41 protein-coding genes (1 of these 41 running past the window's edge) are annotated in these 46048 nt (G+C 64.8%); 12 read left to right on the forward strand and 29 right to left on the reverse strand.

Annotated features, from left to right (window positions below; genetic code table 11):
- Positions 1-753, forward strand: the 3' portion of a protein-coding gene (locus EJV47_RS24700; protein ID WP_165903922.1) for a tetratricopeptide repeat protein. 369 nt of this gene lie to the left of the window's left edge; only the last 753 of its 1122 coding nucleotides appear in the window; its start codon lies off the left edge, out of view; the stop codon is at positions 751-753.
- Positions 754-1492: 739 nt separating this feature from the next.
- Positions 1493-2551: a hypothetical protein gene (locus tag EJV47_RS24705; protein WP_126695884.1), complete on the forward strand. Its 1059-nt coding sequence runs from the start codon at positions 1493-1495 to the stop codon at positions 2549-2551.
- Between the two features lie 88 nt (positions 2552-2639).
- Here the strand turns inward: EJV47_RS24705 and EJV47_RS24710 are convergent, their stop codons facing one another.
- Positions 2640-4310, reverse strand: a complete 1671-nt coding sequence (locus EJV47_RS24710) for an ArnT family glycosyltransferase (protein WP_126695885.1) — start codon at positions 4308-4310, stop codon at positions 2640-2642.
- A gap of 133 nt (positions 4311-4443) precedes the next feature.
- On the opposite strand from EJV47_RS24710, the gene EJV47_RS24715 reads away from it, so the two are divergent.
- Positions 4444-5439 (forward strand): GDP-mannose 4,6-dehydratase, encoded by a 996-nt coding sequence (locus EJV47_RS24715; protein WP_126695886.1) that lies wholly within the window; start codon positions 4444-4446, stop codon positions 5437-5439.
- Between the two features lie 47 nt (positions 5440-5486).
- On the opposite strand, the gene EJV47_RS24720 is transcribed toward EJV47_RS24715, so the two are convergent.
- Both EJV47_RS24720 and EJV47_RS24725 read right to left on the reverse strand, forming a co-directional pair.
- Positions 5487-6203 (reverse strand): lipid-A-disaccharide synthase N-terminal domain-containing protein, encoded by a 717-nt coding sequence (locus EJV47_RS24720; RefSeq protein ID WP_126695887.1) that lies wholly within the window; start codon positions 6201-6203, stop codon positions 5487-5489.
- A gap of 18 nt (positions 6204-6221) precedes the next feature.
- The gene (locus EJV47_RS24725; protein WP_126695888.1) at positions 6222-6974 is read right to left on the reverse strand and encodes a glycosyltransferase; all 753 of its coding nucleotides are present in this window, start codon (positions 6972-6974) and stop codon (positions 6222-6224) included.
- A gap of 175 nt (positions 6975-7149) precedes the next feature.
- Between EJV47_RS24725 and EJV47_RS24730 the strand changes: the two genes are divergently transcribed.
- Together EJV47_RS24730 and EJV47_RS24735 are read left to right on the forward strand one after the other, a co-directional pair.
- Positions 7150-7803: a hypothetical protein gene (locus EJV47_RS24730; protein ID WP_126695889.1), complete on the forward strand. Its 654-nt coding sequence runs from the start codon at positions 7150-7152 to the stop codon at positions 7801-7803.
- A gap of 109 nt (positions 7804-7912) precedes the next feature.
- Entirely contained in the window at positions 7913-8548 is a 636-nt protein-coding gene (locus EJV47_RS24735; RefSeq protein WP_126695890.1) for a DUF3575 domain-containing protein, read from the forward strand.
- 6 nt (positions 8549-8554) lie between these two features.
- Here the strand turns inward: EJV47_RS24735 and hisIE are convergent, their stop codons facing one another.
- The 8 genes from hisIE to hisG all read right to left on the reverse strand — a co-directional run bounded on the left by hisIE (position 8555) and on the right by hisG (position 16204).
- A complete protein-coding gene (hisIE, locus tag EJV47_RS24740; RefSeq protein ID WP_243651308.1) occupies positions 8555-9190 on the reverse strand; it encodes a bifunctional phosphoribosyl-AMP cyclohydrolase/phosphoribosyl-ATP diphosphatase HisIE in 636 nt (211 codons plus the stop codon).
- A 94-nt stretch (positions 9191-9284) separates the two neighbouring features.
- Positions 9285-10043, reverse strand: a complete 759-nt coding sequence (hisF, locus tag EJV47_RS24745; RefSeq protein ID WP_126695892.1) for an imidazole glycerol phosphate synthase subunit HisF — start codon at positions 10041-10043, stop codon at positions 9285-9287.
- Positions 10044-10134: 91 nt separating this feature from the next.
- Positions 10135-10854, reverse strand: a complete 720-nt coding sequence (gene hisA / locus EJV47_RS24750; RefSeq protein ID WP_126695893.1) for a 1-(5-phosphoribosyl)-5-[(5-phosphoribosylamino)methylideneamino]imidazole-4-carboxamide isomerase — start codon at positions 10852-10854, stop codon at positions 10135-10137.
- A 55-nt stretch (positions 10855-10909) separates the two neighbouring features.
- A complete protein-coding gene (gene hisH, locus EJV47_RS24755; protein WP_126695894.1) occupies positions 10910-11497 on the reverse strand; it encodes an imidazole glycerol phosphate synthase subunit HisH in 588 nt (195 codons plus the stop codon).
- Positions 11498-11619: 122 nt separating this feature from the next.
- Positions 11620-12720, reverse strand: a complete 1101-nt coding sequence (hisB, locus tag EJV47_RS24760) for a bifunctional histidinol-phosphatase/imidazoleglycerol-phosphate dehydratase HisB (RefSeq protein ID WP_126695895.1) — start codon at positions 12718-12720, stop codon at positions 11620-11622.
- A 57-nt stretch (positions 12721-12777) separates the two neighbouring features.
- Entirely contained in the window at positions 12778-13830 is a 1053-nt protein-coding gene (hisC, locus tag EJV47_RS24765) for a histidinol-phosphate transaminase (RefSeq protein WP_126695896.1), read from the reverse strand.
- 129 nt (positions 13831-13959) lie between these two features.
- Entirely contained in the window at positions 13960-15252 is a 1293-nt protein-coding gene (gene hisD, locus EJV47_RS24770) for a histidinol dehydrogenase (protein ID WP_126695897.1), read from the reverse strand.
- A gap of 100 nt (positions 15253-15352) precedes the next feature.
- Positions 15353-16204, reverse strand: a complete 852-nt coding sequence (gene hisG / locus EJV47_RS24775) for an ATP phosphoribosyltransferase (RefSeq protein ID WP_126695898.1) — start codon at positions 16202-16204, stop codon at positions 15353-15355.
- 570 nt (positions 16205-16774) lie between these two features.
- Between hisG and EJV47_RS24780 the strand changes: the two genes are divergently transcribed.
- From EJV47_RS24780 to EJV47_RS24790, 3 genes are all read left to right on the forward strand, one after another.
- Positions 16775-17635 carry a DUF2911 domain-containing protein gene (locus EJV47_RS24780; RefSeq protein ID WP_126695899.1) on the forward strand — a complete coding sequence of 287 codons (861 nt, stop codon included), beginning with the start codon at positions 16775-16777 and terminating at the stop codon, positions 17633-17635.
- A 168-nt stretch (positions 17636-17803) separates the two neighbouring features.
- Entirely contained in the window at positions 17804-18382 is a 579-nt protein-coding gene (locus EJV47_RS24785; protein WP_126695900.1) for a Crp/Fnr family transcriptional regulator, read from the forward strand.
- Between the two features lie 72 nt (positions 18383-18454).
- On the forward strand, positions 18455-18913 hold the full coding sequence (locus tag EJV47_RS24790) for a hypothetical protein (RefSeq protein WP_126695901.1): 459 nt from the start codon (positions 18455-18457) through the stop codon (positions 18911-18913).
- Positions 18914-19031: 118 nt separating this feature from the next.
- On the opposite strand, the gene EJV47_RS24795 is transcribed toward EJV47_RS24790, so the two are convergent.
- The 7 genes from EJV47_RS24795 to mnmA form a co-directional block, all read right to left on the reverse strand.
- Positions 19032-21563, reverse strand: a complete 2532-nt coding sequence (locus EJV47_RS24795) for a TonB-dependent receptor (protein ID WP_126695902.1) — start codon at positions 21561-21563, stop codon at positions 19032-19034.
- Positions 21564-22262 carry a ribulose-phosphate 3-epimerase gene (rpe, locus tag EJV47_RS24800; protein WP_126695903.1) on the reverse strand — a complete coding sequence of 233 codons (699 nt, stop codon included), beginning with the start codon at positions 22260-22262 and terminating at the stop codon, positions 21564-21566. It abuts the gene before it with no gap.
- A gap of 324 nt (positions 22263-22586) precedes the next feature.
- Positions 22587-22895 carry a hypothetical protein gene (locus EJV47_RS24805; protein ID WP_126695904.1) on the reverse strand — a complete coding sequence of 103 codons (309 nt, stop codon included), beginning with the start codon at positions 22893-22895 and terminating at the stop codon, positions 22587-22589.
- A gap of 276 nt (positions 22896-23171) precedes the next feature.
- Complete coding sequence (locus EJV47_RS24810; protein WP_126695905.1) at positions 23172-24848, reverse strand: S8 family peptidase; 1677 nt, start codon at positions 24846-24848, stop codon at positions 23172-23174.
- Between the two features lie 188 nt (positions 24849-25036).
- Positions 25037-25723 carry a hypothetical protein gene (locus EJV47_RS24815; protein ID WP_126695906.1) on the reverse strand — a complete coding sequence of 229 codons (687 nt, stop codon included), beginning with the start codon at positions 25721-25723 and terminating at the stop codon, positions 25037-25039.
- Between the two features lie 71 nt (positions 25724-25794).
- On the reverse strand, positions 25795-26508 hold the full coding sequence (locus EJV47_RS24820; RefSeq protein ID WP_126695907.1) for a hypothetical protein: 714 nt from the start codon (positions 26506-26508) through the stop codon (positions 25795-25797).
- A gap of 24 nt (positions 26509-26532) precedes the next feature.
- Positions 26533-27714 (reverse strand): tRNA 2-thiouridine(34) synthase MnmA, encoded by a 1182-nt coding sequence (gene mnmA / locus EJV47_RS24825; RefSeq protein WP_126695908.1) that lies wholly within the window; start codon positions 27712-27714, stop codon positions 26533-26535.
- Between the two features lie 183 nt (positions 27715-27897).
- On the opposite strand from mnmA, the gene trpF reads away from it, so the two are divergent.
- Positions 27898-28521, forward strand: a complete 624-nt coding sequence (gene trpF / locus EJV47_RS24830) for a phosphoribosylanthranilate isomerase (protein ID WP_126695909.1) — start codon at positions 27898-27900, stop codon at positions 28519-28521.
- Positions 28522-28750: 229 nt separating this feature from the next.
- On the opposite strand, the gene EJV47_RS24835 is transcribed toward trpF, so the two are convergent.
- The 10 genes from EJV47_RS24835 to EJV47_RS24880 all read right to left on the reverse strand — a co-directional run bounded on the left by EJV47_RS24835 (position 28751) and on the right by EJV47_RS24880 (position 42015).
- Entirely contained in the window at positions 28751-29587 is an 837-nt protein-coding gene (locus EJV47_RS24835; RefSeq protein ID WP_126695910.1) for a maleylpyruvate isomerase N-terminal domain-containing protein, read from the reverse strand.
- Between the two features lie 164 nt (positions 29588-29751).
- On the reverse strand, positions 29752-30423 hold the full coding sequence (gene trmB / locus EJV47_RS24840; protein WP_126695911.1) for a tRNA (guanosine(46)-N7)-methyltransferase TrmB: 672 nt from the start codon (positions 30421-30423) through the stop codon (positions 29752-29754).
- Positions 30424-30544: 121 nt separating this feature from the next.
- Entirely contained in the window at positions 30545-31867 is a 1323-nt protein-coding gene (locus EJV47_RS24845) for a bifunctional folylpolyglutamate synthase/dihydrofolate synthase (protein ID WP_126695912.1), read from the reverse strand.
- Positions 31868-31963: 96 nt separating this feature from the next.
- Positions 31964-32875 (reverse strand): hypothetical protein, encoded by a 912-nt coding sequence (locus tag EJV47_RS24850; RefSeq protein WP_126695913.1) that lies wholly within the window; start codon positions 32873-32875, stop codon positions 31964-31966.
- Positions 32876-33106: 231 nt separating this feature from the next.
- A complete protein-coding gene (locus EJV47_RS24855) occupies positions 33107-33511 on the reverse strand; it encodes an ExbD/TolR family protein (RefSeq protein ID WP_126695914.1) in 405 nt (134 codons plus the stop codon).
- Between the two features lie 98 nt (positions 33512-33609).
- Entirely contained in the window at positions 33610-34311 is a 702-nt protein-coding gene (locus EJV47_RS24860) for a MotA/TolQ/ExbB proton channel family protein (protein WP_126695915.1), read from the reverse strand.
- 1 nt (position 34312) lies between these two features.
- A complete protein-coding gene (locus tag EJV47_RS24865; RefSeq protein WP_126695916.1) occupies positions 34313-35464 on the reverse strand; it encodes an HU domain-containing protein in 1152 nt (383 codons plus the stop codon).
- Between the two features lie 133 nt (positions 35465-35597).
- Positions 35598-37313 carry a TonB-dependent receptor gene (locus EJV47_RS24870; RefSeq protein ID WP_126695917.1) on the reverse strand — a complete coding sequence of 572 codons (1716 nt, stop codon included), beginning with the start codon at positions 37311-37313 and terminating at the stop codon, positions 35598-35600.
- Positions 37314-37410: 97 nt separating this feature from the next.
- Positions 37411-40617, reverse strand: coding sequence for a tetratricopeptide repeat protein (locus EJV47_RS24875; protein ID WP_126695918.1), 3207 nt, complete (start codon positions 40615-40617; stop codon positions 37411-37413).
- Positions 40618-40911: 294 nt separating this feature from the next.
- Entirely contained in the window at positions 40912-42015 is a 1104-nt protein-coding gene (locus EJV47_RS24880; RefSeq protein ID WP_126695919.1) for a hypothetical protein, read from the reverse strand.
- Between the two features lie 331 nt (positions 42016-42346).
- Between EJV47_RS24880 and EJV47_RS24885 the strand changes: the two genes are divergently transcribed.
- Both EJV47_RS24885 and EJV47_RS24890 read left to right on the forward strand, forming a co-directional pair.
- Positions 42347-42997, forward strand: a complete 651-nt coding sequence (locus tag EJV47_RS24885; RefSeq protein WP_126695920.1) for a helix-turn-helix domain-containing protein — start codon at positions 42347-42349, stop codon at positions 42995-42997.
- 66 nt (positions 42998-43063) lie between these two features.
- A complete protein-coding gene (locus tag EJV47_RS24890) occupies positions 43064-43492 on the forward strand; it encodes a hypothetical protein (RefSeq protein ID WP_126695921.1) in 429 nt (142 codons plus the stop codon).
- Positions 43493-43605: 113 nt separating this feature from the next.
- Here the strand turns inward: EJV47_RS24890 and EJV47_RS24895 are convergent, their stop codons facing one another.
- Positions 43606-44133: a hypothetical protein gene (locus EJV47_RS24895; protein ID WP_126695922.1), complete on the reverse strand. Its 528-nt coding sequence runs from the start codon at positions 44131-44133 to the stop codon at positions 43606-43608.
- Between the two features lie 192 nt (positions 44134-44325).
- On the opposite strand from EJV47_RS24895, the gene EJV47_RS24900 reads away from it, so the two are divergent.
- Positions 44326-45819, forward strand: coding sequence for a serine hydrolase domain-containing protein (locus EJV47_RS24900; RefSeq protein ID WP_126695923.1), 1494 nt, complete (start codon positions 44326-44328; stop codon positions 45817-45819).
- The last annotated feature ends 229 nt before the right edge of the window (positions 45820-46048 follow it).

Here is a 46048-nt window from a genome sequence, read left to right on the forward strand (position 1 = left end):
GGCGTGGAGAACTACAACGCGCAGAAGTACGACGAGGCGCTGGCTTCGTACCGGATGGCGCAGCAGATTCGTCCGCAGGACACCACGGCGCTGCTGTACGCTGCTTATGCATCTGAGGCCAAGCAGGATTTGGGCCAGGCGCGGGAGAACTACAACAAGCTGGTGGCCATCAACTACAAGTCGCCGCAGCTCTACGAGCGTTTGTTGCGCATTGCCCGGCAGGAGAAGAACGAGGCCGAAGCTCAAAAGGTAGTGCAGCAGGCCCTGCAGCAGTACCCCACGAATAAGGTGTTTCTGCTGGAGGATCTGAACATGGCCCTCAGCGCCGGTCGTGGCCCGGAAGCCATCGACAAAATTCAGAAAGCCATTGCGGCGGATCCGAACAACTCCAACCTGTATTCGGTGCTCGGCTCGGTCTACGAGCAAAGCAAGCGGCCGGAGGAGGCGTTGGCGGCCCACAAGAAAGCCGTTGAGCTGGACCCCAAGAACTTCGATTCGCAGTTCAACCTGGGCGTATACTACTTTAACAAAGGCGCTGATATCAACCGGACCGTGCGCAACATGGACGTGAAGACGTATCAGCTCCGTGGCAAGAAGCTAGAGGCCGATAGCAAGAAGTTCATGGAGCAAGCCATTCCGTACTTCGAAACCTCACTGCAAATCAAGCCTGACGAAGCTGCCGTTAAGTCGGCACTGCAGAAGGCGTACCTGAGCGTCGGGCGTAAGGCAGATGCCGAGCGCATGATGAAGTAGGGGAGTAAAACAAGGCCGGATTATCGTCTGGCCTTGTTTTAAAAAACATTACTTAACATAATATAAATTATAGCACAAAGTAATCTGTTAGATACGCTAGGGGCCTGAGCTAATTTGGCTTGGTTGTCCGTGTCCCATTGCCAGTCCATTATATTTTGGCTTGGTTGTCCGTGTCCCATTGCCAGTCCATTATATTATTGTATGTGGTACTTGGTGAGTTGCTTGCGAGTGTAAAGTTATGCCGCCTCCGCACGTAAAACTCCTGAGCTTGCCATTGGCCCCCAAGCAGTATTTGCCGTCCTCTGTGACTTAGGTTCAAGGGTTAAGCCGTAGGTCTCTTCTGCGTGTTGCATCAGCTTCTAACGTGTCTGAGGTTACTGACTGTAGGATTTAGCTAGTCCCCTGGCACGTTAGTCGAAGTTCCTCCAGTGTTGTGGTCAGATGGTGTATGATTTCCATTCAGGCGTGTTTGCGCGCGTTAGGGCTTTTGTAATTGTGTTTAGAGGCTTTGTGTCGTATTCTTCTCTTCGACCCTCTTGAGTGTGGGTGCCGATATTTGGTGTGTGCTAGACGCGCGCCAGTTATGTTTCAGGCGCCGTTTGATGGACCTCCCTCCTATCAAAGCCCGCTATCTAGATAGATTTTTTAATATAAAGTAGGTAGCAATGATAAATATTAGTATAAACAAGCATAAAAAGTACAAAAAAGTAAATACTGGTTTATACTTATTTGTACTTTTATGACTGTTATTTACTTCCTTAGTGTATGTTTGTACTACTCACTTGAAACCTTCATGCCCAAGACTATAGACTACCCGCGTACCAGCTACCTCTCAGCCTGGGAAGTAGCAGAAGTAGTTGATGATACCGGGGGCAAATGCTCCATTGAAGCATGTGCCCGTAAGCTTAACCGCAAGGTCAGTGGAAGCTTTAAAGCCATACTGGGTTCCGCGGTGAAGTTTGGTTTGCTTATCAGCAAGCGCGAGATGCTCACCACCACCAATTTGTTCCGGCGCATCAAGAATGCCTATGACAAATCGGAAGAGAAGATTTACCACCGCGAGGCCTTCCTGCATCCTCCGCTGTTCTCGCACATCTGCCGAAAGTTTCGGAACCGAGAGCTACCCGTGCACATGCTGGATGTAATGCTGGTTCGGGAATTCGACGTGGAGGAAATCAATGCGCAGGGAGTTGCCAAAGCCTTCGTTGAGGGCGCCCGCATGGTTGACATCCTCGACGAGCGGAACGTCATTGCTGATATCGACCAGCTCAGCAAAGATGCGCCGCGCCGCTCGGGACTGGCCAGCCCCGAGATGGGGCTCAACATCTTCCGGCCCGAGGAAGACAATAGCCCAGGCTCAGCTGCACCGGAAAGACCAGCCCCGGTTGTTGCTCCAGTTCAGATAAGCGCGCCTTCATTTGCAGATGACGCCATTTCCAGTTTATTCGGCCTGGCGCCAGCAGCAACCCCGGCCGCCAGTATTCCAGCGGCCGCGGCGCTTGTACCACCAGCTGCCACTACACCAGTTGCTACAGCACCTCCCGTAGCTGCTCCACAAACGTCAACACCCGCTACGGCGGCTAGTGTACCTACGCCACCGCATGGTATTTCTGCTGCCGCACCAGTTGTACTACCAGAGAGCCCGGCAGCTCAGTCGGTATATGAACCAGGAGCTGCATATACCATTCGCATCAGCGGGCCGGGCCTTGACACGCAGCTCTCGGTGCAGGACGAGGCCGACCTGGTAATAGTGCAGGCCCTGCTGGACAAAGTACGCAAGCACGTGCAGCGCCGGTAGGAACAAAAGACTGCCGCCGGGGTGGGAATGCTTCTTCCCTACCCCGGCGGCAGCTTCACTCCCGGAACATTATTATGTTAAGCTAGGCCTAGTCGCGCCGGATTTCCGTGACGTACCAGCGCCCGTCGGCGAACTGGTGACTGACGTCGAAACTATCGATGGTGGTGATGCGCAGCCGACGGCCCCACCCGGCCGGAAACGGGGCGGCGCCGCGCGCGGGGGCGTAAACCAGGAGCGGTAACCGTTCCAGCACCTCGGGCTGCCGGGCGGGCTCCCACAGCGGAACGGCGCGGCCAGCCGTCCAGATCCATTTGATGTGCATGTCGCCGAGGCGGTAGACCGGCCCCTCCCGCAGCGCGGACCGCTCCGCTACCACCCGGGCCAGCGGACGCAGCCCGGGGTCGTCGCGGCGGCGCTGCCATTCGGGGTACGCGGGCATGAGCAGGCCGCTGGCCAGCAGCGTCAGGCCCAAACTGCCGACCGCGGCGGCGCGGGCCACCCGGCCGCCGCGCCAGAGCTGCAGCACCAGGGTAGCAATGACCACGCACAGCCCGGTCACCAGCCAGTAACGCCCGGTAGCCACGGCAAAGCTGCGCAGCCCGACCAGCGGCATAGCCACGGGTACGGCCAGCGTCAGCAGCAGCACCAACGCCGCCCAGGCCCGCGGCACCCAACGGTCGGCCGGGTGGCCGGGGGCCGCCGCGGGGCTCAGCCAGTGGCGCAGCAGGCCCGCGGCCAGCAAGGCCAGCGGGGGCAGAACCGGCAGCAGGTACCGCTCCTTTTTCTCGGGCACCAGGCTCAGCAGCAGCAGCGTGGCGGCTACCCAGGCCAGCACCAACGCGTACGGGGCGTAGGGCCGCACCCGGGGCGCCGCATAGGGCCACACCAGGGCCGCCAGCGCCGCCAGCGCCCAAAACCCCATAAAGACGGGAAAGCTCACGTAAAACCAGAAGGGCTGCACGTGACGGTTGGCCCAGGAGCTGGATTCCACCTGCGCCACCTGGCTGGCTTCGCTCTGGTGCTGGCTGAGCACGTACAGCGGCCAGCTGCCGCCCAGGGCCAGCCCCACCCCTATCATTAGCAACAGGCCCGGCCACTGCCGGCGCAGCGCCGCCCGCTCGCCGCGCAGAGCGTAGGCCAGCAGGAAGGGTAGCAGCATGCCGTAGGGCGCTACGGGGCCTTTGCTGAGGATGGAAAGGCCAATGAGCACCCCGCCGAGGGCAAACCAGCCCCAGCCCCGCCCCGGGGCCTGCAGCCCCCGTACGGCCGCCGCCAGCGCCCCCAGCATAAAGCTGTAGCAGTAGATGTCCCAGCCGTTGCCGTCGCGGCCGGCGGTGAGCAGCAGCAGCGACGAGGCCAGCACCAGGGCCGCCAGCCAGGCCGTGCGGCCCTCATCGGCGGGCGGGGTGAGGCGCCGGGCCAGCGCCCAGCAGAACAGCACCAGCAGACCGGCCCCCAGGGCCGAGGGCAGGCGCAGCAGGCCGAGGTCGGTGGTGGAGCCGGTCAGGTGCATGACGGCGGCCACCAGCCAGGTGGGCAGCGGGGGCTTGGCCAGGCGCAGCTCCCCGTTCATGGTGGGCAGCAGCCAGGAGCCGCCGGCGTGCATTTCGCGGGCGGCCACGAAGTTGCGGGCTTCCATCAGCCCGATTTCGGGAGCATCGAGCCGCACCAGCAGGCCCACCCCCAATACTACTCCCAGCACCACCCACTGCACCCAGCGCCGCGGCCAGCCCGCAGCGGTCAGAATCGAATTCGTCATAGAAAACAGGCCAAGCGCCGGGGCATATACGGCCCGGCGGGCTGAAAGCTACGTATGCGGGGCGTAAGCGGGCTTTTCGGCTACCTTTGCCGGCCTTCGCCCTCTCCTACTCCGCCTCACCATTCCTCGCCTTATGCCCACGGTCCTCGTCACCGGTTGCGCGGGTTTTATCGGTTCTCACCTTTGCCAGCGTTTGCTCGCCGACGGGTTTCGCGTCCTCGGCCTCGATAATTTCGACCCCTTCTACGACCGCGCCCTCAAGGAGCTGAACCTGCAGCCCCTGCTGGCGCACCCGGATTTCACGTTTCGGGAGCTGGATCTGCGCCACGGCGCCGCCGCCCTCGATGCCGCCTGGCCCGCCCCCGCCGACACGCCCGACGTGGTGGTGCACCTGGCCGCCAAGGCCGGCGTGGGCCCCTCCGTCAGGGAGCCCCTGGCTTACCTCGACAACAACGTGCTGGCCACCGCACACCTGCTGGAGTGGATGCGCACGCGCAGCATCAGCCGGCTGCTGTTTGCCTCGTCCTCCTCGGTGTACGGCAACACCCGGCGCCTGCCCTTCAACGAGGACGAGCAGCTGCAGCAGGCCTGCATTTCGCCCTACGCCACCAGCAAGCTGGCCGGCGAGGAGCTGACCTACACCTACCACCACCTGTACCGCCTGAGCGTGCTCAACGCGCGCTTCTTCACCGTCTACGGCCCGCGCCAGCGCCCCGATCTGGCCATTCACAAGTTTGTGCGCCTGCTGCGGGCCGGCCAGCCCATCCCGGTATACGGCAACGGCAGCACGGCCCGCGACTACACCTTCGTGGCCGATACGGTGGACGGAGTGGTGCGCGGGGTGCGCTACCTGCTAAGCCACGAGGGCGTGTACGAGACGGTGAACCTGGGCAACAACCGCCCCGTGCCCCTGCTCGAGCTGATTCAGGCCGTGGCCACGGCCGTAGGCGTGGAGGCCCGGCTGGACTATCAGCCCATGCAGGCCGGCGACGTGGACATCACCTACGCCGACATCAGCAAGGCCCAGCAGCTGCTCGGCTACGCCCCCCAGACCCCGCTGGCCGAGGGCCTGCGGCAGTTTGTGGAATGGCTGAGGGCCACGGAACCCTCCGCAGCCCTCAGCCAGTAAGTAGTTTCAGAAAGTAAACAACGACACCGCCGCGGCGGCCGGGCACCTTAGCGCGGCTGCAGCGGCGGTAGTTTTTCGTCGAGGGCCGCGGCCGGGGTGGAATTTTCGGTTGGACGAGTGCGGCGGGCATTGCGGCGCAGCTCCCGCCGCAGCAGCACGATGTTGCGGGCGTAGACGACGGTGCCGAAGACGTTGCCCACGATGAGCACCACGTCGACGGGGCGGCGCAGCACGGCGTAGGTCAGGATGAGGATGGAGCCCACGAAGCTGACCACCCAGAAGCCCAGCGGCAGCACCGACTCGCCCTTGCGCTCGGAGTAAATCCACTGGTAGACGAAGCGCAGCAGAAAGATGGTCTGCCCGATGGCGCCCAGCGCCAGCACCCCGCCCGGAATGCGGGTGCGCAGCATCTGCTGCAGGCTGAAGTGCTGGTTGCCGACCACGAACCAGGCCAGCACGGCCAGGGGAAACACGTAGGCCCCGAGGCGAAACCAGCGGCCCAGCTTGGCCCACTCGCCCAGCAGCTGCAGGTTGCGGATGTAGATGCCGTAGCTGATGATCTGCGCGCCCAGGATAACCGGGTCGTGGCGCAGCATGCCGTAGAGTATCATCAGCAGGGACGAGACCAGGCTGATCTGCCAGAACAAGGTGGGCACCAGCACCCGCCGGGCCCGCTCGCTCTGCACCCACTGCAGCACAATGCGGCTGGAAAACAACAGCTGCGAGGTCAGTCCAATCAGCAGCGCGACGGTTTCGGTGTTCATAACCCTGGGTGGCGCGGGCTAGGCGGCGGACTGGTGGTGCTGCTCCCCGATTTCGTAGTTTTTCCAGCGGGAGCGAATCCAGCGGTAGCCGAAGGTGTCGACCAGGGGCTTCCAGAGCCGGTTCCAAAGGTTGTACTTCGCCGTGCCGGCAAAGCGCGGGAAATGGCGCACCGGCAGCTGCTTGACCTTGCCGCCCTGCAGCTGCACCAAGGCCCCCAGGAAACGGTGCATGCCGTGGAAGAGCGGAATGCGGCGGGCGTACTCAATCTTGAGAATCTTCAGCGGACAGCCCGTGTCCACGATGCCGTCGTTGATCATCAGCCGGCGGAAGTTGTTGGCAATTTTCGACGAGAGCAGCTTCACGGCCGAGTCCTGGCGCTTGGCCCGGATGCCGGTGACCATGTCGTACTCGGGGAAAAACGGCAGCAGCTCCACGAAGTCCAGCGGCGTGGTCTGAATATCGGAGTCGATGTAGCCCACCAGCGTGCCGCGGGCGTGGTCGATACCGGCCTTGATGGCCGTGCTCAGGCCGCGGTTCTGGGCCAGGGAAATAAAGGCGTAGCGCGCATCCTGGCGGCAGATGGTGCGCATCAGGGCCAGGGACCCGTCGGTAGAGCCGTCGTTGACGAAGAGCACGGTGGTGGCCACCGGGGCAATTTCGAGGTACTTGTTCATCTCCACCACAAACTGCTGCAGGCTCTCCTCTTCGTTGTACACGGGCACGAGGACGGTCAGCGACTGGGTGGCCAGGTAACGGGCGTTGTCAGACATAAAGGCCAAAAATGGCGTGCAAGGTAGCCAGGATTTCGGGGCGGGACGCCCCGCGCATCTACGCCGCCGGCGCGGGGAAGTTGGTGAGCCGGGTAACGCCGCCTTAATATTGGCATACCAAACCCCGGCCGCGCCGCGTTGTTTGGGCCGGTTTTATTCTTTTTTGCCATTTCTCGTGAAACACTTCTGCGCACTGGCGGCCGCCCTGGGGCTGCTCACCCTTCCCGCCGCGGCCCAGGTCAGCCGCCTGTTTACCTCCCCGCCCGACTCGCTGCGCCCCCGCCGGGCCCTCAAGCTGGGCACCGTTTCGGGCAGCAGCGCGTTTACCCTGGGCTACGAGCGGCAGCTGGGCCGGCACTACAGCCTGGAAGCCACCCTGGGCTACCACACCGTCGGCCACCGCGGGGGCAACCAGATATGGATGGGCCCCGACACGGGCTACGTCAACCTACCCGTACGTCTGCGCTACCAGACCTTGGAGCTGAGCGGGCAGCTGCGGCGCTACCTGCAGCGGCGCAAGCCCGCGCTGGTGGGCTGGTACGCCGCCGCCGGCCTGCGCCTGACCGGCAACTGGGAGCAGCGCCGGTACGCGGGCCGCGTGCACCGCTATTTCGGCTCCGGGCAGGCCGTGCTGCTCCACCTGGGCCGGCAGTGGCAGCTCGGCCCGCGCTTCACCTTCGACGCCCACCTGGGCCCCGAGCTGACTGCCTACTACCACCGGGAGCAGCGCTACAACTGGCGCACGGGCTTTGCCGACCCCACCGGCCCGCGCCGCCTGCGGGCCCAGCTGCACCCGGTGCTGGCCCTGCAGCTGGGCTCCCGGTTCTAGCCCCGATACCCCTTCAACAACCGGTATACACCAGCCGAAACCACGGCGGGCAGCTGTTTTGCGCCCGGAATCCGCTATACTTAGGTGTCCGATTTATTCTTCCTGCGCTATGTTCCTCTCCTACGCCACTCTGCCCGGCGCTTTGCTGCTGACAACCAGGTTGCTCACCCCCTGCTCGGCGGCCCCCAAGCCGGCGCCCCACGCGCACTCCTTTCCCGCCGATACCATCCGCCATACCGCCAGCCGCGCCACCGGCACGCACCTGCTCAAGCTGGGTTCCCGCCTGAGCCTGCTGACGGGCCTGGCCACGGTGCCGCAGCTGCAGTACGAAGCCCGCATCAGCCCCGACTGGAGCCTGCAGGCCGGGGCGGGCTACCGGCTGCGCGAAAGAAACCTGGGCGTCAGCCGCCGCATTACCTCGTCGTTCTTTACGCTGGACGCTGGCGCCCGCCGCTACAACAATGCCGCTACCCGGGCCCCGCTCAGCGGCTCGTATTTCGGGTTCGGGCTGGGCGCCGTTTATATCGACTCCCGCACCCGAACCGTTGATCAGCCGGAAATCGAACACAACAAAGGCGCTCTGGTGCAGGCCCAGGGTCAATGGGGCACGCAGGCTGCCCTCAGCCGCCGACTAACCCTGGATTTGTCCCTGGGGGCCAGCCTGGCCTGCCGGCTCACCACGGCCGATACCCAGCGGATATGGTTTTCGCCGGAAATAGGCCTGGCGCTGGGCTACCGGCACTGACACCAGCTAGTCGCGCCGCTCCCCCGCCGAGATGGTGCGGTGGCGCTGGCGCAGCACCTGCACCACGTCGTCGATGCTTAGGCCCGAGGCGGTGAGCAGCACCAGCAGGTGATATAGCAAGTCAGCCGCCTCACCCTTGAGGCCCTCCACGTTGCCCGCCACCGCGTCGATAACCGTTTCCACGGCCTCCTCCCCGACTTTCTGGGCCATTTTGGGCAGGCCTTTCTGAAACAGCTTCACCGTGTACGAGTCGGGCTCTTCCCCAGGGTGCTGCCGGCGGCGCTGCACCAGGCGTTCCAGCTCGGCCAGAAAGCTGACCGGGGCAGTGGGCAGGGCCGTTTGCTGGGGCTGCTCGAAGCAGCTGACGGTGCCGCGGTGGCAGGTGGGGCCGTCGGGCCGGGCCCGGATGAGCAGCGCGTCCTGGTCGCAGTCGGGGTGCAGGCTGACGACGGAGAGGTAGTGCCCGCTGGTTTCGCCCTTGGTCCAGAGCCGGTTTTTGGAGCGGGAAAAGAAGGTCACGCGTCCCTCCTGCTCGGTTTTGCGCAGCGCCTCCTCGTTCACGTAGCCCAGCATCAGCACCTGGCCCGTGTCGGCGTCCTGCACCACGGCCGGAATCAGGCCGCCCATTTTCTCGAAATCCATCTGAGTCGTTTTTCGTTGTTTGTTTTTCGCTTTTCGGCTGCTTGCCTCCATTCTCCCGGTTCGAAAAAGGAACAACAAACAACGAAAAACGAGCCTAGATCCGTACCGGTACACCGGCCCCGTGCAGGTGCTGCTTGAGGTCCGGAATGCCGATTTCGCCGAAGTGAAAGATGCTGGCGGCCAGCCCAGCGTCGGCCCGAGCCTGCCGAAAAACGTCGGTGAAGTGCTCCATGCGGCCGGCCCCGCCCGAGGCTACCACCGGCACGGTTACGGCCGCGCACACGGCCCCGGTCACGTCCAGCGCGAAGCCGTCCTTAGTCCCGTCGTGGCTCATGGACGTGAGCAGCAGCTCCCCGGCCCCGCGCTCGGCCGCCTCCCGGCACCAGTCGACGGCGCCGCGGCCGGTGGCCTGGGTACCGGCCCGGGTGTACACCTGCCAGTCCGTTTCGGGCGCGTGGCGGGCATCCACGGCCACCACGATGCACTGGGAACCGAAGCGCCGGGCCAGCTCGTCGATGAGTTCCGGCCGTTGCAGCGCGGCCGAGTTGATGGATACTTTATCGGCCCCATTGAGCAACAGGGCTTCCACGTCGGCCACGGCCGAGATGCCCCCGCCCACGGTGAAGGGAATATCCAGCTCCCGGGCCACGTCGCGCACCAGGGCCACCAGGGTCTGGCGCTTTTGGTTGGTGGCGGTGATGTCGAGAAACACCAGCTCGTCGGCGCCCTGGCGGGCGTACTGGGCGGCCAGGGCCACCGGGTCGCCCGCGTCGCGCAGGCCCTCGAAGCGGACGCCCTTCACGGTGCGCCCGTCCTTCACGTCGAGGCAGGGAATGATGCGTTTGGTCAGCAACGGTGAATGAGTGAGTAGTGAATGAGTGAATCAGCGGCGGATGAGGCAGCAGCGAATGAGTGGAGTAGCAGAACGAAAATCACTGCATTCACTACTCACTCATTCGCCGCAGCTCCGCCAGGCTGATGGTGCCCTCGTAGATGGCCTTGCCGATGATGCAGCCGTGCATGCCCAGGGCGGCCAGGGCTTCGACGTCGGCCAGGTTAGTCACGCCGCCCGAGGCCACGAGCTGCGCGGCGGGCAGCCGGTCCCGCAGCTGCTGGTACGCTGCCAGCGCCGGGCCCTGCAGCTTGCCGTCCTTGCTCACGTCGGTGCACACGAAGGTGCGGGCCCCGGCGGCCAGGTAATCGGCCACGAACTCCTGCAACGTCCGCTCCGACTGCTCGGCCCAGGCGTTGATGGCAATGCGCTCATCCCGAAAATCAGCCCCGATGATGATGCGCTCGGCCCCGAACGTGCGCAGCCAGTGCTGCACGGTGTCGGGCTCGCGCACGGCAATGCTGCCGGCCGTAATCTGGGCCGCACCGGCGTCGAAAGCCTGGCGCACGGCCTGTTCGCTCTGCAGCCCGCCCCCGAAGTCGATGGTGAGCCGGGTGTGCCGGGCAATGCGCTCCAGCACGGCGAGGTTCACGGGCTGCCGGGCCCGGGCCCCGTCGAGGTCGACCAGGTGCAGGCGGCGCAGGCCGTGCTGCTCGAAGCGCTGGGCCACGGCCAGCGGGTCGGAGTCATAGGTGGTCTGCTGGGCAAAGTCGCCCTCGGTCAGGCGCACGCACTGGCCCCCGATCAAATCGATGGCGGGAATGATTTCCATGTAGTAGGGTCTTGGGAGCTTGGGGGTCTTGAGGGCTTGGATAACCGCCCGGGCGTTACAGGGCCAGAAAGTTTTCGAGAATGCGCGTGCCCACCGGGCCGCTTTTCTCGGCGTGAAACTGCACGGCGTAGAAGTTCTGGTGCTGCACGGCCGCGCTGAAGGGCGCCGGGTAGGCCCCCTCGGCAATGGTGTAGGCCCCCACCGGGGCGTAGTAGCTGTGCACGAAGTACACGTAATCCTGCTCGCGCAGGCCCGCAAACAGCGGGGAGCGAAGCTGCTGCAGGGTGTTCCAGCCCATGTGCGGCACCTTGTGGTCGGCGTCGGCCCGGAAGCGCACCACGTCGAAGGGCAGAATGCCGAGCAAATCGGTGTCGCCTTCCTCGCTGTGGCGACCCAGCAGCTGCATGCCCAGGCATACCCCCAGGAAGGGCTGCGTCAGGGTGGGCAGCAGCTTATCCAAACCCTGGGCCCGCAGCTCCCGCATGGCCGAAGCCGCTTCGCCCTCGCCGGGGAAGATGACTTTGTCGGCCCGGCGAATCTGCTCGGCGTCGGCCGTCAGCGTGGGCTCCACGCCCAGTCGTTCCAGGGCAAACAGCACCGACTGCACATTGCCGCCTTTGTAATCAACTACTGCTATTTTCATTTCGTTAAGCGCTGCATTTACACAAATGAGTAAGAATATTTTCAGTGGCGGATTCACGCTTTAACGCTCCGTACTAACCCACTCAACCCCGCTTACCCATTTGTATAAACATTTGTTAAAACCTACAGAACGCCTTTGGTGCTAGGTATTTCCATTTTGCTGGCATCCCGTTGCAGGGCGTTCTTAATAGCTTTGGCCACGGCCTTGAAAATAGCTTCAATCTTGTGGTGTTCGTTGCTGCCTTCGCACTTGACGTTGAGGTTGCAGCGGGCCGCATCGGAGAAGCTTTTAAAGAAATGGTAAAACATTTCCGTCGGCATGTCGCCCACTTTTTCGCGCCGGAACTCCGCTTCCCACACCAGCCAGGGCCGCCCCGAAAAGTCGATGGCAGCCTGGGCCAGGGCGTCGTCCATGGGCAGCAGGAAGCCGTAGCGGGCCAGGCCGCGTTTGTCGCCGAGGGCCTGGCTGAAGGCTTCGCCCAGGGCAATGGCCGTATCCTCGATGGTGTGGTGCTCGTCGATGTGCAGGTCGCCTTGTACCTCGATGAGCATATCCACCCCGCTGTGCCGGGCCAGCTGGTCGAGCATATGGTCGAAAAACCCGAGGCCGGTTTTTATACTGTGCCGCCCGCTGCCGTCGAGGTTGAGCTCCACCCGGATTTTCGTCTCGTTCGTGTCGCGCTGCACCGTGGCCGTGCGGGCCGGCAGGCGCAGGTGCTGGTAGATGGCCTCCCAGCTGGTGGTGGTTAGCGCGGCCCGCTCGGTGGGCTCCTCCCCGATCAGGATGGCCCGGCTGCCCAGGTTGTCGGCCAGCTGCACGTCGGTGAGCCGGTCGCCGATGACGTAGGAGTTCAGCAGGTCGTAGCCGTTGGCGGGGTCGAGGTAGCGGCTGAGCAGGCCCAGGCCCGGCTTGCGGGTGGGCAGGTTTTCGTGGGGGAAGCTACGGTCGATCAGGCTGGCGGCAAACTCCACCCCTTCGCCGCGCAGAATGTCGAGCATCAGGTTCTGGCAGGGCCAGAAGGTGTCCTCCGGAAACGAGTCGGTGCCGAGCCCGTCCTGGTTGGTGACCAGCACCAGCTCGTAGTCCAGCTCGCGGGCAATGCGCGCCAGGCCGGTGATGGCGCCGGGCAGAAACTGAAACTTCTCGAAGGAATCGACCTGCTGGCTGGGCTGGGGCTCCACGAGGATGGTCCCGTCGCGGTCGATGAACAGTACTTTTTTCATGGCTTGCGCGCCGCAGGCGGGCGCGGAATCTTCGGTGAGAATGGAAAAACGGGCCGGCTAGCCAGCATACTCGCGCAGGGCCGCGAGCAGCTGCGCGTTTTCGGCGGGCGTGCCCACGGTCAGGCGCAGGCAGCCGGCGCAGCCGGGCTGGCTGGTGCGGTTGCGCACCACGATGCCGCGCCCGAGCAGGTACTCGTACACGGCCGTGGCGTCGGGCCGGAAGCGCGCGAGCAGGAAGTTGGCGTCGGAGGGGAACACCTGCTCGACAATGGGCAGCGTAGGCAGCGCCGCGGCCAGCTGCTCGCGCTGCTGCAGCAGCTCCCGGCGCATCGCGTCGAAACCGCTGGTATCGGCCAGGCCGGCCAGGGCGTGCTGCTGGGTGCTTTCGGAGACGTTGTAGGGCGGCTTGATTTTGTTCAGGTACTGAATCAGCGCCGGCGCGGCGAAGGCCATGCCCAGGCGCAGGCCGGCCAGGCCCCAGGCCTTGGAAAACGTCTGCAGCACCACCAGATTCTCAAATTCTCCGAGGCGGGTAGTCCAGCTGGGAGCGGCGGCAAAGTCCACGTACGCCTCGTCGACCACCACCAGCCCGCCGAAGCCGCGCAGCACGCGCTCCACCGCTTCGGCGTGCAGCAGGTTGCCGGTAGGGTTGTTGGGCGAGCAGATGAACACCAGCTTGGCGGAGGAAGCCACTACCTTCTCAATGGCCTCGTCGGACAGCTGGAAGTCCGCCGTGAGCGGGACCCGCTCGATGGCCACGTCGTTAAGGTTGGCGGCTACCTCGTACATGCCGTAGGTGGGCGGCAGGATGAGGATGCTGTCCTGGCCCGGCACGCACGTGAGGCGCAGCAGCAGGTCAATGGCTTCGTCGGAGCCGTTGCCGAGAAAAATCTGCTCGGGGCCGACGCCCTTCAGCCGGGCCACTTCGGCCTTGACGGCGCGCTGTAGCGGGTCGGGGTAGCGGTTGAAAAGCTGCCCCCCCGCCGAGCCGAGGCTGTTCTCGTTGGCGTCGAGCATAACCTGGGCCGCCGGGCCCTGAAATTCGTCGCGGGCCGAGGCGTAGGGCTTCATGGCCCGCACGTTGGGCCGGATGAGCTGTTCGAGGTTCATTTGATTAATTAAGAATTAATAATGAATAATTAAGAATTGCCGGAACTCCTCAACAAAGGCCGGGAGCAACTACAATAGCCCCTCACATTCTCCAGGAGCAGACGACAACCGTCAATTATTCATTATTAATTAGTCATTATTAATTACAGACAGGCGCACGGTTACGGCGCGGGCGTGGGCGCGCAGGCCCTCGGCTTCGGCCATGGTTTCCACCACCGGCCCCAGCTGGCGCAGGCCTTCGGGCGTGATGCGCTGGAAGGTGATTTTCTTCACGAACGAGTCGAGCGAGACGCCGCTGTAGCTGCGGGCGTAGCCGTTGGTGGGCAGCGTGTGGTTGGTGCCGGAGGCGTAGTCGCCGGCGGCCTCGGGCGTGAGGTGACCCAAAAACACCGAGCCGGCGTTGCTGACCTGCTCGGCCAAAGCCTCGGCGTCGGCTACGGCCAGGATGAGGTGCTCGGGCGCGTACTCATTGGAGAAGCGCAGCATCTCGGCCGCGTCGCGCAGGAGAATGGCCCGGCTTTCCCGCAGGGCCTGGGCGGCCACCTCGCGGCGCGGCAGCTCGGCCAGCTGCCCGGCTACTTCCGCCGACACCTTATCTAGCAGAGCGGCGGAGTCGGATAAGAGCACTACCTGCGAGTCGGGGCCGTGCTCGGCCTGGCTGAGCAGGTCGGCGGCCACGAAGGCGGGGTTGGCCGAGTCGTCGGCAATGACCAGCACTTCGGAGGGGCCGGCGGGCATGTCGATGGCCACCCCGCGCTGGGCGGCCAGCTGCTTGGCAGCCGTCACGTAGCGGTTGCCGGGCCCGAAGATTTTATCGACGGCCGGCACCGATTCCGTCCCGCCGGTCAGCGCCGCCACGGCCTGGGCCCCGCCGGCCTTCACGATGCGGCGGATGCCCAGCTCGGCGGCGGTGAAGAGGATAACCGGGTTGACGGAGCCGTCCTTGGCGGGCGGGGTGCACAGCACGATGTCGGGGCAGCCGGCCAGGCGGGCGGGCACGCCCAGCATGAGCAGCGTACTGAACAGCGGGGCCGAGCCGCCCGGAATGTAGAGGCCCACCCGCTGCACCGGCACCGCCCGCCGCCAGCAGGTGACGCCCGGCATGGTATCGAGCCGCAGCTCCGTTTCCCGTTGAGCGGCGTGAAACCGCTCAATGTTCTGGCGGGCCTGCCGGATGGCCGCCTGCAGCGCGGCCGGCACCTGGGCCGCGGCGGCATCCAGCTCCGCCTCCGTCACCAGCAGGTCGGTCAGCTCGGCGCCGTCGAACAGGCGGGCGTACTCGCGCAGGGCCGCGTCGCCGCGCCGGCGCACCTCGTCGAAGATGGCGCGCACCCGCTGCTCCACGTCGGCCGCTTCGGCCTGGGCCGGCCGCTGCTGCAGCGCCGCCCACTCGGCCGGCGCCGGATTGTTGAATCGTTGCATGAGGTTGGGGTCTTGGGGTCTTGGGGTCTTGGGGTCTTGGGGTCTTGGGGTCGGCTGCACATCAACCAAGACCCTAAGCTCCCAAGACCCCAAGACCCCATTAGCTGATCATCTTCTCGATAGGCAGCACCAGGATGCCTTCGGCGCCGACGGCTTTGAGCTGGTCGGTGATGTGCCAGAAGTCGTCCTCGTTGACCACCGACTGCACCGACACCCAGCCTTCTTCAGCCAGGGGCGTGACGGTGGGCGCCTTGATGCCCGGCAGCAGGGCTTTTACCGCGTCGAGGGCGGCGGCGGGCGCGTTCAGCAGGATGTACTTGTTGCGGCGGGCGCGGCGCACGGCCTGCATGCGGAAGCGCAGCTGCTCCAGCAGCTGCTGCTTGTCGGGCGCGAGCTGGCGGTTGGCAATGAGCACGGCCTCGGAGCGGAACACGGTTTCGACTTCGCGCAGACCGTTGCTGAGCAAGGTGGAGCCCGAGGAGACGATGTCGCAGATGGCGTCGGCCAGGCCGATGCTGGGGGCAATTTCCACCGAGCCGCTGATGGTGTGCAGCTGGGCCCGCACGCCCTCGCCGGCCAGGTACTCGCCCAGGATGCGCGGGTACGAGGTGGCAATGTTCTTGCCCTGCAGATCGGCCACCGCGGCGTAGGCCTGCCCGCGCGGCACGGCCAGCGAAAGGCGGCACTTGCTGAAGCCCAGCGGCTCGATTTCCAGCTCGGGCAGGCCGGCTTCGACCAGCACGTTCTGCCCGACGATGCCCAGATCGGCCACCCCGTCCTGCACGTAGCCGGGAATGTCGTCGTCGCGCAGAAACAGGATTTCGAGGGGGAAGTTGGTGGCTTCGGTTTTGAGCTTGGAGGAGGCGCTGGAGAAACCAATGCCGCATTCGCGGATGAGCGAGAGGGAATCTTCACTCAGCCGACCAGATTTCTGGATGGCCAGACGAATCATGGAGACAGAAAATTCGGGGAACCGACGCCGGCCGCGCTTAGGGCGCACGGCGTCGAAAATCATCATCAACGGGGGCCGACGGGCGGGGTTGCTGCCCGGGGCAGCTAACGGGGCCGGTTGCGGCGGGGCGACGCAGGTTCGGACCGTAGCCGAACGCTTATACGTAGTTTATTCCTCTCCCTGGGAGGAATGGTGGTGATGATGACCGGCATGCCCGTGAGCGGCTACCCCCGAAAGCGGGGCCAGCGGCTGAAGGGTAAAGCGCATCGTGGCGGCGAAGGGCATGCGGTGAGGGATGATGCGGCAAAGGTAAGCAGACGCGGGCAAATAACGAAACCACAACCGAGATGGTTGGGTGCTGCCGTTTTATTAACGCGCCGCGGCGCTTGTCATCAATTTAGTACCGCGCCCTTTCTCCACCACTTTTTAGCGACTCAGCGCCAGGGCGTTCGGGACGTTTCCAGACCTCACACAATGATGTGAGTTAAACCCAATTCGCCCCCCACTGTCTTATCTTGGCACTTTTATTTCCGTACGCGCCGTTACCGCTCCACCACCCACGCCTTGGTTATGTTTCGTCTGCCCTGTTTGATTCTGGCCGGTTTGCTGGCTTTTACCACCGCCCAGGCCCAGCAGTTTCCGCTGCCCCAGGCCAGCCCCCACGCCGTCGTCACCCACACCCTGGGCCTGACCGACGTGACGGTGGACTACCACGCCCCGGGCGTGAAAAGCCGCAAAGTCTGGGGCCAGCTCGTGCCCTACGACCAGGTGTGGCGGGCCGGGGCCAACGAGAATACGCTCATCACCTTCTCCGACTCGGTGCGCGTGGGCGGCAAGCCGGTAGCAGCCGGCACCTACTCCCTGTACGTGCAGCCCTCCGCCGACCACGACTGGCAACTCATCCTCAACAAGGTCACCACGCACTGGGGCAGCGAGGGCTACGACCCCAAGGACGACGTGCTGCGCGTGCCGGTGCTGCCCGAAACCACCCCCGCCCGCGAAACGCTGGTGTACTGGTTTTCGGACGTGCGCCCCGGCGCCGGCCGCCTGAACCTGTCGTGGGAGGAAAAAACCATTTCGGTGTTTATCCGCACCAACGTGCACGCCAAGGTGCTGGCCGCCATGCAGCAGGCCGTGCAGAAAACGCCCAACGACCCGCAGCTGCTGGCCCAGGCCGCCGATTACCTGATTCAAAACCAGATTGAGGCCGAGCTGGCCTTGCGCTACATCAACCGCGCCATCGAGCTGAACGACAGCTACACCAACAACTGGCTCAAGGCCCGCCTCATGGCCCAAAAAGAGGACTACCTCTCGGCCGTGGAAAGTGCCCGGCGCGCCATCAAGCTCGGCGACAAAGACGACAACGCCTTCAAAAGCCAGCTGCCCAACATGAAGGTGGCCCTCACGCAGTGGCAGTCGAAGGCTTATTAGGAGCTTGGGGTCTTAGGGTCTTAGGGTCTTAGGAACTTGGTGCTTTTGCTTCTGATGTCAAAGCCCGCGCAAGCGGGCTTTGTTGTTTTTGCGCTGAATCGGCGGAAATTCGGCGCGCAAAATTCCCAAGCCCCCAAGCCCCCAAGCCCCCAAGCCCCCAAGCCCCCAATGGACCTGCTCTTTGACCGCCTCCGCTCCATCTACCCGCTCTCCGAGGCTTGCCAGCAGGCTATCCGGGCGCTGATGCGGCGCGAGGCCCACCCGGCCCGCACCCAGCTGTTGGCCCCGGGGCAGGTAGCCGGGCGCATTTACTTCGTGGAGCAGGGCCTGGCCCGGGGCTATTACCTGCACGAGGGCCGCGAGGCTAACACCTGGTTTATGCGCGAAGGCGACTTTATCATCTCCATCGTGAGCTTTCTGACGCGCACCGCTTCACAGGAATTCATCGAGCTGCTGGAAGACACGGTGCTCTGGTCGGTGAGCTACGCCGAGCTGCAGGGGCTGTACCAGCAGTTTCCGGAGTTCAACTACGTGGGCCGGGTGCTGACGGAGCACTACTACGTGCTCAGCGAGCAGCGCACCCAGCAGCTGCGCCTGCTGCGGGCCGAGCAACGCTACGAGAACCTGCTGCAGACGTTCCCCGCGGTGTTGCAGCGGGTGCCGCTCAAGCACCTGGCCTCCTACCTGGGCGTCACCCCCGAAACCATCAGCCGCATTCGGGCGGCAGCGGGCAAGAGTCGAAATTGATATTTGTCAAGCGCGGGCTGGGGGCAGCAGCGGACTTTTGGGCATCGTTTCATGCCCCATTGTTCCCCTATTATGCTGCTCAACGTCAGCTTCGGCATCTTCGCCTTCATGCCCCAGGGCTGGCTGTTTATGGCCGCAGTCATTTTGCTCGAAGGACTGCTCCTGGCCCGGCTGCTCACCGGCCACTGGGTCGATAAACAGTTTCGCCTCCTGGCTCTGTACACCAACGCCGTCAGCGGCGTAGTGGGCATCCTGGCCTCGATGAAGCTGAACGGCGGCTGGTGGCTGGTCGTGTGGTTTCCCTGGGTCAGCAACAACGAAATCGACCTGAGCCAGCCCAACGCAGCGCGCTTCCTGGCCCTTTACTACGCCGCGGCCTTCATCCTCACGCTGGTGCTGGAAGCACTGTTCAACGTCTGGTTTCTGCGCCGCGACTACCCGCGGCGCCGTGTGCTAACGGCCACCCTGCTGGCCAACGTGGTCAGCTACGCCATTGGCTCGGCGGTCCTGTACGCCTACAGCTTTAGCTAGGTCCTGTATAGGCGCCGTTTGGTGCTGCATTCTTACGCCCGATTCCAGTGGTCTGATAAAATAACGTGCCCGCCCCGGTTGCCGGGGCGGGCACAGCTACGTCAACGAGCAAGCAGCGTTAGAAGCGGGCAATGACGCGCAGGTTCACCACCCGCTGCGAGAGGTAGTTGGGCACGCCGTAGGTAGCCCCGTTCAGGTCCTGGATGTAGCTGTAGCCGGCCACGTTGTTGGCCCCCAGGATGTTGAGCACTTCTACGCCAATCCACAGGCTTTCGGGCTCGTAGAACTTGCTGCTGCGCACCGGGCGCAAACTCAGCACCTTGTTGAAACCCAAATCCACGCGGCGGTAGCTGCGGGTGAGCTTGCTGGTGCCGCGCAGCTCCGGCAAATCGGGCGGGCTGAAGGGCAGGCCGGTGCCGAACACCAGGTTCACGTAGCCGCGGAAGGTGGGGTTGTTGGGCAGCTGGTCCTGAAAGAATACGCCCAGGTTCAGGCGCTGGTCGGAGGGGCGGCGGATGTAGCCCTTCTCCTGCTTGCCGATGGGCTGTCCGTCGCCGTTATACACCGTCAGCGAGTCGCCGCGCAGGTTTTCGCGGGTGGTCAGCACGCCCAGGCTGAACCACGACTCGGTGCCGCGCACGAACTCCCCGCTCACCCGCCCGTCGAAGCCGGCGGCGTAGGCCGTGGCCAGGTTCTGGGCGAAGTAGCGCAGGCGCACGTTGTCCACGTCGTAGGGCACCACGTCGGTGAGGTACTTGTAATATACTTCGCCGGTGAAGCGGAACGGCCGGCCCCAGCCCGTGAAGCGGTACTCGGTGCCGCCGATGAAGTGCAGGGAGCGTTGGGCCCGCAGCTCGGGGTTCAGCACCCCCTGCTGGTTGCGCAGCTCCCGGTAAAATGGCGGCTGGTAGTACACGCCCGTGGCGGCCTTGTACGAGAGGCGCGGGTTGCGCCGCGAGCGGGCCGCAAACTGCACGCGCGGGCTCACCGTCAGCTGCCCGTTTACCGACCAGTAGTGCAGGCGTACGCCGTAAGTCAGCGTCTTGAGCGAGTCGGGCCGCCAGGTGTGCTGCCCGTAGCCCTGCACCCGGCTCGACGTCAAATCCAGCGTGGTGCGCAGGCGGGTGAAGCGCTGGGCGGGCACGTAGTCGGCCGAGTCGGTGAAGGTGTACTCGTCGAGCCGGTCGTCGATGTGCTCCTGCCCGCCCTTCACGCCGAAGCGCAGGGTGTGGGCGGGGGTGGGCTCGTAGGCGGCGCGGGCCTCCACGGTGCCCAGCCAGGCCACCAGGCTGTTGCGCGAGTGATTAAAGCCCGAGCCCACGTCGCGCTGGCGCACGGCCTGGTTGAAGTCCGGGGAGCTGGGGTCCCGGTTGATGTCCGACAGGCGGTAGGTGGCTTCCACGTCGCGGTACTCGTACTCGCGGGTGATGAGTCCGCCGCCAATCAGCTCCCCGGTCAGCTTGGGCGTAAAGTGGTGCGTCAGGTTCAGTCCACCCTGGTAGGTGTCGTACTGCATCCGCTCGTTGCCGTCGTAGAAGATGGTCAGGCGCTGAAACTGGTTGGTCCCGGTGCTGAACGTGACCTGCCCGGTCTGCGGGGCGAAGCGGTAGTTGTTGTGGGCCCAGGAGCCGAGCACGCCCAGGCTGGTTTTCTGCAGGTCGTCCTTGGGCCCCAGACCGGCGCGCACGTACAGCTGCGCGTCGGCGTAGTCGGCGTTGTAGCCGCCCTTGAGCTGGCGCAACGTCCCGAGCACGTAGTCGGCCGTTTTGTAGCGCACGCCCGCCAAATAGCTCACCCGCCCCGATTTGGACACGTCCTCGTAGCTGAGCGAGCCGCCCACCAGGCTGGCCGTGGCCGAGGCCGCCCGCCGCGTGGGCTGCTTGTAGTCGATGCTCAGCACCGAGGACAGCTTGTCGCCGTAGCGCGGCTGCCAGCCACCCGAGGAAAACTCGATGCCCGCCACCAGGTCCGGGTTGACGAAGCTCAGCCCTTCCTGCTGGGCCTGCGTGACCAGAAACGGCCGGTAAATCTCGATGCCGTTGACGTAGACGAGGTTTTCGTCGTAGTTGCCGCCGCGCACGGCGTAGGTGCTGGTCAGCTCGTTGTTGGCTACCACGCCGGGCAGCGTGGTGAGCACCTTGTTGAAGTCGCCAAAGGCCGAGGGAATTTCCTTGGTGATGCGCGGCTCCAGCGTAGTCAGACTCACCTGCTCGCGGGTGTCGGCCACGCCGCGCTGCCCGCGCACGGTCACGTTGTCGAGGGCGCGGGCGCTGGCTTCCAGCACCACGCTCAGGTCGGCGCGGCCGTCGGCCAGTTCGCGGGCCGAAATGCTGCGGCGCGTGGTGGCGTACCCGAGGCGCTGCACCACCAGCACCAGCGGCGTGCCGGCGGCGGGTCGGGCCACCGTCAGGCGGAAGCGGCCGTCGTCTTCGGTGTTGGTGCCGCCGGGCTGGCCTTCCACGGCCACTGCGGCCTGCTCCACCGGGCGGCCGGCGGCGTCGCGCACGGTGCCGCGCAGCTCCACGCGGCCTGGTGCGGGAGCAGGCTGCTGGGCCAGGGCTTCGGCGGTGGGCAGCATGGCGGCGGCCGGGGCGAGCAGCAGGGCCCGCACCGTCAGCGTCGGCCAGAAAGGGGTACGCCGTGGGCTCATTTAGTGCGCGGCGGGGATGATGCTCAGCAGTTGGGCGCGCAGCTCGGCCAGCGTGGCCACGGGGTCGGGGGCGTTGAACACAAAGGAGCCGGCCACCAGCACGTCGGCCCCGGCTTCCACCAGCGGCAAGGCGTTTTGCTCGTTCACCCCCCCGTCGATTTCAATCAGCGCTTCGGAGCCCGCGTCGGTCAGCAGTTCCTTTAGCTCGGCCACTTTCTGCAGGGTGTGCGGAATAAAGCTCTGCCCGCCGAAGCCCGGATTCACCGACATCACGCACACCAGGTCGATGTCCTGGGCAATGTCCTGCAGCACCCAGACGGGCGTATGGGGGTTCAGGGCCACGCCGGCGCGGCAGCCCAGCTTCTTGATCTGCTGAATGACGCGGTGCAGGTGCGGGCAGGCCTCGTAGTGCACGGTAATGTTGGCCGCGCCGGCGTCGCGCACGGCTTCCAGGTAGTTCTGCGGGTCCTCAATCATCAGGTGCACGTCGAGGGGCTGCTGGGCGTGGCGGTGAATGGCCTGCAGCACCGGAATGCCGAAGGAGATATTGGGCACGAAGCGGCCGTCCATGATGTCGCAGTGCAGCCAGTCGGCGGCGCTACCGGCCAGGCGCTCGGTTTCGGCCTGCAGGTTGGCAAAGTCGGCGGCCAGCAGGGACGGCGCCAGCAACGGGGTAATACGGCGGGGAGTAGTGCTCATGCCGCGAAATTAGGTATTGGGCTGACAAGTAACAGGTGGCACGTGACAGGTTTGGGGTGACAAGTGACAGGCGACACGTGACAAGTACGCCGGCAGTGGCCGGATGAAGGCAACTGCCGGCGTCTGATTCCGGCCGGGCGGTGTGCTGCGCAAACGAACGGCCCGGCCATATAAGTATGGCCGGGCCGCTGATAAGCCGATAGTCGCACCGGGCTACTATTCGGGCTGAGTTCGGCGTTTCACCATTTCACTGACCCCAGCCCCTAGCCCCGTATTGGCTAACCCTCACTTGTTACCTGTCACGCGTTACGTGTCACCTTTCTCTTACTCGCCTTTTTTCCAGGCCTGCCAGTCCAGCTCGCCCGATTCGCGGCGGCGCAGGAACACGGTCTGGTCGTCGCGCTGCATCTTGCCGAAGGTCAGGTCGCCGCGGCAGTCCAGGCACTTCACGGAGGTATATTTGAATTTGTCCTGGGCCACGCGGGAGGTCAAATCGAGGTTGTCGGAGCCGCAGAGGCCGCAGGCGGCCACGTCGGGGAAGCTGAGCCGGTCGTACTCGGCCACGACTTCGTGGAAGGAACCGCCCTGGACGGTGAAATGGAACTGGCGGCGGCCAATTCGCTTGGTGGTCATCAGTTGAAGCATGACGTGCTATGTTCTACAGTACGCCCCTAAATTACCAATATTTTTAGCAGCTACAAATTTTAGCAACAAGAAAATTTTAGCCCTGCCCCGGGTGGTCTTGCCGGGCCCCGCCGAGCCAACCCGCCGGACAAGAGGCTGTTCGTCGGCAAGCCCACCGCCACCATTGATAATCGGGTGCACCAGCCTGGCTGGAGCGCAGCCTACAAAACAGCGGCGCCCGGAGTGCTGGACTCCGGGCGCCGCCCTGATTGAACGTCGGCCAACCTACTCCTGCACAAACCGGACGGTTTGCGGTGCCGCGCCCTCGGCCTGCACCGTGCAGGTGTAGGCCCCGGCGCGCAGCCCGGGCAGGGAAAGCGGCACCCGCTCGCCGCCGACGGGAGCCAGCGGCAGCTCCCGCACCAGGGCGCCGCGGCTGTCGCGGATGCTCACGCGCAGGGCGCGGCGGCGCAGGGGCTCGGGCAGGTACAGGGTCAGCTCGGCGCCGCCGGGGCTGGGAAACACGCTCAGCTCATTGGCGGGGCGACGCGGGCCGCCCGCCGCGAGCGGGGTATTGGGGTTCACCAGGTTGTAGGCCCGCACAAAGTTGGGCACGCCGTAGCCCTGCAGGTTATCGGGGCTAGCGGCCTGGGTGCCGCTGCGCTGCAGCCACTGCAGCACCTGCTGGGCCGTGAGCGTGGGGTTGGCCTGCCAGAAGCCGGTGGCCATGCCCGCCAGGATGGGACAGGCGTACGAGGTACCGTTGCCGCGCACCACCGAGTTGTTCGGGGCCAGGCCGGCGGCCCGCACGCCCATGGCCGCCAGGTTGGGCTTGATGCGCCCGTCGGCGGTGGGGCCCACGGAGCTGAAGCCGCCCAGGTTCAGCAGCGAGTCCACCGCGCCCACGGTCAGCACCGAGTCGGCGTCGGCCGGGGCGCCGATGTAGCGCCAGCTGTTGCCCCCGTCGTTGCCGGCGGAGTTGACGACCAAAATGCCCACGCGGGCGGCCAGGTTGGCGGCCCGGCTGGCAATGGTGGTACGCCCGTCCAGATCGGCGTAGCGGTGGTCACGCGAGGGCGCATCGAAGGTGGTGTAGCCCAGCGAGGAGCTGATAACGTCGACGCCCACCGAGTCGGCGTATTCGGCCGCAATCAGCCAGTTGGCCTCCTCGATGGGGTGCTCGGAGCGCACGTCCTCGGTGATGCAGAGGTGGTAGCTGGCCCGGGGCGCCGTGCCGATGAAGTGGCCCGTCTGCTCGGCCGCCAGCGTGGACAGCGTGAGCGTGCCGTGGCTGTTTTTCTCAAATACGGTGCGGTCCTTATCTACGAAGTCGAAGGTGCTCAGCAGGCGGCCCGACTGGCGCAGGGGCTCGAAAGCCTGCATCTGGTCGACGCCCGGAAAACCCGCGTCGAACACGGCCACCTGCATGCCTTCACCCTGGTAGCCGGCGTTGTGCATGCTCACGGCCCCGATCATCTGCGCCTGCCAGTACGCCTCGCCGTAGTCGGCGGCGCCGCGCGCGGCCACCGGCGGCTGGGTTTGCTGCGCGTACTGCCCGGCGGGCACGGTGCGGTTGGTGCCGCGGTTGAGCGTGGCGGCCGCGCGCACGAAGGGCAAAGCCTGCAGGCGGCCCAGGGCGGCCGAGTCGCAGGCTACCACGGCGGCGTTAAACCAGCGCGAGGTGTAGAGCAAGGTCACGCCGCTGGTGGCGCGCACCTGGGCGGCGTAGGCGGGCGTGACGGGCAAATCCCGCGGCAGCACGGCAATGCCCTGGCGCTGCCGGCGCTGCACAGCGCGGGCCGACAGGAAGGCTTGGGGCTGGCCGGTGCTGAAGGGCGTGCCGGCTTTGTCGCGGAAGTACACCAGATGGCGGCGCACCGTGCCGCTCTGGGCCTGGGCGGCCTCGGGAGCAACGACGCCGGCCAGCCCGGTCAGCAACAGGGCCAGGGGAAAAAAGCGCATGAAAAAAGGAGTAGCAGTTGACTTCGGCCAAGATACAGAATTTCAATCCCGCCGGATACTGAAACAGACAGCCGCGTGCCGGCGTCGGTTCCACGTATCGTCGTCTGGTCCTGTCCGGATGCCGGAAATCAAACGGCCGGCATTTCCTCGGAAATACCGGCCGCCGGCCATGGCGCTGTTAAAACAAATCAGGGCAGCAGAATTTCGCGGTGCTCGGTGCCCTGCACGATGTAAGTGTTGCCACCTGAGCAAGTCTGCGGGTTCTGGCAGTAGTCGAAATGCACCCGTTCGCGGTACACCGGCCCCACCCCTTTGGCGTAGACCTGCCGGGTGGTATAGCGGTAGACGATGAATTGCGGGTCAGTGCCCTTGTCGTAGGCCGTGACGGTATTGTCGTAGCGGCGGCCCCGGATGCTTGTGGGCGCCCCAAAGTCTTCGTATTGCAGAATGGCTTCGCTGAGCGTGTTGAAGGCGTTGCGGTTCCACTGCGCATTGGCGCGAGTCGGAAACACCAGCTCCACGGTGCGCAAGTTGCTGCGCGTGAGCAGCAGGTTCTTCTCGTTTACCGTGATGGTCTGCACGCTGTCGAGGCGCCAGGCGTCGGCGCTGGTGCGGCGCACCGAGCGTACCAGCTGGTAGGTCAGCACGCCGGCCGCGTCGCGGTAGGTTTCCGTCAGCTGCTCGCGGATCAGGGAGCTGTCGGACGTCACCACGCGGTTGTTGCGCCAGGTTTGGTCGATGACGCGGAACACGCGCTCGGCGCCCACCCGCAGCGGGTAGTAGTCCTTGCCCATTTCCAGGGGCGCTTCGGTGGTGGTGTTGCAGGCCGTGAGGAACAGGGCCAGCCCGCCGGCGGCCATCATGCGTAAGAACATCGGACGGTAAGTAAACAAGCAGCCCCGCCGGCGCGGGGCCGACGGGGCTGGCAAGATACCAAACGGGGCGGTTAGGGCCGCAGGGTTTCGCGGTGCTCGGTGCCGCTCACGATGTACTTATTGGTCTGCGACACCGCACAGGAACTACCGCCCTGGCAGTAGTTGAGCTTGCGCACCTCGCGCAACACCGGCCCGACGCCCTTGGCGTACACCTGCCGCTGCACGTCGAGGTAAAACAGGTTGTCCTGCAGCTCGTCGTACACGGTTGCGGTGTTGTCGTAGCTGCGGCCGGCCACGGTCTGGGCGCTGCCCACCTCCTCGTAGCGGCGGTTCAGGGCACCGAGCGGGTCGAGGGTATTGAAAGCGTTGCGGTTCCACTCGGCCCCGTTACGCACCGGGAATACCAGCTCCACCGTGCGCAGGTTGCTGCGGGTGAGCAGCAGGCTCTTGTCGTTGACCGTCAGCGTGAACACGCTGTCGAGGCGCCAGGGGTTGGTATCCGCGGTTCGGGAAGAGCGCACCAGCTTATAGGTCAGCACGCCGGCCGCGTCGCGGTAGGTTTCCGTCAGCTGCTCCCGCACCTGCGAGGGCGTAGTCACCACCTGGTTGTTGCGCCAGACCTTGTCCTCCACGTCGAACACGCGCTCGGCGCCCACCTTCAGCGGGTAGTAGTCCTTGCCCATCTCCAGGGGCGCCTCGGTGGTGTTGTCGCAGGCGCCCAGCAGCAGGCCAGCCCCGAGGGTGAACAAGAGGCCGAAAGTAGTGGCCGGTAAACGACGCAGCATAGCGGTGAAACGGGTAACGGGGATTTAAGCGGTAACGGGCTTGCTCCCGATGACGGGCAGCGGAATCGGGGCGGCCAGGTGCGCCGGGCTGCGCTCAATCCAGCCGCCGCCCAGCACGTCCTGGCCATCGTAGAACACGGCGGCCTGGCCGGGGGCAATGGCGTGAACGGGCTCGGGGAAGTAAACGTACATTTTTCCGTCTTTTTCTTCCAGGAACGACGCCGCGCCGGCGTGGTTGTAGCGCACTTTGGTAAAGGCCGGCACCAGCCCGCGCCCGGCCAGGGAGGCGTGCTTGCCCATGTTCAGGCGCCCGACCACCGTGGCCGTGCGGGCCAGCTCGTCGAGGTTGCCGAGCACCACCTCGTTGGTTTCGGGGCGGATTTCGACCACGTAGGCCGGGTAGCCCAGCTGCACGCCCAGGCCCTTGCGCTGCCCGATGGTGTAGAACGGGTAGCCCTCGTGGGTGCCCACAGCGGTGCCGTCGGTCAAGACGAACTTGCCGCCGGCCACGCGCTCTTCCAGCCCTTCCACGCGGCGCTTGAGGAAGCCGCGGTAGTCGTTGTCGGGGATAAAGCAGATTTCGTAGCTCTCCGACTTGTTCACCAGCTCCATGAAGCCGCGGTCGGCCGCCATCTGCCGGATTTCCGCTTTGCGCAGCTTGCCCAGCGGGAAGATGGTACGGGCCAGGCTTTCCTGCGACACCCCCCAGAGGGCGTACGACTGGTCCTTACCCTCGTCGAGGCCCTTGGTGATGACGTAGCGGCCGTTTTCCTCGCGCACCTGGGCGTAGTGGCCGGTGGCAATGAACTGGCAGCCGAGCTGGTCGGCGCGGCGCAGCAGGGCGTCCCACTTGATGTGGGTGTTGCAGAGCACGCAGGGGTTGGGGGTGCGGCCCGCCAGGTACTCGCCCACGAAATCGTCGATGACATGGTCGCCGAACTCGTTGCGGATGTCGATGATGAAGTGCGGGAAGCCCAGCTGCACGGCCACCTGGCGGGCGTCGTTGATGCTGTCGAGGGAACAGCAGCCGGTTTCCTTCTTGGAGCCGCCGGCCGAGGCGTAGTCCCAGGTTTTCATGGTCATGCCGACCACTTCGTAGCCCTGCTCGTGCAGCATCACGGCTGCCACGGAGGAGTCAATGCCGCCGCTCATCGCGACGAGGACGCGGCCTTTCGAGCCGGCGCCGGGGGTAGTTTCTACGGTCATAGGGTAGCGCCCGGGAGGTCAAAGTTCCCGGCCGAATGGCAAAGGTAACATCAAACGGCCACGCAGGGTTTCCTACCTTCGCGCTAGTTAATGAGGGTGGGCGGGTGTGAGGGTAGGAGTTATTCATCAGATAGCTCTTAACTCCTACCCTCACACCCTCCTACCCTCATACCCTTCCTTCCCTTGGCTCTTCTCACTTCCGTCATCGTCCGCGGCATCAATAACCTGTCCGACGCGCGCTACTGCGCCGGCATGGGCGCCGACTACCTCACGTTTCGCCTCGACCCGGCGCTGCCCGGCGCCGTCACGCCCGAACTGGTGCAGGAGCTGAGCAGCTGGGTGGCCGGAGTGCAGCTGGTAGGCGAGTTTGGGACGCTGCCCGTGGAGCAGATTAATGCCCTGGTGCAGCAGTGCGGCCTGCAGCAGGTGCTGCTGCACGGCCCGCGCCGGCCCGAGGAAATGGCCGAGCTGACCGTGCCGGCCCTGGTGCTGGTGGCGTGGATTCCGGACATGCTGCCCGAGGACGTAGAGCGGCGCTTTCAGCAGCAGGCCCCGCACGTGGGCGGTTTCGTATTTGCCGAGCTGCCCCCGCAGCCGCTGGCCGAGGCCCAGCTCATGCGTCTCACCGAGCAGGCCCGCCTCTACCCTATCTGGCTGGCTCCGGGCTTTGCTCCGGCTTCCGTGCGCGAGCTGATTGAGGCGGTGCAGCCCCGCGGCCTGGTGCTGGAAGGCGGCAACGAAATCCGCCCCGGCCTGCGCGACTTCACCGAAATGGAAGCCGTGTTCGAGGAGCTGGAAATTGATTAAATGGCTAAATGGCTAAATGGCTAAATGGCTAAATGGCTAAATGGCTAAATGGCTAAATGGCTAAATGGCTAAATGGCTAAATGGCTAAATGGCTAAAGTGGTACTGCCTGCCCGGTTTAGGGTTACACAAAAACGGTCCTTCCCGCTCGGAAAGGGCCGTTTTTGTGCTGATGAGTCGGGGCCGCAAGAACGACCAGCCATTTAACCATCCAGCCATTTAGCCATTCACTCACACCATCACCGCCACCAGGTCGAAGATTTTCTCGCCCAGCCACTGCTCGCCCTCGACGCGGATGTGGCGGGCGGCGCCGGCCGCGTCCAACTCGTTGCTGAGCAGGCGCCAGGCCACGGTGCCGTCGATAATGACGGTGGCGGCGGGGGTGCTGCGGTCGGGCGTCAGTTCCCAGTGGTCGGCGCGGCGCAGCAGCTGCCACTCCTCGGCGGCGGGGCCGCTGATGCGCACGCGCAGGCGGGTGCCCTCGGGAGCCAGCACGGTGCGGTAGTGGTGGGGCAGCGCGTACATCGACGTTTGCAGGTAGGGCCGGTACAGAGCGGGCGTCAGCAGCTCGTCTTCGCCGCGGCCCACGGCCTGCCGGATCTGCTGCTGGTGGTGCCACTTCTCGGTGTACTCCCGGGCCACGTGAAACCAGTTCTGTGACTCCTGCTCCCCGGCCCAGCCCACCGCAAACGCCGCCGGCGCCCAGGGGTCGAGCGTGGGCAGCAAGGCGCAGTACTCGCGGCCGGTCAGCTCCAGCAGCCACGTCACCACGGCCGGGCTCAGGCGCCGGGTGGCCGTAATCCAGTCGGCGTTGAGCTGGTTCAGAAACTCCACCAGCCCGGCGTGGGTACCTACCTCACCCGTCGGCGCGACGCCGAAATACCCGTCGCGCAGCATGGAGAGGGCGCGCAGGTTGCCGTCGAGCAGGTGCAGGGCCACGTCCATCACCTTCCAGCGCGGGGCCAGCGTCTGGGCCTCCCACTCCGCGGGGCTGAGCGTGCGCAGAAAATCCAGCAGCAGCCGGTCCAGCTCGGCAAACAGCGGCAGCGTGTCGATGGGCGTTTTCATTTCTTGGTAACAGGTGACAAGTAACAGGATTTGTCGCGTGAGGGCAGCGGACGGTTATGCTGCCATGTCGGGCGAAACCTCTGGCTTATTTCCGTTGAACGACTTCACCCAGATGTCTCGCTCCCGCTCGCCATGACAACTCACCACCTGTCACGTGTTACCTGTTACGTTTCACTCTCAGAAAACGAGAAGTGCAGGTACTTGATGGGCACGCCCAGCTCGCGGTATTTCCGCTCGTAGGTGGTCTGAATGTCGTAGGCGTGGGGCAGCAGGCCGGTGGTCTGGTAGAGGTCCTTGGTGAAAACCAGGTTCGGGGCCGGGCGCTCCTGCAGCAGTTCCAGGGTGTAGTCGAACAGCAGCTCGGAGTCGGTTTTGAGGTGCACCAGCCCGCCGGGGCGCAGAATCTGCCGGTACAGCTCCTGGAAGCGCGGGGCGGTGAGGCGGCGCTTGGTGTCGCCCAGGCGGGGGCGCGGGTCGGGGAAGGTAATCCAGAGTTCGTCCAGCTCGCCCGGGCCGAAGTGCTCCAGCAGCTTTTCGGCCTGCATGCGCAGGAAGCCCACGTTCGTGAGTCCCTTGTCCTCGGCCAGCCGGCTGCCGCGGTACATCCGCTCCCCCTTGATGTCGAGGCCCAGGAAGTTGCGCTCCGGGTACCGCTCGGCCATGCCCACGGTGTACTCGCCCTTGCCGCAGCCAATTTCCAGGGTGATGGGGTTATCGTTCTTGAAAAAATCGGCGGCCCAGCGGCCCCGCAGGGCCCCGAAGGTGTCCTTGCCGGGCTCCACGATGTCGGCGCGCTGGGCGTTTTCGGCGAAGCGCTTGAGTTTGATTCGACCCATCTAAGAGTGACTGAGTGATTAAGTGACGGAGTGAGTTTGGGCCGGGCGGCGGATTGGCTGGCGCCCGGCGGCGGGGCCGCTTCCGTCCGCTGTCGAGCTTGGGTTGTGGCGGATTGGCCGGCTATTCTGCGGCGGGCGCCGCGGAGTACAAATCGGGCACTTCGGCCACCACGAAGGTGCTGCCGCCGACGAAGATGACATCCTCGGGCGCGGCCTCGGCGCGGGCGGCGGCCAGGGCCTCCGCCACCGAGCCGCACACCGGGCCGTGCAGGCCGTGGGCGGCCGCCTGGGCGGCCAGCTCGGCGGCGGGCAACGCGCGCGGGATGCTGGCGGCGCAAAAGTAGTAGGTGGCCTCCCGGGGCAGCAGCGCCAGCACCTTGCCCAGGTCCTTGTCGGCCACCATGCCCAGCACCACGCGCAGCTCCCGCCGCGGCAGCCGCGCCAGCTGCTCCACCACGAAGCGGATGCCGGCCTCGTTGTGGCCCGTGTCGCAAATGGTAGGGGGCCGGCGGCCGATAACCTGCCAGCGGCCCCGCAGCCCGGTGAGGCGGCCCACCTCGCGCAGGCCGTCGCGGATGTGCTCGTCGGTAATCTGGAAGCCCTGCCGCCGCAGCTCCACGATGGTGGCCAGCACGCCGGCCAGGTTCAGCCGCTGGTAGTCGCCGACCAGGGCCAGCTCCACCTCCGGCATCCACACGTAATCTTCGGAGCGGAGGCGCACAAACTGGCTGGCCGCGGCCGGCTCGTCGCGCAGCAGCTCGGCCTGGTAGTGCTGGTCGGCGAAGGTGAGCTTGGCGCCTTGCCGGGCCGCCGTTTGCCGGAACACGTCCAGCACCTCAGGCTGCGTCTGGCTGATGACCACGGGCACGCCGGGCTTGATGATGCCGGCCTTTTCAGCTGCAATCAGCGGCAGCGTGTCGCCCAATATGGCTTGGTGGTCGTAGCTGATGTTGGTGATGAGCGAGACGAGCGGGGTGATGATGTTGGTGGAATCCAGCCGCCCGCCCAGGCCCACTTCGATGACGGCAATATCCACCTGCTCGGCGGCGAAGTAGTCGAAGCACAAGGCCACGCACATTTCAAAAAACGAGGGCTGCACCTCCTCAAACAGGCCGCGCCACCGCGCCACCCAGGCCACCAGGTACTCGGGCGTCAGCTCCTGGCCGTTGAGGCGAATACGCTCGGTAAACTCGCGCAAGTGGGGTGAGGTGTAGAGCCCGGTGCGGTAGCCGGCCGCCTGCAGAATGGCCGCCAACAGGTGGGAGCTGCTGCCCTTGCCGTTGGTGCCGGCCACGTGCACGCTGCGAAACTTGTGCTCAGGGTTTCCCATGGCGGCCGCCAGCTTCTGCACGCCCACCAATCCATCTTTGAAGCCCGCCGCGCCCACGCGCTGAAACATCGGCAGCTGGCCGTAGAGAAAGTCGAGAGTTTCGCGGTAGGTCATGGCGGGCGGGGAAATCAGGGTGCAAAAAAACGCCGCCGGCCGGAGAATTCCGACCAGCGGCGTCAGGTTTTGCCCGGGCGGGCCCGGCGGCTGCGGTTATTCCACCTTGAAGCGGAAGGTGAAGAAGCCCGTGGCGGCGCCGGCTTCGGGCTTGAGCTTACGCACCCCGAACCGCTCGTTGATCAGGTTGCGGCACACCCGCACCTGCTCGGCCGACATGTTGCCGCCCACTTTCTCCACCGACTCAATCTCGCCGTCGGCGCTAATTTTGATCTTGAAGCGCAGGTAGCCGTTCTGGTTGTCCACGGCTTCGGGCTTGGGCGTGGCCGCGAAGGCCCAGCCCCCCCCCACGAACCCGTCGCCGTCGCCACCGCCCGAGCCGCCGCCGCTGCCCGGGTCGCCGGAGTAGGCCTTGCCGGTGTAGGTGCCGCGCGGGTCGCCTTTGTCGCCCACGGTGCCGGGGTTGTCGCCGTTGTTATTGCCGCCGGCCGCGTCGCTGGTGCCGCTCACGCCGTTGCCGCCGGTATTGGCCGTGGCGCCGCGCGGGGTGAAAATGGCGCGCTGGTTGACCTTGGGCTTCTCCGGTTCCGGCTCCCGCACGGGCTCCGGTTCGCGCACGGTGGGGCGCGGGGTGGGTTTCTCCACCGGCGGAATTTTCACGTCGTTTTCCTCGGCTTCGCTGGTCACCACCTTTTCCTGCACCTCCTCGGCCGGTGCGGGCGTGGTGGGTTGGCTGGCCTGCTGGGGCTCGGGGTCGGGCTGCTGGGCAGCGGGCTTGGAGTCCTCCCGGCTGGGCGACTCGTTGGCCGGGGCCGAGGTCTGCACGTCGCCGTCGCCCACCTGGTCTATGCCGTAGTTCAGCTCTACACCGCCCCCGTCGCCCATCTCGGCGATGCTGTCGGGCGGGTTCTTGAAGACGATGAAGAGGAACAGCAGCCCCAGCAGGGCGTGAAACGCGATGGTGCCAATCAGGGCCTCGCGGCGGTGCTCGTGGCGAAAGTCAGCCATGACGAAATCAATGGTTAAATGGCTGGATGGCTAAATGGCTGGTCATTCTGGCCTCCTTAATGGTTAAATGGCCGAATGGCTAAACGGTTAAATGGTCAAATGGCTCGATGGCTAAATGGTTAATCGTTCTGGCGTCAGCACGACCAGCCATTTAGCCATCGAGCCATTTGACCATCCAGAAAGCCAGAACGACCAGCCATTTAACCATCCGGCCATTTAGCCATTTAACGGTTATTTGCCCGATTCGGCCGCGGTGGCCATGACCATTTTAATCTTGAGCCGGTTGCCGATTTCGAGGATGTCCACCAGCTTCTGCACGTTCAGCGACTGGTCCACGCGCAGCACGGCGGTGGGGCTTTCCAGGCCCTGCACGCGCTTGGCCAGGTCGGCTTCCAGCTGGGTGGGCGTCACCGGCGTGCGGTCGATAAAGTACTGCCCGCTCGCGTCCACCGACACGGTAATGGGCTGCTTCATGGCCTGCTTGCCCGAGCGGGCATTGGGCAGCATGAGCTTGATGACGTTGGGATTCACCATCGTCGAGACAATCAGGAAGAACAGCATCAGGAAGAACATGATGTCGTTCATCGAGCTGGTCTCGACGTGCGAAGAAAGCTTACGACGACGGCTGAGGTCCATGCGGTGGGAATGTGCTAATATGCTGATGTGGCTAATGTGCTAATGCTGTTCTGGAATCCCATTAGCACATCAGCACATTAACACATTAGCACATTAAATTAATTGTCCTGCAGAATGTCCATGAACTCGATGGCCGAGTTTTCCATGCGGAACACCAGGCGCTCCACCATGATGCTGAGCCAGTGGTAGCCGATGTGGGCAATCATACCTACGATCAGGCCGGCGGCGGAGGTGACCATCTTGGTGTACAGACCGCCCGAAATCTGGGCGATGCCAAAGTCGCCGGTCGAGGCAATGGCGTAGAAGATGTTGATTACCCCGACGATGGTGCCCACGAAGCCGAGCATGGGGGCAATACCGGCGATGATGCCCAGGATGCTGATGTTTTTCTCGAGGCGGGCAATTTCCACCTTGCCCACGTTCTCCACGCTGGTTTCGATGTCCTTGAGCGGCTGGCCGATGCGGCGGATGCCCTTCTCAATCATGCGGGCCAGCGGGGAGGCCGTCTGGGCCGACAGCATCTTGGCGCCCTGCAGGTCGCCTTTCACCATCAGATTCCGGATCTGGTTCATAAACCCGTCGGGCAGCGCGGCGGCTTTGCGAATGGTGATGTAGCGCTCAATGATGATGTAGAACGACACCAGCGAAAGGGCGAAAATCGGAATCATGATCCAGCCCCCTTTCAGGATCAAATCGATTACCGAAATGGAATCGGGCTGGGCGGCGGCCGTGGCAGCGGCGGCCGTGGCGGAAGAGTCGGTGGCGACTACAGCTGTTTGCAGCAGCAGGGTTGCGAGCATGCTAATAGGGGTAAACCAGAATTTCGTTGCCGAACTGCTTTTTCAGCGCCGGCAGGCTTTGTTGGGCCGATTGCTTGTCAGCGAAATCAGCAACGGTGACGCGGTACTTCTTGGTATTGACCACGCCGCGGTGGCCCCAGCGCGGCAGCAGAATCTTGGCGGCGACGCCCTTGGCGGCGTAGTTCTGCTGCACCTGCGCGGCCCCGGCCATGGAATTGAACGTGGCCTTCACCACGTACCAGCGGTTGGACACGCCCGATACCGTGCTGCGGCCGGCCGCGGCTTTGGCCACCGGCTTCGCGGCCGGCTTGGCTTCCACCGCCGCCTTCGTCGCTGCCGCTACCGACGCCGTGGAGGCGGCCGGGGTTGCAGCCACGGGCTTCGGCGCGGCGGCTTTGGCTACCGGCGCCGCGGCGGCGGGCTTGCTGATTTCGGGGGCGGCTTCGGGCATGCCGTCGGGCACGGCGGTTTCCGTCCAGGGCTGGGCCAGGTTGGCCGCCTGCGGGCGGGGCTTCGGGGCGGCGGCTACTTCGGTTTCGGCGCTGGGCCACCACCAGCCCTGGGGCCACTTGCCGGCGTTGTGCCAGATTTGCAGATTGGCGACCAGCAGCAGGCCGAACGCACTGGCGCCTAGTACGCCGTTGAGTACGCGTTGCATAGTACGGCGGCGGGCCGGGGCCAGGGCGGGCGCCGGCGTCTGGTGGGTACGTTCGCGGGCCTGCAGGGCGTCGGTGGCGCGCACGGGGCGGGAAGTCAGCTCGGGCAGGCCGAAGGAGGCCGGCAGCAGGTTCTGGTGGCCGGTATACTCAAAATCCAGCCCGCGGCCGGGCAGGCTGCGGAAGATACCGATGCCGGGCAGCTCGGTGCGCTGCTGCTCGGCCAGCTCCTGTTGCATGCGCTGCACGGCGTCGCGCACCTGCTGGCGGGCCATGCCCGGGGTCAGGTGCAGCGTGCGGCTTACGGCATCCACCAGCAGGCCATCGTTGCGGGTCAGGGCCTGGTTGAAGGCCACGCGCTTGGTCGGCGGGGCCAGGGTGTGGCGCACCGGGTGCAGGCGGGCCGGCTCGTAGTCCGCAATCAGGCCGCCAAAGTCCGGGATGATGACGCAGTCATGGTCGCGGAGCAGGTGCTGGATGTGGTCGGTAAGCTGCAAGAGGAATGTGGTTGAATGTGAGAAATGTGCGAAATGTGTCTGAATACGAAGAATGTGCGGAATGTGGCAGGTGTGCGTCAGGCACCGTAACCACATTCTGCACATTTCTCACATTCAGTCACATTCGCACATTTTAAAACTGGTAGCCGGCGCCGGCCAGTACGTTGATTCCCTTCGTGGGATAGTTCAGGAAACGCTCGTACTTGCGGCCCAGCAGGTTGTTGCCCAAAACAAAGAAACTCAGATTTTCCGAAAAGCGGTAATCGGCCCGCAGGTTGAGGTCGATGACCGAGTCGGTTTTGCGCAGCACTTCGGAGTATTCCACGGGCAGGGTCGTGCTGCGGCGCAGCACCGAGCCGTAGCTGGAGCTGAGCCCGTACAGCTCCCCGCCGAGCATGAGCTTGTCGTACATGTTGTACGAAGCAAAGAAGGCGCCCTGGAAGTTGGGACGGTGGTAAGCCTTGGGCAGGTCCACCTTGTAGCCGTTGTAATCGAGGCGGGTGCCCACGCGCAGCTTCTCGGCCGCGTTGTAAATCAGCTCCCCGTGCACGTTGATGAGCTGGGTGCTGCCCTCGCGGTTGTACACCAGATCGTACTTGGTGGAGTCGCGGCGCGAGAGGTTGTAGAAGTACAGGTTGTTGTCGTTGGCCAGCGTCACCTTCACCGAGGCCTGCAGGGCGCGGGCCGGGGCGGCGTTGAAGCCGAAGAACACCGAGGGGCCGCGGCGGGTGTCGGCCACCTGCTGATTCTTGCGCAGCCAGGCGTTTTCCTGGGTCAGCTCGTACATCGTCACGCGCTGCAGCCCGCCGCCGAGGCCGGCGAAGAGCACGAACTTGTCCTCCACCACGGCGTAGCCCAGGCGCACGGCCGGAAACACGGTCACCTGCTTGGCGTCGTTGATGGTGTCGCCGGTGTAGCCCAGGGTGGCGCCGATGGCCACGTCGAGCCGCTCGCCGATGCGCTGCTCGTACTGGGCCGTGGCCTGCACGAAGGGACGGCTGACCTTGAGCGAATCCTCGAAGGAGATGAACGACAGGTCGCCGTCAAGGCGCACGCGGCCCTTTTCGGTCACGTAGTAGGCCGTGCGCAGCTGGGCGTACACGTCCGACTCCTTGGCCTCAAACCGGTCTTTCCAGTAGCGGTAGCCGGCGGCTAGGTCGTACTGAAACTTGGCGTCCCGGTCGCGGTTGCGCACGAAGGCCTGGGCGTCGACGCGGAAAAAGGTCTGCTTGATGGAATCGGCCGAGGGCTTGGGCTCGGTATTGGGGCTGTAGCCGTAGAAGTTGGCCCGGTCGCGGCCCAGCTTCACGCCTGCGCCCAGCGTCATGGCGCCGCGGTACAGCTCGCCGTTGAGGCCCAGGCGGCTCTGGCTCACCGAGGAGTTCTTACCGTCGACGGGGCCGCGGGCGGAGGACAGATGGCGCAGATCCAGGCCCAGGGCGTGGTCCTCGTTGCGGGTGGTGTGGGCGTGGGCCTCGCCGAACAGGGAGGCGTAGTTGCCCACCCCCACGCGGGCGTAGTTGCCCTGCAGGGGGAGCAGCTCCTCCTGCTTGATGGTCAGCACCCGTACCGAGGGGTTGAGGTTCTGGCTGGGCAGGCGGAAATCGGGGAAGGTGTATTTGACGACCCGGTCGGCCTTGGGCGGGGCGGGCAGCACCACCTTGTCGTAGTTGCGGGCGGCTTCGGGCAGCTGGTTTTCGCGCTCCTTCACCACCTCCACTTCGGCTTCCTCGATGGTGCCGCGCGGACGGGTAGGCTTGGTGGGCTGGGCCTGGGCCAGGGTGGGCAGGGCCGCGGCGCCCAGCAGGGCGGCGGCCAGAGTCAGGCGCTGAGAAGAACTAACGCTCATGTACGGGCTATGGCTGGCGGACTTGCGGCGGGGCTTTAGCCGGCGCGCCGCAAGTCCTATCAGAGTCAACGGTTTATTTTAGCGAAGGGCCTCTCTCCTATTCCTCCTCCGTCGACGGCGCATCCTGCTCGGGCGCGGCCGTGTCGGAGTTGGTGGTATCGGCCGGGGGCACCAACGACTGCCGGGCGCCAGCCTTGCCGGTGGCCGGCGTCTTGGCCGGGGCTTTGGTAGCGCCGGGCTTGGTCGTGGTGGTCTTGCCCTTGGTGGGCGCGGCCGGGGCGCTGTCGAGGGCGGCCAGCTTGCGCTTGGCCTCGTCCACGATTTCCTGCACCGGGAATTTGTTGTCGATGATGGAGTTCAGCGTGGCCTTGGCCTGGAACGCCTCGCCCTGGTCGCGGTAAATGTCGGAAATCAGCAAAAAGGCCCGGCCCAGCCAGAGGTCAAACTGGTTGAAGTCGGAGTTTAGCTTGAAGGCCGCGTCGAGGGCGGGCTCGTACTTTTTCTGCTGGTAGAGGGCGTCGGCCAGCAGGTACTGGGCTTCGGCCCCGTTCACGTCCACCGTCCGGGCCGACTCCGTGAGGGCCGGAATGGCCGCGTCGAGGTTGCCAGCCTTGTAGTCGGCCTTGCCCACGTACAGGCGGGCCTGGCTGATGATGACCGGCGTGGCACTGCCCTCGGTCACTACTTCGCCGGCCACGCGCTTGGCGTCGGCAAACTGGCCGCCTTCATAGAGGCTGCGGGCCAGGCCCAGGCCGGCCGAGGCCCGCTCCCGGGCCACGCGGGTGGTCTGGCGCAGCCGGTCGTAGTACTTGGCGGCTTCGGGGTAGTTCTGGTTTTCGAACTCCAGCTCAGCCACGCGGGCCACGGCGCGGTTCACGTACTCGCTCTTGTTTTCCTCGGCCACGGCCCGCAGGCGCGGCAGCGCGTCCTGCTTGCGGTTGGTCTTAAGGTAGGAGTCGGCCAGGAAAAAGCGGGCGTCGGGAGCCAGGGCGCTGCCGGAGTGCTCCTTGAGGTAGCTTTCCAGGCGGGGCACGGCCTGCTGGTACTTCTCGGCCAGGTACAAGGACTTGGCAGCCTCAAACTCCACCGACTCCACCGCCTTGTCGTTGGGGTTGGTGGCTTTGTACTCGGCCAGGTACTGGTCGAACTCCTCGGCCTTGCCAGCGGCGGCCAGGGTTTCCTGCAGGGCCGAAATGGCGTTGGTGGCCGCTTTGGTGCGCGGAAACTGCCGCAGCACCTGCTGGAAGTCGGCGGCGGCCTTGTCGTGCTGCTGCAGGTTCTGGTAGGAGGTGCCGCGCTTCACCAGGGCCGAGGGCAGCAGCGGGGAGTTGGGCCGGTTCTCGATCAGGCGGGTGAAGCCTTGGATGGCGGGCTGGTAGTTGCCGCTTTCGTAGTCCAGGTTGGCCTGCTGGTACACCGCGTCGTCGGCGTAGCGCGAGTTGGGCGACACGCGCAAGAGCGTCTGCAGGGTTTTGGCGGCCTCGTCGCGGCGGCCCATCAGGCCCAGGGTTACGCTTTTCTGGTAGTAGGCAAAGTCCTTGTCGGCCGCGTTGGCCTGAATGACCTTGTCGTAGAGCTCCAGGGCCTGCGCGTAGTTTTTGTTGATGTAGTACGTGTCGGCCAGGCGCAGCGTCACGTCGTAGTAGTTCGGGTCGGAGGCGGGCTTGGCCACCGGGTCGGCCAGATATTGCTGGAAGTAGGGCCGCGCCTGGTCGTACTTCTTGGTGTTGTAGTAGGCGTAGCCCAGGCCGTAGCGGGCCTTCTGGTCGTAGTCGGTATCGGCGGCCGAGCCGCGGCCGGCGGTGCGCAGGGCGGCGGTGTAGGAGCTGATGGCCTTGGGGTACTCCTGCCCGATGCTGTAGACTTCGCCGCGCAGCACCTCGGCCCCGGCCCGGATGGCCTCGTCCTGGGGGTACTTCAGGCTTTTGTCGAGCAAGGGCAGGGCCTGCTGGTACTGCCCGTTGTTGTAGAGCGAGGCGGCCTGCAGGTAGGTGATGCGCTGGTACGTCGCGTTGAGCTTGGTGGTGCGCTCGTCGAGGTTGTCGAGGTAGCGCAGGGCCCGGGCGTAGTCGGTGGTGCTCAGGTAGGCCTCGGAAAGCAAATCGTCGGCGGCCGCGCGGTTTTTGGAGCGGGGGTACTTCTTGCCGAACTCTTCCAGGGCCGTAATGGCGTCGGGGGTGTTGCCCAGCTCGTAGCTGACCTGCGCGTACTTCAGGGCCGCGTTTTCGGCCACCTGCTTGTCGAAGGTGGCTTTGCGGGCCGCGTCGAACGAGTTTAGGGCCAGCTGCTTGGAGCCGGTCTGCAGGTAACTCAGGCCGAGGTGGTAGGCCGCGTTCTGGCCCAGCGAATCCCGACCGGCGGCAATGCCCTTGAACGGGCCGATGGCGCCCTTGAAGTCGCCCTGCTTGAAGTTGGCGTAGCCGATTTTGTAGCTCACCATCGGGTCCATCTTCTTGCGGCCGGCGGCGTACTTGTCGAAGTACTGGGCGGCTTTGGCCCAGTCCTCCTTCTGGTAAAAGGCGTCGCCCACCAGCAGCTGAATCTCGTCGGCGCCTTGGGGCGGCGGATTCTGGGCCAGGGCCTTGGTGCCGTAGTCGATGAGCCCGTCGTAGTTGCCCTCCTTGTAGTAGATCTGGCTCATGATGGCCGGCACCACGGGGCGGTAGGCATCATTTTGCTCGGCGGTAGCCAAGTCGGCGCGGGCGGCTTTGTAGTCGCCCTGGCGGTAGGCCAGGTAGCCGGCGTAGTAGCTGCTGGAGTAGCGGTACTGGTGCTGGCCCTGCTTGTTGCGGTCGAAGATGAGCTTGGCCTTGTCGTACTCCTTGAGCTGGAACAGGCTGTAGGCCTGCTTGAACTCGGCCTCGGCCCGCTGGTCGGCGGTGAGGCCCGTGGGGGCCACGCGGGCCAGGTAGCTGTCGGCGGCCTTGTAGTCCTTCTTGTCGAAGTAGAACTTGCCCAGCTCGAAGTAGGCCGAGGCGGCTTTGGGGTGGGCCGGGTTATTCTCGGCGAAGGCGAGGATGCGCCCCTCCGAGTCGGGGTGAAACAGGTAGAGGCCGCTCACGGCCAGGTAGTACTCGGCGTCGGCGGTCCGGTCGCGCAGCTCGCCGGTGCGGCGCACGGTGGCGTCGAGGTACTGCTGGAACGACTGCTGGGCGGCGCCGTACTGGCCGCGGTCGAACAGCTCCAGGCCGTCGAAGTAGTAGCGTTCCTCGTTGGTGAATTTCTGGGTATGCTGGGCCTGCAGGGCCAGGGGCGTCGCGGCGCTGAGCGAGGCCGCCAGCGCCAGGCGGGGCAGTAACTTCATTGGCGGGGCGTTGCGGGGGCCAGTCTCGGGGCGAGACCGGGTCTGGTCAAAAGTAGGGAAAAATGCCCGCGGGTTGCGGCGTGCGGCCTGCTTTCAACGTGGAATGGGGGGATTGGGGTATGTGGGGGTGCGGCGCTGGCGCGAGTTTTAGCGCAGCGTAACTCGTGCCGGACCTTGCCGGGAGGCTGCGCCTCCCCCGCCAGAACGACCAACGTTCCCCGGAGTGGTGTCGGTTTGCCGTTCGCATAACAGCAGAGCTGCAACCTATATTGTTCATATGAATAATAATTAAGTCTATTCCTTAGACTCATTTTTCTTCCGATTCCTCTTCTTTTTTGCATCAGATTGAGGTAAAGAACCCTGGCCATCAACAGTCTGTTTCGCCAGCATTTCTTGCAAATATTTTTCTACTCTTTCCTGCTCTTCAAGCCGACGCTGTTCTTGTCTAGCCACATATTCAGCTTCAGTACCAGAGTACTGAATTTGGCCACATGTCAAACAGAAAATTTCGTCTTTATCTTCTCCATAGAACCTTACACTGCCTTTACAAGCTGTATACCAGCAGTCTTTTCGAACCACTGGTGTTTCTATGTTGCAATTCAGACATATTACTACCGGGCCGCCCTCGGAATCTTTATCAAGAAAAGCCCAAGTATAAGGGTACCTACCGTAACCAACACCTGCGTCCCATTGCAGCTTACAGAATGGACATATATACCGTCTAGCACGCGTATTAAGAGTGAACTGCCTATCAAACTTAGCTTTACCAACACTCGCTTCAACATAATCTAAACGTTCGGCAAATTCAGCCAACTGAGTGCCAAAATGTATTCCCATAGCATCAGCCAATGGATGATTAGCGAATTCCTGCAGTAGGGCATTCCACCATACATCTGGCCCCTCAAATAAGAGAAAGGTATCTAAGATGTCTTCTATGAGTTTTTTTGGGGTCAGCGCAGTTCTTGAAATACCATGCACGATACGGTTGCGCAACGTACGTATCGCTTCTACATGATCAACAACATCCGGGCTTAAACTCCTTTTAGTCGTCGCTGCGTATGTTCTTAGTAAGGCTTCTGCTGGAGTAGAATAGAAATCGTTAAAGTCTCTATCATCTTGTCCTGGTAATACAGGCCAATCTTTACGTCTTCCTTCTAGTAATAGCAATGGACTGGTTTCGCAAATACTGGCCTTCATAAATGACTCTATGGTTTGATGTATTAGGACTACTGCGGTATTAAGCCTTCCTTGTGAGTATTTCCATACATCCTCTTTTAGGGCTTTTTCGCCAAAATCAAAGATGGCCTTATCCATTTCAAAAATCAGGTTGAAGGCCTGAGCTAAACAGTTGTGAGCAAGCTTCTGGAACTCCTCACTATTAGGCTGGTTGATAATCATGGTAAATCAGAAAGGCCCTAAACATAATAGGAAAGATTACATATCATATTTTCTGCATCAGTTTACATCTCACGTAGCTGTTCCACGTCGTCTATGCTATGGCCTGGACGGCGTGGAATAGAGAATCGCTTCAATTCAGCACTAACCTTGCCATCAGGTTCCCCAAGCCGCCCCCGTCACTCGGGGCGGCTTGTTGCTTTCGGGCCCATCCAGCGGCAAAGTCTGCGCTGTTTTTTGATAAAGTCTTTCATAACAGCGCAAGCTTATCTATTTGCTTTGCGCTGTTTTTAGATATCTTCTCAAAAAACAGCGCAAACTATCCCTATCCCTGATGCCCCGCCGCATTGTCTCCATTTCCCTCCTGGCCCGCGTACGCAACTGGTTTGGCCTCACGCAAGCTGAAATTGCCCTGTACCTGGGCATCAGCCCGCCCTTGGCGCGTGACATAGAATCTGAGCGCCGCCCTCTCTCCTACGCCGTCACCGTGGCCCTGATGCCGCTGCTGCACCAGCTGCCCCCGCCCGAGGTGTCGGCCGCCGTGCCCGGCCCCGCCGCGCCCCTGCCACCGGCCACCCCCGCCCCCGACGCGGCCGACCTGGACCTGCGCCGCCGGGAGTGCCTGCACCGGGCCACCCGGCTGCTGCGCGAGGCCGAGGGGCTGGCCCAGCGCGCCCGCGTGGCCGCCCGCTGGGCCGAGGCCCTGCCCGCCCTGCTCCCACCCGAACCGGGCACGGCGCTACCCGACACCCCCGCCGGCCGGGCCCTGGCGGGGTCCCTGGCCCAGGCCGCCGACCCCACCGACCCGGCCCGCGCCGTGGACCACGCCCGCTGGCTGCGGGGCTGGCTGCGGCACCGCGCCCGGCCCCTGTCGGCCGCGGAGGCTACGTGCTACCACCGGCTGCGGGCCCAGGCCGCGGGGCTGCAGGCGGAGGCCGCCGCGCTGGCCGCTGAAATACCGGCAAGCCTCTTGGAATTATCATAGCGCCTTTTCTATATTCGACGCAGTAGTGTGCTGTTCTTTTTTCACTTATTTTCTTTCTCCACTGCCATGAGCACCAATCCTGATTACTCCTTACTGACCACCATAGCCGAGTGCGACGACGCCGAAGCCGCCGTGACCCTCGAGCTGGAAACCTTTGACCACCGCGACCGGGGCTACACCCTAGCGGATAAGCGGGCCGATGCCAGCCAGGCCGCCGGCTCGGCCACCCTGGCCAAAAAAGACGAAGAAATAGCCCAGGCCCAGTACAAGGCCGCCGCCCCCGGCCTCGCGGGCCAGGCCAAGCAGGACGCCGACGACCTGGTGGAGTTGCTGCAGGCCCAGCGCAAGAAAATCGTGCGCGACAACCGCGCCGACACCGGCCTGGGCCGCTTCAAAATAACCGTCGACGCGGCCCAGGCCGAAAACCAGACGACGCTGCTCAGCTCCATCCGGGACGGCGTCCGCGCCCGCCGCGACGAGTTGCGCCGCGCGTAGCCGCCCCCGCCCTTCCGCAGCCACTACCCGAAAACGCCCTTCCGGCCGCGCGGCCGGAAGGGCGTTTTCGTGTGCTGCCCGGTGCCGCCTTTGCCAGGGGGCGCGGGGGGCCGCTAAGCCGCCCGCCGCGCCAGCCCGGCCCGCACGCCGCGGCCCGCCCAGGCCCCCAGCAGGCCGGCCCCCACGCTGCCCAGCGGCAGCACGTAGGCCAGGGGCTTGCCCACGTAGTCGGCCAGGCAGTCGCGCAGGTGCTGCTGGTAGTCGGCGGCGGTGGTGCCGGGGAAGGGGGCGAAGCGGATGGCGTGCTGGGCGAAGTTCCAGCCGCTGCCCGCCAGCGCGGCCAGCAGCAGCACCCCGATGCCACCCACCGCCCCGATGCCCGCCGCGCGGCCGGGGCGACGCCCGATAGCCGGGCCGGCCCAGGTGCCGGCCAGGGCCGCCCCGCCCAGCAGCACGAAGCCAGCCACGGCCAGGCTCGGTCCAAATTCGGTGCGGCCCGGCCACAGCAGGCGCAGGCGCTGCCCGGCGGGCGCGAAGGCCGCGGCGGCCGCGGCGTAGGTCAGCAGGCCGCCCAGCGCGGCGGCTTGCAGGGCGCGGCGCCGGCCCAGGGCGCGGGCAGCCGTAACGGGGGGTGGCATCATTGGCGGTGGCGGGGCGCGGCGGGCCGCCGGGTGGTCGGCGGCGGGCGGCGGGCCCGCGGCGGTATACGCCAATGCGGCCGGCACGGTGCGCCTACCCGGGTCCCGCACGGCGGGCCGGGCGGCTTTTCCGCCGGGGCCCGGTAACCTTCCCGCAAAACGGCAGTTTCCACGCCCGACTTTCCGGCTTTTCCGATGCTGCACGCTTCCCTGCCCGGCCTGGTGGCCGGCCTTGCGCTGGCCCTGGCGCCCTTTTCCACTCCACCCGCTTCTGCTCCCAGCCCCGCCGCGGCCCCGGCGGCCCTGGCTTCCTCGCCGGCGCGGCAGGTGGAGGCGCTGCTGCGGCGCGAGATGCAGGAGCGGCGCATTCCGGGCCTGCAGGTGGCCGTGGTGCAGCGGGGCCGCCTGGTGCTGCTGCGCGCCTACGGCCTGGCCGACGTGCAGCAGCAGGTGCCCGTAACCGACCAGAGCGTGTTTGCCATCAACTCCTGCACCAAGGCCCTGACCGGGGTGGCCATCATGCAGCTGGTGGAGGCGGGCCGGCTGGAGCTGGACGCGCCCGTATCGCGCTACCTCGGCGGGCTGCCCGCGGCCTGGCAGCCCGTAACGGTACGGCAGCTGCTTACCCACGTCTCGGGGCTGCCCAACGTGCTGCGGGTGCTCAACCCGGCCACCGGCGGGCTCATGGGCTCGGAGGCCGAGGCCTGGGCCAAGGTGCGCGCCCTGCCGCTGGATTTTGCGCCCGGCACGCAGTTCAGCTACAACCAGACCAACTACGCCCTGCTGGGCCGGCTGATTGACACCCTGGCGGCCCGGCCCTTTGCCGAGGTATTCCGGGAGCAGCAGTTTCAGGTGGCCGGCATGGCCGCCACCGCCTTCGGCGACTCCCGCGACGTGATTCCCCGCTTTGCCCCCACCTACCGCTACCTCACGCGCTGGGACGGGCAGGCCCTGCCCGAGCCCCGGCTGGCGGGCAACTACGCCGAGTTTCCGGCCTTCCGCCGCACCGCCTCGGGGCTGAACAGCACCGCCGCCGACCTGGCCCGCTGGCTCATCGCCCTGCAAAGCGGCCAGCTGCTCAAAACCAAGGCGGCGCTGCAGACCCTCTGGACCCCGGGCCGCTACCTCGACGGCACGCCGACGCAGTGGGCCCTGGGCTGGCTGACCAAGCCCCGCCCCCGGCACCCGGCCGTGCTGGCCACCGGCGGGGGCCGGGCCGCCTTCGCCGTGTACCCCGACGACGAGCTGGCCGTGGTGGTGCTGACCAACCTGGCCGGCTCCTTTCCCGAAGACTTCCTCGACGAGCTGGCCGGCTGCTACCAGCCCGCCATTCCCGCCGCCGACCCCGTCACCTGGCTGCGCATGCAGCTGCGCCGGCGCGGCTTCGAGCAGGCCGAGGCGGTGGTGCGCGAGGAGCAGCAGCGCAACCCCGCCTTCCGCCCCGCCGAACCCGACCTGAACGACTGGGCCTACCGCCTGCTCAGCAACGGGCAGCTCGCCCAGGCCCTGCCCGTGTTCCGGCTTACCGTCAGCCTTTACCCCCAAAGCTGGAACGCCTACGACAGCTACGGCGAAGCCCTGGCCAAAAGCGGCCAAAAGGCCGAGGCCATCCGCATGTACCAGCAATCCGTGGCGCTGAACCCCAACAACCAAGGCGGCCGCAAGATGCTGGAGCAGCTGAGCCGGTAGGCAGTGTGCCGGGTTCGTGCTAGAAGCTAAAGCTACTGGCTAGTTCCCCTCCTCAGCTGACGCCCGAATGCGGGAGCATGAAGGGGGCGAGCGTAGCTCTGGGTTAGATACTGTGATGGAAAGCAAGAAACAGGAGCAGTTTTTTACCTTGGGGCTCGTTTGAGGAGAGCCTGCGGGTTCATCCTGCGTAGCCCCGGCCCGTCACGCGGCCGGGGCTATTTCTTTTTCG

This window comes from Hymenobacter gummosus, assembly GCF_003970915.1.
Lineage (GTDB): Bacteria > Bacteroidota > Bacteroidia > Cytophagales > Hymenobacteraceae > Solirubrum > Solirubrum gummosum.

Coding starts and splice junctions, on each gene's coding strand:
- EJV47_RS24705 (WP_126695884.1), top strand. CDS start 1,493: ATGACTGTTATTTACTTCCTTAGTGTATGTTTGTACTACTCACTTGAA.
- EJV47_RS24710 (WP_126695885.1), bottom strand. CDS start 4,310: ATGACGAATTCGATTCTGACCGCTGCGGGCTGGCCGCGGCGCTGGGTG.
- EJV47_RS24715 (WP_126695886.1), top strand. CDS start 4,444: ATGCCCACGGTCCTCGTCACCGGTTGCGCGGGTTTTATCGGTTCTCAC.
- EJV47_RS24720 (WP_126695887.1), bottom strand. CDS start 6,203: ATGAACACCGAAACCGTCGCGCTGCTGATTGGACTGACCTCGCAGCTG.
- EJV47_RS24725 (WP_126695888.1), bottom strand. CDS start 6,974: ATGTCTGACAACGCCCGTTACCTGGCCACCCAGTCGCTGACCGTCCTC.
- EJV47_RS24735 (WP_126695890.1), top strand. CDS start 7,913: ATGTTCCTCTCCTACGCCACTCTGCCCGGCGCTTTGCTGCTGACAACC.
- hisIE (WP_243651308.1), bottom strand. CDS start 9,190: ATGGATTTCGAGAAAATGGGCGGCCTGATTCCGGCCGTGGTGCAGGAC.
- hisA (WP_126695893.1), bottom strand. CDS start 10,854: ATGGAAATCATTCCCGCCATCGATTTGATCGGGGGCCAGTGCGTGCGC.
- hisH (WP_126695894.1), bottom strand. CDS start 11,497: ATGAAAATAGCAGTAGTTGATTACAAAGGCGGCAATGTGCAGTCGGTG.
- hisB (WP_126695895.1), bottom strand. CDS start 12,720: ATGAAAAAAGTACTGTTCATCGACCGCGACGGGACCATCCTCGTGGAG.
- hisC (WP_126695896.1), bottom strand. CDS start 13,830: ATGAACCTCGAACAGCTCATCCGGCCCAACGTGCGGGCCATGAAGCCC.
- hisD (WP_126695897.1), bottom strand. CDS start 15,252: ATGCAACGATTCAACAATCCGGCGCCGGCCGAGTGGGCGGCGCTGCAG.
- hisG (WP_126695898.1), bottom strand. CDS start 16,204: ATGATTCGTCTGGCCATCCAGAAATCTGGTCGGCTGAGTGAAGATTCC.
- EJV47_RS24780 (WP_126695899.1), top strand. CDS start 16,775: ATGTTTCGTCTGCCCTGTTTGATTCTGGCCGGTTTGCTGGCTTTTACC.
- EJV47_RS24785 (WP_126695900.1), top strand. CDS start 17,804: ATGGACCTGCTCTTTGACCGCCTCCGCTCCATCTACCCGCTCTCCGAG.
- EJV47_RS24790 (WP_126695901.1), top strand. CDS start 18,455: ATGCTGCTCAACGTCAGCTTCGGCATCTTCGCCTTCATGCCCCAGGGC.
- EJV47_RS24795 (WP_126695902.1), bottom strand. CDS start 21,563: ATGAGCCCACGGCGTACCCCTTTCTGGCCGACGCTGACGGTGCGGGCC.
- rpe (WP_126695903.1), bottom strand. CDS start 22,262: ATGAGCACTACTCCCCGCCGTATTACCCCGTTGCTGGCGCCGTCCCTG.
- EJV47_RS24805 (WP_126695904.1), bottom strand. CDS start 22,895: ATGACCACCAAGCGAATTGGCCGCCGCCAGTTCCATTTCACCGTCCAG.
- EJV47_RS24810 (WP_126695905.1), bottom strand. CDS start 24,848: ATGCGCTTTTTTCCCCTGGCCCTGTTGCTGACCGGGCTGGCCGGCGTC.
- EJV47_RS24815 (WP_126695906.1), bottom strand. CDS start 25,723: ATGTTCTTACGCATGATGGCCGCCGGCGGGCTGGCCCTGTTCCTCACG.
- EJV47_RS24820 (WP_126695907.1), bottom strand. CDS start 26,508: ATGCTGCGTCGTTTACCGGCCACTACTTTCGGCCTCTTGTTCACCCTC.
- mnmA (WP_126695908.1), bottom strand. CDS start 27,714: ATGACCGTAGAAACTACCCCCGGCGCCGGCTCGAAAGGCCGCGTCCTC.
- EJV47_RS24835 (WP_126695910.1), bottom strand. CDS start 29,587: ATGAAAACGCCCATCGACACGCTGCCGCTGTTTGCCGAGCTGGACCGG.
- trmB (WP_126695911.1), bottom strand. CDS start 30,423: ATGGGTCGAATCAAACTCAAGCGCTTCGCCGAAAACGCCCAGCGCGCC.
- EJV47_RS24845 (WP_126695912.1), bottom strand. CDS start 31,867: ATGACCTACCGCGAAACTCTCGACTTTCTCTACGGCCAGCTGCCGATG.
- EJV47_RS24850 (WP_126695913.1), bottom strand. CDS start 32,875: ATGGCTGACTTTCGCCACGAGCACCGCCGCGAGGCCCTGATTGGCACC.
- EJV47_RS24855 (WP_126695914.1), bottom strand. CDS start 33,511: ATGGACCTCAGCCGTCGTCGTAAGCTTTCTTCGCACGTCGAGACCAGC.
- EJV47_RS24860 (WP_126695915.1), bottom strand. CDS start 34,311: ATGCTCGCAACCCTGCTGCTGCAAACAGCTGTAGTCGCCACCGACTCT.
- EJV47_RS24870 (WP_126695917.1), bottom strand. CDS start 37,313: ATGAGCGTTAGTTCTTCTCAGCGCCTGACTCTGGCCGCCGCCCTGCTG.
- EJV47_RS24875 (WP_126695918.1), bottom strand. CDS start 40,617: ATGAAGTTACTGCCCCGCCTGGCGCTGGCGGCCTCGCTCAGCGCCGCG.
- EJV47_RS24880 (WP_126695919.1), bottom strand. CDS start 42,015: ATGATTATCAACCAGCCTAATAGTGAGGAGTTCCAGAAGCTTGCTCAC.
- EJV47_RS24885 (WP_126695920.1), top strand. CDS start 42,347: ATGCCCCGCCGCATTGTCTCCATTTCCCTCCTGGCCCGCGTACGCAAC.
- EJV47_RS24890 (WP_126695921.1), top strand. CDS start 43,064: ATGAGCACCAATCCTGATTACTCCTTACTGACCACCATAGCCGAGTGC.
- EJV47_RS24895 (WP_126695922.1), bottom strand. CDS start 44,133: ATGATGCCACCCCCCGTTACGGCTGCCCGCGCCCTGGGCCGGCGCCGC.
- EJV47_RS24900 (WP_126695923.1), top strand. CDS start 44,326: ATGCTGCACGCTTCCCTGCCCGGCCTGGTGGCCGGCCTTGCGCTGGCC.